Here is a 57,671-nt window from a genome sequence, read left to right on the forward strand (position 1 = left end):
TTTTGGATGGAAAAGCTGACTTCATCCACCGCTTTCACATGGCCGATCGTCCTGCCTAAAAGCCCTCCGGTAATCGGGTAATATTTTTTCAATTGGCGCACTTCCAGCAAATTACTGTCCACAGGTGATCTCCTCCTCATACAGCCAGCACGCGACCTTTCTGCCGTCTCCCCCATCACGCAAAGGCGGCTGCTTCACCCGGCAAATGTTCAAGCATTGATCGCATCGGTCAAGAAAATAGCACGATTCACCGAGCGTCGTCGGATTTGGTACTTGACCAGGGATGGAATACAGCTTGGCTCTGCGTTGATTCAGCACAGGCTTGGATCGAAGCAAGCCTTGTGTATACGGGTGCTTCGGCTCCTCGAACAGCTCGACGACAGGAGACACCTCTACCACTTTCCCTGCATACATCACGACCACATGATCGGCCATTTCCGCTACGACACCCAGATCGTGCGTGATAAAAAGAATCGCAGTTTGGGCTTCATCCTTGATCTTGCGCAGCAGATCGAGGATTTGCGCCTGAATGGTCACATCCAAAGCAGTCGTCGGCTCATCGGCGATCAGCAGGCGGGGATTGCAGGATATTGCAATGGCAATCATAATGCGCTGCAGCATGCCACCGCTCAATTCATGGGGGTACGATTTGGCGATTTCTTTTGCCCGGGGGATTCCGACCAGCTCGATCAGCTCGATGGCTCGCGCTTGAGCTGCTTTTTTGCTTAATCCCTGATGCTCCATGATCGGCTCCATGATCTGCTCGCCGATGGTCAGTACGGGATTGAGTGACGACATCGGCTCCTGAAAAATCATGGCCAGCTCATTGCCGCGGAGCTTGCGCATTTCTTCTTTGCTGACTTTTCGCAGGTCACGGCCTGCAAACCATATCTCACCCGAAACGATACTGCCTACCGCCTCTGGGATTAGTCCCATCAATGACATGGCTGCCGCGCTTTTGCCGCAGCCTGACTCGCCTACGATGCATACGGTCTCTCCTTCATAGATGCGCAGATCGAGGGCATCGACTGCTTTGACCACGCCTTGTTCGGACTTGAAGTTGGTGCTTAGATTTTGGATTTCGACTAGAGCATTCATGCTTGGCTCACCTGCCTTTTCGTGTATTTGAAGGAGCTGTAGTGGAGAGGGAGAAGTGATTTCCAGTCTACGCTTCGGCCTACGCCCTGCAATGGGGATTCACTGTCCGCTTCGGAACGCGCTTCAAACCTGAAAACGCGCAGGCGTTTTTGTATGTAATAAAAGCTGAAATTCCCCTCCATTTTTTCCGAAGCTAGGATGAGGGCTCCAGAGGCGCTTGGACTGGAAATCACTTCTCCCTACGCTGCTTCAGTTTTATCTTGAAAGTAGGCTCAAAAAGTTATAAATCTTACAAAAACACCCCTCAACGCTTCTGCTTCGGGTCCAAAGCATCCCGCAGTCCATCCCCTAGCAAATTAATCGAGATGACAGTAGCAAAAATAGCAATTCCAGGAGGAACCCACAGCCACGGTCTTTTCTGAAAATCGATCAAGGTATTTGCCGCATCCATCATGTTGCCCCATGTCGGCGTTGGCGGGACGACTCCGAGGCCGAAGTACGATAATACGGATTCGCTCAGGATCGCACCACCGACATTCAAAGTGGCAACGACAATCAAGAGCGGTGTGAGATTGGGCAGCAAATGGAAGAATAGCTTGCGTCTGTCGCGCAGACCGAGGACTTCTGCTGCTTGCATGAATTCACTTTCACGCAGGGTGAGCATCTGGCTGCGGACCATTCGCGCCAAGCCGGGCCAGCCGATCAGACTCAGCATGACCATGACGATGTAAATGCGGTAGTCGGTCGGGATTTTCCACTCGGAGAGGACTGCACCCATAATAAACAAGAGCGGCAGACCAGGAATGGTCATGAGCACGTCTGCTACACGCATGATTACTTGATCGACCCACCCGCGGTAAAAGCCAGCCAGCGCACCAAGAAGGGCGCCAATGGAAACCGAGAGCACCATAGAGGCGATGCCGACTGTCAATGAGATTCGGCCAGCCTGCATCAGCCGCGTCAAAATGTCTCTGCCCAAACTGTCCGTCCCAAGCCAATGGGCGAAGCTCGGCGGCTTGTTGATCATGGCCGTATTGATCTTGCCGGAGGCGTACGGAGAAAAAAACGGACCGATGAAACACACCACTGCCATGACGAGTAAAAACACAAGTCCAACCATGGCCAGACGCTTCTTTTTCAATCGCAAAAACGCCTCGTGCCACAAGGACGAACGCAACGCTACCTGCTCCGGTCTCGTCACCTCCGCTACTTCACTTACCGTTGATGCCATCGTTTTCCCTCCTATTTCAACCGAACCCGCGGGTCAGCCACTCTGTACAGCAAATCAGCAGATAAGTTTCCGATGACGGTGAGAATCGCCAGGAACATCGTAAAGCCCATCAAAAGCGGGTAGTCCCGTACAGAAAACGCCTGCATGTACAACTGTCCGACACCGGGCCAGTTAAATATTTTTTCCGTGATGATCGCCCCACCGAACAATGCTGGCAGCTCAAAGCCTAACAGTGTAATGGCGGGCAGCAGCGCATTGCGCAGCGCGTGCTTGTGCAGGACCACTTTTTCTTTCAGCCCTTTTGCCCGAGCCGTACGCACGAAGTCTTGTTGGATGACCTCCAGCATATTCGTGCGGAAATAGCGAGTCAGCGTCCCCACGCTCAGCAAAGTCAAAACAGCCACAGGCAAAAACATATGCTGAACCACGTCCCACGCATAGGCGAGCCCTGTTTCCTTGCTGCCGATCATCATCATGCCCCCTGCGGGAAACAGCTTGGCGTCGACGGCAAACAACTTGATAAACAGCAGTCCAACGAAAAAGACAGGCAGCGACATCGCAGCAAAAACACCGATCGTCACGAGCGCATCGAACCAGGAATGCTGCCTTGCAGCTGACAGAACTCCGATTGAGATCGCGATTACCCACGTAAAAAAAGTGGAGGTAATCGCCAGCAAAAACGAATTCCAGATGTAATCGTTCAACAGCGACATCACCGGCTGCTGGTATTGCAGAGAGTAACCAAAATCGCCTTGTAGGGCGTTTTTCATCCAAATGAAATACCGTTCGACGACAGGCTTATCCAGCCCGTACATCGCTTTCAGCTCCAGCTTTCGTTCGGCTGTCAGCTTGGGACTCGTATCGACGAAATCACCTGGCGTTAGGGCATACAGGAAAAAAATCAAAATGGATGCGCCGAAGAGAGTCAAAGCCATGTAAAAGACCCTTTTCAGGAAGTAGGACGTCATCGTTGGCCTCCTTTCATGCTTGGGGAAAAAAGAAAGCCCAGCCCCAGGGCCGGGCACAACATTCGTAAATCAGTTACTCGAACCTGTTACTCAATTCTGATACCAGGCAGGCTGGTCGAAATACCGGTGAACGGATTCGGTTCCAAGCCCTTGATCTTGCCGTTGTGCGCAGACAAAATTTTGCGGTAGCCGAGGAAGATGTATGGTGGGTCATCGCTCAACTCTTTGTACAGGTCTTTGTAGATTGCTTTGCGCTTCTCGATGTCCAGCGTAGATAGACCTGCTTCCAGCAATTCGTCTACTTTGGCATTGGAGTAGCCGTTCGTTCCGGTAAATCCGCTCTTGCCCTTTTTCGTGGAGAAGGCGTCTACACCGTCATCTGGATCGATCAGCATCGTGGTCGAGAACGAAGCGAGGTCGTGATCGCCTTTTTCCGTCCGTGCCAAAACGGCGTTGTAGTCCATCATTTCTGCTTCAAACTGGATGCCCAGCTCTTTGTAGTTTTCTTTGGCAATCGGGATCAGAACTTCTCCCAGCTTTCCTTTTGTCGTGTAGTAATGCACGATCAGCTTTTGTCCGTCTTTTTCGCGGATACCGTCCGCGCCCGGCTTCCAGCCCGCTTCATCCAGGAGCTGTTTCGCCTTTTCCGGATTGTAGGCGTACGGATTGACATCCTCCGTATAGGCCCACGAAACAGGGCTAATCGGTACGTTGGCGACTTGTGCGTAGCCTTGATAGGTCAGGTCCAGAATCTTTTGGCGATCCAGTCCGTAGATGAAGGCTTGGCGGACGCGCTTGTCTTTAAAAAATGGCTTGGAATGATTGAACTTGATGTACGAATAGGCACTGGAGGTGTACAGATTGATATTCACGTATCCCAGCTCTTGCAACTGCTCAATATTATCCGAGTTGACGGTAAAGGAGTTGTAATCCATTTCCCCTGTCTGGATAAACTGCAGAGCGTCGCCCTCTGTCGTCTTGTAGATAAAATGCTCGACTTGCGGCTTGCCCGCGTAATAGTGCTCGTTTGCGAGATAGCGGACTTCTTGACCAGGAATGTACGCCTCAAATTTGTAAGGTCCAGCTCCCAATGGCTTGCCGTGCAAGGTGCGGAGATACTCCAGATTGCCTGGTTTGTACTCCTTGCCGTAGTACGCCTTGGAGAGCACCTGCCCGCCTAACAGGACGAGAGACTTGGCGTTCACTTTCTCCGTCGTAATCTGGATCGTCTGGGGATCAATCACCTTGATTCCTGTGATCGTGTTCGCTTTGCCTTCCTTGTATTCACGTCCACCCTTGATACTTGCTACAAAAATGTCCGTTTCGCCGTCGTACGTTTTGTCGTGCAGAATCGTCAGTGTAAAGGCTACATCCTCTGCCGTCAGCGGTGAACCATCACTGAATTTCAGATTCGGTCTCAGGTGGAACGTATACGTCAGCTGGTCGGGGGATACGTCCCATTTTTCCGCGAGCTTGGGGATTGGCTTTCCGGTCGCATCGACATCCACCAGTGATTCGAAGATCGCTGAGGAGACGTTGCCATCGTAGCCGTTGTGGTAAAAAAACGGGTTAAACACGCCGCCTGGCTCCGTCAGGCCAGCAATGAAGGTATCGGTCCTTTTGGCGGCTGCTTCCGGCAGCTTGGATAAATCCGTAGCCAAATTGATGCCGTCTTTTATGTCTTGCACCTTGCTGGCAGCAGGTGCTGATGCTTCTGTCGACGGAGTCGCCGTTTGTGTCGAGGTAGCCGGCGCACTGCCCTCGGAACTGCAACCTGTGACCAGTAGCGTCCCTAGCAGCAAAGTTGAAATGATTTGCGAAAGCCTTTTTTTCATGGTGATCCTCCTTCATATCCACTCACTCAGTGAAACCAGCTCCTCCGGTGGTCCGGTCGGATACAAAAATGATACCTTATAATTCTTACCTGTTTACTATGAATTAGATTATAGGTATCTACACCTGATCAAGTCAACATTTTTTTCCAAACAAAAAAAGCCCCGATTATTCGAGGCTCAAGTTAGTTGCATGTCGGTTATACGGAATGCCTAGTTTTTCACACGCCTGCATCACGAATAGAGCATGTCGCTCACGCATGGTTTTCTCTATCCTTTTTTCCAATCCCCAATCAGATAGATTCGAAGCTGGCCGTAGTGCGGCACACAAATCCCAATACGGAAGCTGGGTGTAATCGAGTGTCTTGCTGGCAGATTGATAGTGAAGGGTAAAATCATTCATAGCCTCCACGCCAAATGCCCACAAAATCTCCAGTCTGGCATTGCCGAGATCAGACAAGGGGTCGCCGATCGCAGCGTCTTCCCAATCGATGACAGCAGCCAGCTTTTCTTCCTTCCACATCGTATTTCCCGGCCAGAAATCGCCATGCAAAAGCGATGCTGCATTCGCTTGGGGCAGCGGCCAAACGGACTCCAGCACTTCGCGAATGAGTCCCTCATCCAATGATTTGTCCAGAATCGCCGGTCTTTTTTGGAGCTTTTCTGTTAGCGCTTCTTCTTGTTTCGGCAAATAAGTGCCTGCCAGCCTAGAAGCTTCTATCGAATGGATGCGAGCCAGTACCTCAGCTACTTGCTGTAAATAGCTGAACAAGTCGGCTGGATTGGTGACTGTCTGGCCTTCTATGAATTCGATGACCAGGCACGGTGTGGGAAAAATCTCGCTAGATGCTTCGAGATGATAAGGCGTTGGAGTCGGCAAGCCAGCGGACTTTAGAATTTGCAAAAGTTTGAATTCATCCGATGCGATCTGCGGGTTGCGCTTGCGGTCAGCCTGACCGTGCTCGCGGACGACTACTTTTTTCTTTTTGCCGTCAGGGGTCTCCATTTCAAGCGCGGTGACCTGTGCAGAAATCCCCCCTTTTAGCTCCCATGCACGAAGGAGCTTGGCTGAAGGGTTCATGTTATGTACCAGGCGTGTCCATTTCTCATCCATTGCTTTACCCCCTTTATGCTCCACTGTCTGATTGTTTGTACAGCCCTACTTTCATCATTTCCATATACGATTCTAATTCCGCAAAAAAGGATTGGATATGTGCAAAGCCTTTGTCGCTGGCTTCGTAGTTTTCGCGGACATACTTTTGCGTCAATGCCTCTACAGCCGACAGCAAAAAATGTAGCGCCTTCTGTGGATCGAACTGCACTTTGATCATTGATGTATCGACTTGATCCAAAAACAAGGGAAGATATCGCGCATTGAACTGGGCCTCTCTGTCCTCGATCTCAGCCCGGCATTCCTCGGGATAATCGAAAAAGGCCGCAACTGCCATTTGATAAATAGCTGGTTCCTCGGCAAAGAGCGCCATTTTCGCTTGATGGACGTGAAGAAATCGCGCAAAAAAGTCCTGCGGCGCTGCTTCCATTCGTGCTTGTATAGAGGCAAAAAAACGTTCAATACAAGCATCGACACTCGCTAGGAACAGTCCCTTTTTACTCCCGAAAAAGTGGAACAGCATCCCCTTTGATACGCCTGCGTTCTGCACGATTTGATTGGTGGAGCCTCGTTCATAGCCTTTCACGGAAAATTCAACAAGGGCCGCATCCAACAGCTTTCGCTTGTTCGGCTCCAAATTTTCGTCCTGCCAAATTCCTTGTATGTCCGTCACCTTCTCTCCGTTCTTCTTTTTCCTATCATAACGCTTATTGACCAGGTGGTCAAAGCGGAGTTATACTTTCCTCGAAGACTTCATCATCCCTATTCCACCACAAGGAAGTGATGCCTGATGACACGGATTTTGCCCGTATTCTCCCGTATTATCCTTGGAGTGATTTTGCTTGGAGCAGGTGTGAATGGGTACATGGTCTTGTTTGGATACGAGCCTATCTTTCCAACCAGTCCTGCTGCCATGAAGCTTTTGCAAGGGTACCTGCTCGTTTTGGTCAAAACCGTCGAAATCATCTGTGGATTCCTGTTCCTGACCAACCGCTTCGTCCCACTGGCTCTAACCGCCACCGCTCCGCTTGCTGTCAACATCTTGACGTTTCACCTGTTTGTCGATCCCGACATGCTCGCAATGGGGCTGATTGTAGCGATTTTGGAAGGGTATTTGCTGTGGAGCTATCGTCATAGTTTTCGTCAGTTGATGACGATGTAGAAAAAAGATATATTCCATCAGTTGTGGTCGGGAGAAGCCCTGCCACATGTTTTCCAGTCGCCTGTATCCTCTCTTCGTTCGGGCTGTCTCCTTCCAAACATGTGACAGGACTTTCGTACAACTGTGGATTCATGCGTGTTTTTAAAACGTTTTGCAAGTTAACACCGGGAAGCTTCTGAAAGAAAATTCGGTTGAAAATAAAACATCTTCGAACCACTTTCAATGATTTAACGAATAGCTACGCCAGAAGAAGCGCATTTCCAGTCCAAGCGCCTCTGGAGCCCATCTTAGCTTCGGAAAAAATGGCGGGGGTTTTCAGCTTCACCTATGAACTACCTCCTCGAAACTTCTACGTTTGAAGCGCTCCCGCCATTTTTTCCGAAGCGGACAGTGTATACCCCTTGCTGGGCGTAGGCCGAAGCGTAGACTGGAAATTCGCTTCTTCCCCCACTACAGCAACGTTTATAAACATAAAAAGTGCCGGTACCAAGAGGTGTACCGGCTTTTCAATATCATCTTTTCGGCAAATGAATCTGCCATGATATTCCGTAACGATCTTGAACCCATCCGAACTTTTCACTGAACGGATATTGTCCAAGCGGCATGAGTACTTGTCCATCCGAGGAAAGCTGTCCAAAAACCCGGTCAATCTCTTCCTCCGAATCGCAGTCCACAAACAACGAAATCGCCGGAGTAAAGGCATGATAGTCACCGTTCGTATTGTCGATACACATGAAGGTTTGGTCTTTTAAGGTAAAGGTAGCTTGCAGAACTTGCCCATTCTCGTGATGCATGATCTGCTTGATTTCGGAGCGATCAAAAATAGAAGTGTAAAACTTCATCGCTTCTTCCGCCTGTCCGTGGAACATGAAAAACGTAGTGATGGCTTGCACTGATAATCACTCCTTTTCGTGATGATATACGTCTCCATTCTGCCCATTCCTCCCATATGCATAACTCTGCTTCACACTAGAAAGTCATTGCCGTTATAACATCCTTAACTGAATACTATCTCCCTTTCTCATTTATCGTGATTGATAACAATAGTATCACCAGGACTTATATCATAAACCGTTAAATCTTTAACATCAGAAAGCAAAGCAGAGAGTTCGCTTGGCCGACCGGTTAAAAAATCAAATACGCCAAAATGTGTCGGGATGACATTTTTTATATTTAGCAATCGGACTGCCTTAGCAGCCTCTCGGGGGGACATCGTATAAGCATCACCGATCGGCAATAGTACCAGGTCTGGAACGTATAATTCAGCAATTAGAGCCATGTCACCAAATACGTTTGTATCCCCAGCGTGATAGACAGTGTATCCATTTTCGAATTTGATCACGTACCCCATAGGCTCCCCACCATAGAGAATCTGATCACCATCAACGAAAGCCGAGGAATGGTCTGCATGTACAGCAGTAACCGCAATATCTTCAAATTGTCGAGTTCCACCTTTATTTATCGCAACAATATTTTGAACACCTTTTTTCTGGAGAATAAAAGCAAGTTCCCAACCTGCCAACACGCTGGCACCTGTTTTTTGCGCAAGCCAAACGGCATCTTCAGCATGATCTCGATGTGCATGTGTTAAAAAAATGTAATCTACTTTTTCTATGTTTTTAATCGTTTCGGGACAGGAGGGATTGTTTTTAATCCATGGATCAATAAGTATTTTTTTATTTCCTGATGTTTCTATATAAAATCCGCCAAAACCAATCCAAGTAAAAGAAATAACTCGGTTTAACATGTTTATACTCCCCCTTTTATAAATTTCTAGCTGTAAAAACTTCCTTTGCTGCATTCAGTCCATTTAAAGCGGCGGGGAAACCAGCATAAACGGCCATTTGCATCATTATTTCCATGATCTCTTCTTTTGTGCATCCAACATTTAAGGCACCGTTAATATGTACTTTCAGTTGAGGAATTGCGTACCCAAGAGCGGTTAAGGCTGCAACGGTAGCAATCTCACGAGATTTCAATTCCAATCCTGGTCGGCTATAGATGTCTCCAAATGGGAATTCAACTAAAAAACGTTCAAAATCAGGGGCGATTCCTTTCAAAAACTCGCGAGTACGAACACCAGATTCTCCGACAACCTGATTCATTACTTGTGAACCGACTTCATACCTTATTTCTGCCATCTTTAAAATCCTCCGCTTCTTTGTTATCTGTCCCCTCAATGTAACTCCCATAAAATGAAATTTTTTGAGTTACAGCATTTATAAATAATTCAATATTCCGTTGTTGCTCGAGCAACTTATTCCGATGATCCATAAGAATCGAAAGTCGATTCCTAACTGGTTCTTTGGGCATCTCCCCGGCTTCCAAACGTTCAAGTATGCAGCCATCTTTTGTGAACTCCGAAATATCTTCAAGTGACATCCCTGTTTTTTTGAGAGTTGCCATGAAAATAAGAAAGTTTACATCAGAATCACTGAATTCGCGTATTCCATTTTTGGATCTCTTTATTTTAGGAAATAATCCACTTCTTTCATAAAATCGAATGGTATGTGCAGAAAGTCCGGTTCTTTCCGCAACTTCTTTAATATTCATTTCGAGGAGCTCCTTCTGTTGTCGACTTGGTCCAATCTTACACCTTTGAGTTGACTCTAAGTCAAGTTGCCTGTTTGCTTAATCCATTCAGTCTAAAACGTTATTTTTGGAGTCTAATTAGTGCTTTGGAATTTTTGTAAGAGAATTAGAAAAAGACAGGCAAATGCCTGTCTTAGTTAATGTTTGGTTTCACACGCAGAGAAACGATGCCACGACTCGCTATTGAGGCTTAGACTCGGTTACCTCCCCTTTTTCGGATATACTCGCCCCATAGGAAATGCGGTTGAGCTTGTCGATGATCCGCTGTTTGTTTTTCTCGTCCATGGGAGCAGGCTGACCATTCGTGAGCTTCACCGGGATCACGCGGCTCTTGCTCCCGTCTTTTGTAAACGTCAGTTGGACCATCATGGCTTCGCGACCTTTCGGATTGCGCGAGGTGGTAAACACAAAATTCCCTACGCTGTAATAAATCGGCGCCTTTTTATAAAACTCAACGCCCATAATCGAATGGCTGTGCGACCCGACTATTGCATCCACACCGCTGTCGATCAGCTTTTTCGCCATCTCACGCGCATATGGTTCTGGGTAATCCTTATATTCCCGATTCCAGTGCATGACCGCAATCGTTATGTCTGACTCCGCCACTGCCTTTTTTACATGGGACAGCATCGGCTCATACGAGTAGGCATGTGCGAGACCTGGCTTGTTTTTTCGCGCATACCAACGCTCATTTGGAAGGACTCGGCTGATCCCGATGACTGCCACGCGTTTTCCCTTGATTGTTTGGATATAGGGAGCGTATGCTTCTTCCTCGTTCTTCCCTGCCCCTACGTAACCGATCTTTGCCTCTTTCAGATGCTCCATTGTGTCAGAGAGCGCGTCCATGCCATAATCCAGCGAATGATTATTTGCCAGGTTGACCACGTCGAAGCCCGCGTTCACGAGCCCCTTCAACGACTCTGGCTTCGCACGATAAGTATATTCCTTTTTCTCTGGACGTCCACGCGTACTGACTGGTGTCTCCAGATTGCCAATTGTCAGGTCTGCCTGCTTGAGAAAATCCGCTGTTTTTTGAAACGGATAATCTACGCCGTGACGACCGATCTGATTCCCCACGCTCTTATCCAAAATCACATCCCCGACAAACGCTACCTTAATGGAATCCTGGTCCTGCACATCCCCTGCGCCGTTCGCCAGGACGACGCCAGATTCTGTTCCCACCGCAACACAGAGCATCACTGCAGTTAGCACGATTACAGCGTGTTTCCATCGTCCAATCTTCATGCCTCTTTCGCCCACTTTTCTTTTTTGCTTCCATTCTAGTAGCCGCGGGATGTGAAGCCTGTTGAAGCATGTCTGGCTTCCGTGGAAAATTCTCGCCGAAAAGTGACGGGCACGCAAAAGATGACGGTTTGGGGCCTGCTCCTCGAGTCAACATATTCCTTCTTTTTCCAAATGTCGATTATTGCCGATAACAAGTATAATGGACACATAAGATTCTAATACATAGGACGGTACGAACATGCTCCATCATTCCATTATGCTGAAAACCAAAACAGCAATGCCCGCCGTTCGGTCGAATAGCGTTCATAGGAGCCGACTGCTGCAAAAAATGGACGCTGGTCTGCAATGCCGACTAACCACACTATACGCCCCAGCCGGTTACGGAAAAACGACCCTGCTCAGTCAATGGGCCCATCAGTACGGCGGTTCCACCGTATGGCTCTCACTCGATGAGATGGACAATGACCTGATTCGCTTTTGGAAATACCTCGTATTTACGCTAGCTGAATCTGACTTCGCTGAACTCTCCGAGCGAATGGAACCAGCCATGAAGGCAACCAGTCATACCTCGATCTTTACCTTCATCGATTCTCTGCTCAATGAACTCGCTGCTACGACACAGCCCCTTGCTATCATACTCGATGACTATCACGTGATCTCGGATGAGACGATTCACAACAGTCTTGCTTATTTTTTGGAATACGTCCCGATTCACGTCCATCTGTACATCGCCAGTCGCAACACGTTGCCTTTTCCTACAGCCAAATGGACCGTACGCCATGAAGTATGTCACATTGAGGCGGGACAATTCCTTTTCAGCCATCAAGAGACGGACAGCTTTTACCGGCAGGTTCACGATTTACCACTGACCGAAACACAAATAGAACAGCTGGTGAAAAGTACGGAGGGCTGGGTCGCCGGTTTGCAGCTCGCAGCCATTTCACTCGTGAATACGGAGAATCACGATCAATTTTTTGCCGGATTTACTGGGTCTCATCGGAATATTTCGGAGTATTTGTTTCATGAAGTGATCATGCGACTTCCAGAAGAGGAGCGCGGCTTCTTGCTCAAAACCTCTGTGCTGGCAAGAATGGACGCCCACATGTGCCACGCTCTGACCGGCCTGCCCCAATGCCAACAAATGCTGACCCGATTGCACCGCCAAAACATTTTTTTAATCCCGCTGGATGATTATGGCACGTGGTATCGGTACCATCACTTATTTGCCGATTTTTTGCGCAGTCAATTGGAGCAAACAGCTCCCGGAGAAGCACGTGAGTTGCACCGGCGAGCCAGTGAGAGCTACGCGGATCGTGGAATGCTGGACGAAGCAATCGATCATGCGATTGCCGCTGCCGATTACATGCTGGCTGTAAGCTACCTTGCCCAACATATTCCGGTATTGCTCCAACGAGGCGAATTTTCCAGCTTTCTTAGAACGCTGGACAGCATCCCTGATCACACGAACCATTTCTCACCACTTTTTCGCCTAATTTATGTGTTCCTCTTGGTTGCTTGCGGTTATACGGATCGGGCAGAGCTTGCCCTCACCCAATTGGAGAAAAGCGCTGCGAACCTGGAAGACTCGACGGAGCATCAACAGTTTTTGAGCGGGCTGTTTTTTGTGCGAGCGAATCTAGTGTTTGCAACCGGAGATTTTGAGAGCTGGATTGCCAGTTCATCGCAGTTAAGCATGCTGCCAGAGAGCCCGTTGTTTTACCATTTTAATTACAACACGACTGAGCCCTTTATTCGGCGTACGCGATTCGGCTTAAAAGGGATGCTGTCCGATCAGACAGAGGCTGTTGGCAAGCAGTTCTCCGACATACTCGAAGCACATGGCTGGAAGGATTCCTTGATCAATCTGTATGTCGTTCAAGCATTGGCGGAGGGGCTGTATGAGGAAAACAGGCTGGAAGAAAGCCTCGATCATCTTCAACGCGTTCGTTTGGTCGCACTGCAAAAGCAAATACCTGGCCTGCTCGTCCCCTATGCGCTGACATACTCCAAGCACAAGCTAGTGGAGGGGAATTTTGTTGCGGCTCGAAAAATCATTTCAGAGACACGGGAGACAGTTGCAAGCTGGGGTGCTTCGTATTGGATAAACCCATTACAAGCCTTTCTCGCACACATCGCGATTCAAGAAGGGGACATCGCTTTGGCGAAAATGGAATTGTCCAAGCTTCCCCCTTCCATTTTGAATCAGCCTAGCATTCAGAGAGAATTGGAGGTTTTGACCTATGTCCGTCTGCTGCTCGCCCAGCAGCAGGAACAGGAAGCCTTGCGTATTTTAGCGATCCTTAAGCCATCCAGTATTCGCGAGGAGCTATTGATCAGTCAGGTAGACATCGCCATTCTGCAAGCGCTCGCCCACCAGCAATGCGGCAACAAAAATGAAGCGCTGGCTTTCCTCCACGAGGCACTCTTGATTGGCGGAAACAACTGCTACGTCCGAAGCTTTCTGGACGAAGGTACCGCGATGTCTCACCTCCTGCACGATTACCAGCTTCGCTTGAAAAAACGATCCCAACAGCCAGGTCCGTCCGTATCGGCTGCGTATGTCAATCATCTGCTATCCCTTTTCCCTAAGAAAGTGGAGAAAAGAAAGGCTCCTTTGATCGAGCCGCTAACCGGAAAAGAAATCATCATCCTTTCCATGCTGGCCAAAGGAGCATCCAACAAGATGATTGCCGATGAGCTAGGGAATACGCTTGGGACGGTCAAGGTGTATTTGCATCGGATATATGGCAAGCTAGGTGTCACCAATCGCACGCAAGCTCTTCTGAAAGCCCAGGAAATTTCGCTGCTAGAAAATAACTCTGTTGATTAACGAAACTTTTCGATATGTTCTTGGAGAAAAGCGTCCAGCTTGCGAGGTTCTCTGCCGAGGACACGCCATACGTCATCTGTCGGCTTTTCCGGGATCGCTACTGACATAGCTTGAATTTCAACGACATGACTGGCGAGCCACTCCGGCATGTTTCCGTACTCCATCAGATCACGCCGGAGTGCTTCGCTATCCTTGTTGATGTACATAATCGGGCGGTCGAGCAGCTCGGACAGCTTGCTCGCCATTTGCGGGTAGCTAAAAACTTCAGAACCTGTCAGTGTGTAGACACGACCTGCCTTTTCGGGATGGGTCAATGCCTTTGCAGCAACATCGGCGATATCCCGGCAATCGATAAAATTGCAGGCAGTTTCGCCCAGCGTGCCGAAGAAAACATGTTGCGACTGGATCGTCGGTGCGAAACGGAGTAGATTCTGCATAAAGGCGTACGGTCGCAATACAGTACTTTTTATACCCGATTCTGATAAAACTCTCTCGATTTCCTGGTGCCATCCCGCTACGGCGACTGGCGCCTTTTCGTCGTAGGCTGGACTGGATATTTTCACAACGTGTTGGATTCCAGCCTCAGCTGCTATGCGAATGATCGCTGTTTCCAGCTCGACCTGATTGGGACTGTTCGAAAGGGAAAGGAAGAGCTGATTCGCACCTGCAAACGCCCGGCGCAACGATTCAGGATCAGAAGCTTCCGCTGCTGCGACTTCCACCGTATCTCCCATTCGCATCTGAAGTTTTTCTGGCGTTCTGCTCAATGCCCGAGTTGGGACACCGATCTCTATCAATCGTTTCAAAAGTGCACTCCCTATGGTTCCTGTCGCTCCCATGACTACGATCATATTCTATCTCCTCCGTCATTCATTCCATCTTATGATTGCTACTACGCCACCGCCATGTGATTAACGTACTTGCGATTATCGCTGATAGCGGGAAGTCGATCCAGACACGACCCAGCCAAGCCAACGCTTCACTGGGAGCAAAGATGACGAGTAACTCCGTTGTTAGCCATGCTGCCAGTAGACCGATCACTGCCATTGTCATCCCCATAACCGCTACCAGCGCGAAATGAGGCGTGCGGGTGACCCAGCTCTTATGTACACCACGGCTCTGTAACCATCGCCCAAGGAGCGCGGCAATGAATGCGGATGTTCCGCCAATCGTGGTCAATGCACCTATTTGCAACCTATTGTCAGCGGTAATCCATCCTCCAATACTCGCCATGATCGCAGGAGACAAATAAGCCATGATTACCTCTCTCCATAAAACAAACCCCGATTTTGCAGGATTACGCATGTTTTTCACCTCCTTTCCCCTGTTTCGAAAAATAATTAGGAACCTAACTATATAAGGATGAAAATGGGCTAGTTGCCTAGCCCGTTTTACTGCCTGCTGCTTGCTATTCTTCTGTCAGTGCCGAGATGCCTTGTGTCACGCGGCCAAGCAGGTCGAGAAACACACTGCGCTCCTCGGTATTGAGCAATTCGACCATCGCTTCCAACCTCGCAAAGTGCTCAGGCGCCATTTCACGCAGCTTGCTTGCACCGAGCTCCGTTAAAATGACTGATTTTTGCCTGCCATCTTTTGCGCTCGCTCGTCGTGAGACTAGGCCATCGCGCTCGAGGATGTCAATCAGACCGGTAACAGTAGCGCGTGTTACCCCCAAGTGCTCTGCCAATTGTGACGGCAGTACTTCCCCTCCGTTATCTTCAAGGTCTGCCAATAACCGATATCGTCCCGTTGATAAGCCGAATCTGGCAAAATGCATTTCGGCCGCATGCCCAAGCTTGGCTCCTGCCTCCATCAGCCTGGCGGCGACGAGTACAGCTTGTGCATCAACATCGAGACCATACCGATCAATCTGGCGCTGAGATTGAATTAGCGATGGGATCGCGTCTTCTTGTTTTCTTCCGTTTAAATGGTTTGTCATGGACATAGTATGGCACCTAACTATCTTCCTGTCAACACGTCTTCTCTATTTCGGTGCCATCCTGATTGCCCCATCCAGCCGGATCGTTTCTCCATTCAACATCGGATTGGTGACAATGCTGTTCACGAGCATCGCATATTCTTGCGGGTCACCCATGCGAGCGGGAAAAGGGACAGTTGCACCCAATGCAGCTTTTTCAGAGCGCGGGAGCTGATCGAACATTGGCGTGTCAAACAGACCCGGAGCAATCGCCATCACGCGTATGCCATACCAAGCCAGATCTCTTGCTAGCGGCAGGGTCATGCTTACAATTCCACCTTTGGAGGCGCTATAGGCAACCTGCCCCACCTGCCCTTCAAAAGCCGCCACCGATGCAGTATTGATGATGACACCCCGCTCCCCCTGTTGGTTCGGCTCGTTTCCTGCCATTTGTTCCACCGCCAACCGAATAACATTAAAAGTACCGATCAAATTGACTGAAATAACTTTGCTGAAAGATTCCAGTGGATGTGGCCCGCTTCGCGACAGCGTTTTTTGTGCCAAACTGATGCCCGCACAGTTGACCACAGTGTGAATCGTTCCGAATGTGCCAGCAGCCTGATCGATTGCCTCCCTAACACTCACTTCACTCATGACATCCGTATGCACGAACAAAGCATTTTCGCGCCCCAGCTCATTCACCAGTGCTTGCCCCTTCTCTACCGTCAAATCAAGAATGGCTACTTTTCCCCCGTGTTGAACTACATTCCTCACAGCGGCTTCTCCCAAACCGGAAGCACCACCCGTTACAATGGCAACCACTTCCCGCATATCCAAGCCATTCTCTCCCTTCCTCTGCACTTGCATCCGCATTCAGAAAAAAGCTCTGCAAGTTGGATACCAACCGAGTTCCCCCTTATCGTACGTGGTTTTTGCGAGTGACAATCAAGTCTGCACGTTCTCAAATCCAGACAGGTATGAGACATCTGTGTCCGGGGAAAGGACAGTTGGGCTTATCCATCTCCAACATTTTAGGGATTGCTATTTCCAATCCATCCCATTATATTTTACTTACCGGTAAGTAAATAAAAGTGGAGAGGAAAGAACCCGGATGAAAGTGTCTTCTACCAGAGTCATTGGTCTTGATTTTGCGAGGGCGTGGGCCATGCTGGGGATGATGATCGTCAACTACGTCGTCATCTTGAACGCAGAGCATAACGGACCCGACTGGCTTATCGCTTTATCCAGTTTGTTTCAAGGCAGAGCATCTACTGTATTCGTTGTTTTAGCGGGAATTGGCATTGCGTTTATGACAAAAAAAGCGAGGACCTCAGGAGACCCGGCCCTCTTGCAGGCTAACCGCCACGTCCTTTGGAAGCGCTCCTTGTTTTTATTTGTAACCGGGATGTTGCTTTATCTCGGTGGTTGGAGCGGCGACATCCTGCATTACTACGGTGTCTATATGCTTATCGCCTCCTTCCTCCTCGTCGTATCGGGGAAAACACTTCTTGTCGCCTGTAGCGGCATCCTGCTCACAGCTCAAACGCTACAATTGTCGCTTAACTATTTGCAAGGGTGGGACCCGCGGCAACCATTTATCCAGTACCTTGATTTTTGGACAGTCGAGGGATTCCTGCGCAACCTGCTGTACAATGGCTATCACCCGGTTTTTCCATGGATGTGCTTTTTCCTTCTCGGCCTGTGGCTTGGTCGACGAAACCTGCTTGATCGATCTGTACGCAAAAAAATGTTGGGCTGGGCAACTGCCCTGTTCGTCAGCTTGGAAGTTTTATCGTATGGGTTGATCAAGCTCTTTATTCCGGTTGTCGGAAGCGAGAGCGCCCTATTTTTATGGGGAACAAAACCAGTTCCACCAAACCTGTTTTATGTGCTGTCCAGCTCAAGCACCGCTGTTATCATCATCCTGTTGTGCGTCAGCTTTGCGGAAAAATTCGCAAACAGCTGGTTTACACAGACATGCGTAAAAACAGGTCAGCTAACACTGACACACTACGTCAGTCATATCATTGTCGGACTCAGTTTCCTTGCCTTGATTGGCAGACTCGAAAATCAATCGCTCGCTTTTGCGATGCTCTACGCCGTAGGATTCTTCCTCTTTTCCATTGTGCTCTCGCTTTTATGGAGACGTTGGTTCGAGCGGGGACCGTTGGAGTGCTTCATGAGAAAAATAAGTGGGTAACCATTCTGTGGGTTCATCCGTCTGCTATATAGGAGAATTTTTCTAATCATTCATACACCAAATTCGAAGTAGTCAGACGAACTGGAGATGATCTCATGAGTCCTATGGTTTTTTTCAAAAAGGCTGTCCCCGCGAACGCAGAGCAACTCACACAAATTGCTATTCGCTGCTTCGCAGATGACGTCCAAAAGTACGGAGAGGGCCCTGCCGGACATGACCAGCCTGACCAGCATATTTTGTTCATGCAAAAGGCCCATTACTATACGATCTTGCTGGATGACCAGATCGTCGGCGGTTTTTGCCTCATTCCAGTCGATCATGAGCATTTGGAGCTGGGGATCATCTATGTCGATCCTGATAAACAAAATTTGCGTATCGGCACCCAAACCATGCAGTTCATGGAGGCCGCATATCCACACATCAAGAAATGGACGCTCGATACTGGCTATGAAGCGGTACGCAACCAACACTTTTACGAGAAATGCGGTTACAAAAAAGTCGGCGAGACTGAGCCGAACGCAGCGAATGGGTTTTATAAATTCAAGTACGAAAAACGGATACCTAAATAGATAGATGGAAAAGGGAGAATAGCTACTGGCCATTCTCCCCTTTTTCTTTTGTCGCCCTTATTTTCGAATGCCCTTCTTGGTCGCCAATTCCAAGTAGTACGTCGTTTCTGCCTGTGTTTCCTTTGTAAATGCTTCACTTGCCGCATATGCCGGCTCCACTTGGATTTCACTCAGCTTTTGCAAAAAGGCCGGGTCCTTATCCATCTTGGCAATCGCTTCTTCCCATTTGCGGATAACCGACTCTGGCGTTCCTTTGGCAAAAGACACTCCGGTCCACCAGAAAACCGACAAGCCTTGTATGCCTTGCTCTTCCGCAGTCGGGACATCAGGAAGGAACGGACTTCGCGCATCACCGGATACGGCGAGGATTTTGACCTTGCCCGCTTGCAGCATCGGCATGATCTCTCCTACTGTATGTACCGCCAAAATCGCGTGCCCTCCAGCGACTTTCGGGACGGAATCAGAGGCTCCTTTCGTCACGATCATTCTCGTCTTGGCGAAGTCAGCCCCGATCACATCCAGCCATTCGGCTACCCCAAAAGCGGAAAAACCTGCTGGCCCTACAGAAGTCCATGTTAACTGCTCCGGATTCGCACGCACCCACGCGGAAAATTCAGCGAAATCTTTCCAAGGCGCGTCGGCTTTCACAGCAAAAGCAAGCGTCCCTTTGCCAATCCTGGCTGTATAGACTTGATCATCGTTTGTAATCGGCGGTGTTTTCATCCCGGCAGCGAGCATCGTCGTATTGGATACATTGACAGCAAGAGCTGTGTAGCCATCGTTTTTGGCTTGCTTTAAAGCATACTCCGCTCCTACCGCCCCACCACCTCCCGCCTTGTTGACGACGACGATGGGCTGCCCCCATTCCTTGCTCAAATAATCTGCTGCCGCTCTTGCCACGAGATCGACTCCGCCCCCGGCAGAATACGGCACGATATACTCCACCTGCTTCGATGGATAGGCCGACTCGGCTGTACCTTGATTTCCACATGCACTAACGGTTGCCGCCAAAAGCAACGACATCATGACAGCCGCCCATTGTTTATATCCTTTCAATGACTCTTCCTCCCTACGCGACATCTACTCCCCGGTCTCGCTCTTCTTTTAGCCGTTGCTGTGTCCGGCGGTTCAGCATCATGGAGATGATCAAGAGTGCTCCAGCTGCCAGCAAGATGGTCAACGATAGGGGCCGAAACAAAACAATGCTGAGATCACCCGCGCCCATCGCCATCGTTTGAATGAAGGATTCTTCCAGAAGAGGTCCCAGAATGAAGCATAAAACCAGCGGAACAACTGGCCATTTATACTTGGAAAAAACATACCCAAGTCCGCCAAACAGAAACGCTACCCACACATCAAACATGCTGTTCCGCACACTGTATGCCCCAATCGTGCAGAACATCAGGATGATTGGAGCCATGATGCCATATGGTACCCTCGTCAATTTGACCCACACCCATACCATCGGGAGGTTCAGCACGAGAAGCATCGCATTCCCCACGAACATCGAGGCGATGACCGTCCAGACAAAGCTCGCATTTTGTTCAAACAAAACAGGGCCTGGCGTCAATCCGTAGATCATCAAGCCTGCCAACAAAATCGCCAGTGGCGGTGAGGATGGAATTCCGAGCGAAAACAGAGGAATGAAGCCAGCACTGCTGGTCGCATTATTCGCTGCTTCTGGTGCCGCTACCCCTTCGATCGTTCCCTGACCGAACTTTTCGGGATGCTTCGATAGCTTTTTTTCCATATCGTACGCCAAAAACGACGTGATCGCAGCCGAACAGCCCGGCAGCAATCCAAGAAAAAAACCGACAATTCCGCCCCTCAGCATAGGCCCGGCACTTTCCCTCAGGTCTTCCTTTTTCGGGTAGACACTGCCTGGCTTGCCAATCAGAGTAGCTGCGCGTTTTTCATCAATTCCTTTGAGGACTTCTGTAATCGCAAACAACCCGATAATGATGCTAATCATGTCAAAACCGCCTACCAATGCGGGGACGCCGTAATCAAAGCGCGGCATTCCTGAGGATGGTCCCAGCCCAACTAAAGCGAGCGTATAGCCGAATGCCCCCATCAAAAACGATTTGACCAATGATCCTCCTGATAGACTGACCATCAGCGTGAGAGCCAAAATCATCAGCGCAAAATATTCAGGCGGTCCGAATTTTAATGCTTGATCTGCCAGAATCGGAGCGAAAAAGACGAGACCGATTACTCCCAGTACCCCTGCACCAAACGAAGCCAGTGCAGATATCCCCAATGCCGGTCCACCTCTCCCTTTTTTCGCGAGCGGATAGCCGTCCAGACACGTCGGGACTGACGATAGCTCCCCCGGGATATTGAGCAGAATCGCTGTCGTCGAGCCACCGTACATGGCACCGTAATAAATCCCTGCCAGCATGATCATCCCTTGTGTCGGCTCCAGTACGGCTGTCACCGGAAGCAGAATCGCGATGGCAGAGGTGGGACCGAGGCCGGGCAATACACCTACAAAGGTGCCAATAAGAGCGCCGAGTGCTGCCATGAGCAAATGCTCCGGCGTGAGGGCTGAAGCAAAACCAGCCAGTAGTAATTGGAACGTCTCGATGATCAGCACCTCCTTATCCTGCTTGCTCTAAAACCAATCGCCTCCAGGCAGTGTGATATGCAGCGAGTAGATGAACACTACATACAGTCCCCCTGTCAAAAGGACGGAGTACACGATGGACATACGCCACCGATAGCTGCCGATCAGTATAAAAAAGGCAAAAGAGACAAAGAGCGTCGCCATTGTGTAGCCGATCGCGCCGAGCAGCCAGACATACAGCAACAGGAATAAAAAGCAAAGCAACAGGCGCAGCCTTTTTCCAGGAAAAAACGGTCCGGGGTTTGGCGAAGAGGCTTCCTCCGTCACACGGAATGATTGGACCAACAACACACCTCCCAGCAAGAAAAACAATAGGCCGAGAATTGCAGGCAGCGTGTGATCGCCTACGTACAAAGACGTCGAAAATGCCTCCAGACGATAGGCCTCGAACGATATGACCACTCCAAGGAACATACTTAGAAGGGCACCGATAAAATCTGGCTGATTATCCGGGCGTCTCATGTGTATCACCTCAGCAAAAAGCTACCATCAGCCTATGGCACATGCGCCCATTGTGTGCGAAAGCATAAAAAAACTACCATAGCCAGTCCGCACGGGACACAGCATATGGTAGACGTTAGATTTCGATTTGGTTGCTCAGACGAATTATGGCATGGGCGACTTTCGCTTCATACGTCTCATTGCTTTCGAACTCGCTCCATAGCTCTTTGTTATCGTCGTTTGAAACATCCTGGATCATGAGCATTTTCAAAAGCTTCTCGATATTGGCTTGATTGCGGATCAAATGAGGCTCCATCCGCTTAACCACCATCCATAATTTTTGCGAATCGACCATCGTCGTCGTCACCATCTGCATCCGCTACCTCCATACCAATTATAACTATATATAATTAGTTATAATTAATTATAACGAATTACTCAAGTGAAAATGTTGTCTCCCAGCTTCTGTACAGCTTCGGATTTCTTCGTGCATGAAACATTTTGTATGTATAAGAAATGCCCTCCAATTGGAGGGCATTGATTGTATGGTTCAGTATGTTGCTTATGTTTCTACTATCAGAGAAAAAAGATAATTACCAAGGCTCCGGCCAGCCATATTGTATAATCTTGTTGGATTGCTTGGCTGGTTGTTCTACTAAAACTGGCATTGTAATGAAGGCGGTTAACATACACAAAGACAATATCCATTTCTTCATGACCTATACCTCCTGTTTGGATCTATGATTACTTCCATTATACACGTTTACCAATTTATGGAGTATACCAACAGGAAGATTTTTTTTCTGTGACACATAGAATTCAAAAAGAACACTCAGACTCTTATCCGCCTGTTTTATCTCATTGATTGCGCGATAGTAATTCACGCTCTCCACAAGACTATCGATTCCCAAGTCTACTTCGTTTTTTTGAATGTAAAAGATGCCCTTCGTTCGGAAATACTGTCCCATTTGATTGTATTGATTCGGAGTAGTTAAATTTTCTGGCAAGATCGATGCTTCTGCCAAAAATAGTTCACGGATTTTCTCTTCTTCTCCTACCTGGATATAAATCTCCAGCAAATCATTCGCGATCACAATTTTGTCATCCTGTGCTTGTTGCGCAAGACACTCTTGTAATACCGGAATGGCTTTATCAAATTTCCCCGTCTTTCCGTATAGTTTCCCCCGAATATGTCTGGCATGTTTATGTACCTCGGGATAATCGAACATTTCGTATCTCTCCAGATAAAAATGCCCCAATGTATAGTCTTCCAGCTCAAAATAGGAAATGATGATCGCAAGGATCGCTGCTGCTTTTTGCTCACTCTGACTGTGATCGATCTCAAGTCCTTGTTTACACAGATGAATACAATCTGAATAGAATCCAAGACGCAATGCATGGAAGGAAAATTTATAGTAGGTCAAAATTCGCTCATTGATATGCAGATAGGACGTGTAGTGTAATAGCTCCTTGCCTTCTACATAAGTCTGATCTAATTGGCTTAAATTTTCACGTCGAATCATGTAGCGTTGGAAAAGCGATCTTGCCAGATACAAAGGAATTCCATTCTCACGTGAGTAGTCACAGATCACGTCATAAAGAGCCAAGCGCAGCTCTTCATTCCCTTCCGTTCCTGCGGTTTGATACAGATAGTCTAAAGAAAGAAATGTATTGCTTTTGGGACAATTTAGCAGCTGCAAAGCGACTTTGTTGGTAAGAACCACATTCTTCTCTTGCATCACAGCCTCTAATAGAGTCCGAAGTGTCGCTTCGCGCTTAATTTTATGTAAATAGGGTACGATCGCTGTATACAGTGGAATATCTAATTCTTTTGCCAGTTTCATTACATGCTGCATGTTTGGTAAAGTAAAGGCATCGGATTCTATCTTACTAATGGTTCCAGAAGCTACACCTGTTCTTTCTGATAACTCAGTCAGTGTTAAGTTTGCTCTATTTCGATATACTCGTAATATGCCCCCAAAGGTCTTTCCCTCTGAAATCACAGCAAATACACCCTCCTGATGATTCCTTTTTATGGATATGATAGCACATTAAGCCACGAATGATATAATCGATTTGAATCATTTTTAAATAGATTACACTTTTTACTAGAGTGGGGAAGAGATGGAAAACAAACTCTTTAGAGTGGGCAATACTATTATTAGGAATCCATAAGGCAATGATCACTTATTTATTTCCAATTGAGTGGAAAAGATTTGAACCATGAAGTGATCCAGAAAGTTCCATAGCTTCATCAAAATGGAGTTGATAAAGCTTTTATGCAAGCCGAGCAATTGGTTTATTAATGTGACTAAATTATTTTAGGTTGTGCTATAGAGTTGATCATGTCAAACATAATTTTGTTAAAAATGACTGAAACTACACTCATCAATAATTCACCGTCATAACACCCAGTATTCGTATGTGTATAGATCAACAATTAATCATATTATCCGTACATGAAGGTATTTACGAAAAAGCCGCTTAACTAAACAAGCGGCTTTTTGTAGCTATCTACTTCTGTCTTCTTTAATACTATCCGTTCTTTCAATCATTTCATAGAATCACGTTGTTGTTGTCGATGCTCATTTAGAGCATCCATCCAAATCGTAACGAGCTCTGCAAAATGCTTTGTTTCAATGATCGACTCCAATTCTTCGCCAGTGTCTATACCCTTTTCTAGCTGATCCTCAACGTATGAGTTATAAATTCGAGTATAATCCCTCCGTATTTCGGAACTGTATAAATTTCCAGTACCATCTGATACTTCTTCTTCACCAGATACCACTCTTTGTATCCTGTCTAAAATTAAGTTCTTCGAGAGTTCTGATCGAACCTCGACTTCTAAAAATTCTTCTACAATCGATAAATGTTCTGGTAAGCAGATACGTAGTTTATCTGCCTTATCATCGAAAACAATTTCGTAAGGTATCATAGGGCTCCTCCTAGATTACAGTTCATAAATTGGGTAAGCTGTAGTAATCCTTCCATCCTTGTCTAGCCAAAGTTCAATTTTAATGCCAGAGGAATGCCTACCTACCCATTTGTGTATCATTTCCGTTCCATTAGACTTTAAGGCGGGGATTGCGTCAACATACACTTCATAAATAGCGGTCATTACATCATCAGCAGACCAATGTTTTGGAAAGAAGGACGATGTTTGCTCTTTCCTGACATAAGATGTGCCATTAAAAATATCTACTACTGCCTGATAAACACCGTGTGAATCAGGATTAGTTGGGCTTCCGACAATTCTGTTGCTTGCTGAACTTAGCTCATGATGCCACCCTACAGCTTTTCCTTTTTCATTAATTTCTCCTTCAAGGATATGTCTTCTAGCATTTGGGGCAAAGTACTTTTCAATATCATCCCATTCGCAATTACCGATATTATGAACCCAAATTCCTAAGTCAGTCACAAAGTACGTGTTGAAATCCTCAACTGTAAAATTGTATACCTTGACTTTTTCATCATGCTTGACTACATTGATTTTTTCTATTTTTAAGGTATTCCCGTTACTTTGTTTTAACAGATCACCAACCTGTAGATCTACAGCAAGAACCCATTGCCTTCCTTCGACCCAGAACGGATGATTAGCGGTTGTTTCAATGATCTGGTTTCCAACACTCAATTCGTAGATGTATTCTTTTTTGTTTCGATGTAGATGTGTAACTTTCTTGTAAGCAATCTCACCTGTCTTCTCATCTTTTGAAAGAACTTTATCTCCGACTACAATGTCTTCAATATTCTTCTCTCCGTCTTCCGTCAAAACCTTTGTTCCTGCTGTAAAGCAATTGCATTCGAATAGTTCATCCATAGTCTTAGCTGCTTTTTTGACTAGCTTTCCGCCAATCTTTGTTAAACGGAACGCTGGAACGAGTGCGGCACCGGTTTCATATATGACAATATCTCCAGAAAATAGGAACTGGGCATAGAGTCCGTACTTATCTTTTCCGGTTGCTCTTCCGCTGTTAATGTAATGAACTAACTGGTTCGTTAATTCCCCTTGCTCTTTAAGTATCTCTCCTCCTCCAACGTTAACATTGAGTGAAACGTGCGTACTTCTGTTGAGAACTGCTTCAAAGGCAATTACAGACATCAAGAATTCTTCATCATACCTACCCGTAATAGGACCATCGTAGAACATCATAGCCTTTAATTTCTCTTGCGATTTACGGATGGTTTCACTAGATATGCTGCTGTTGTAGTGAGAAATTAGGTACTGAACATCATATTCTTCAGTTGGGATTGTATTGACTACACTTATCGGTAAAGTAATTGGATACTTTGGTGCATCAGAAGCTACGATCTTGATAAAGTAAACGTCGGTGGGAGCCCATTGGCCGGGGTTCACTTTTGTATAGCGGCCATTCCAAGTAAACGTTTGATACGTAGCATCTAGGTTAGTTCTAGTCTCTTCATAAACGACTGTATTCTGCTTTAGAACTTGAATTCTGACACTTGGATGAGGATCAGAAAATCTCCATTGTACTGTTATCGATTTTTCAAAGCCTGGCGTCGTATCTAGGGCGAAATTACTAGAAATTCGTTTTGGATCATGAAAGCCTGCCTGATAGCTGCCACCTATCGGCGTTGATAATGTGGATATGCCCGATTTAGTAAGTAATTTTGGGTCTTTATTCCAAACAACTTTTGCATAGTAGGTACCAGATGTCTCAGTCACAAATAACGTATTTTGCTCATCTGCATGGAATGTTTGGAGCTTATTACCGTGGGAATCTTCCAGGATTAACATGTTATTTGTGACATAAAGGTTCATGTAAGCCATTTCTTCTGCTGTGAGAACGAAGTAATCAACATCATAGCGGGATGATAATTGATCAGTGTATATTTCGTCCCACTCAGCAGGAATGGCTCCTTCTCTTGTGCTATCGGCATCCACAGCTTCAACTGTAATACGAGTATTCAGACTGCCATTGGGTGAGCTTAATTTCAAATAATAAGTCGTACCTGCGCTCACATTATATTCGAGCTTTGAGAAGAGTTCTCCATATGGACCCTCCGGAACGTTATCGTTTTCTGCCAATAATGTTGTGAACGAATCATCAGAATATAATTGAAGGTACGTATCGTTTTCGGGTCCTTCGTTCTTATATGGGCTGGTAAAAAATCGATAGTTCCCAGAAACTGAAGGAGTAAACTTGTAGTACAAGCTCTTACCAGAGTTTGCTGTTACATCTATAGACTCATTTTCTTTCAAAATTTCAATACTTTCAGGGTCTGGGTTAGTAGATGGCGATGTAGAGGGGGGCTGCCATGGTTCTACCCCTTCTATATTGATCGTAACCACATCACCAGGAGCTTTATTCTGATCCGTTATCCGAATAAAATATATCCCCGAAGTCAAAGCAGTATAAGTAAGAGTATCACCCGAAGAAGATACAATTTTTGAACCATTTGGGTCATCTAAAAGAGTTATTGATCCTGTCCAACTGAGTCCTTTTTGCACGATTTTGATAGTTTGATTTGCTTGTGCCTTTACAATGTACCAAATGTCTTTAGATGAGCCAAAAGTATCTGTCTGAGGCGCTGGGAACGATACTGGTGTGGATACGAGCCATTCATACTTATTTTCTCCACCACTTCCGCCAGTTAGCATCTTGATATAGTACGTTCCACTTGTCTCGATCTTTATATCCATACGTGAAGTAGTATCAGATAGGATTTCTTTTTTTGTACTATCATACAAGACCCAGCCTTCAAGCGGTGAAGAGCCTTTTCCCCAAAGATGATAATTGAATCCTTTTTTTAATTCCGTCCGAAAGAAGATACTATCATTACTCGGAGTGGAAAAAGTAGCAATCGTTCCCTTTATCCCATCCAAAGAAACCGAATATGCTTGATTAAGATCAGACCCATCACCAGCTGTGATAGAAAATGTCTTTCCGCTACTTCCTGAAACTACTATAAAATAGGTACTTGTTTCCGTAGGGGTAAAAGTAAGAGTGTCTGAAGAAACCGTTTTTATAGCAGGTTTGTTCGGATCATCGTATAAATACGTACCGCTACCAAAACCACTCAAACCTGGTGTATAAACTCTTAAGGTATGATCCGCTTTTGCTTTCACTTGATACCATATTTTCTTTTCTGGCCCAATCGTATAGCTTTGAGGCGTAGATACCGATAGAGGGATAGATTTGAGAATATAGTATTCGTGCTCCCCAGCATTCTCACCGGTTAACAATTTAATGTAGTATGTTCCACTTGTATCAACCTTGATATCAGTACGTGAAGTAGTACCAGATAAAACCTCTCTTTGTTCGCTATCGTACAAAACCCAGCCTTTAACTAATGGGTCTCCCCAAATGTGATAGTTATATCCCTTTGTCAACTCCGCAGTAAAGTAGATACTATCGTTACCAGGACTTGAGAATTTTCCTATACTCTTTCTATCGTCTTTATCAAAAACGATTGCATATGCTTGCTCAATGCTAGATCCATCACCAGCAGAGATAGTAATTTTTTGTCCACTGTTTCCCTTTATTTTAATATAGTAAGTGCCGGTGGTTTTGGGTGTATACGTTAAGGTATTCTTTGTTGTGTAAGCTAATGATGGTTGATTTGGATCACTGTAAATGTCTTTAGAGGTCCCTCTCCCCTGAAGATCAGGTGTAAATACGCTTAACGTATGATTCTCTTGTAATGTAATAGAATACCAGTTATACCCTGAAGCTCCGATTGTATCTTCGACAGGACCAGGTGTTATTAATGGTTTGATCTCCTCTGGAAGAACGGAATTCAATGCATTCTTTTGTGAGGTAATTTCTACCTCATTCGAGATAAGCATTTCACCAGTTTCAGTCATACCCGTTACTACATAGTATCTAGATTCATCAGAATTTCGATCAATGGAATGATCTACATAGAAGGTTTCCGTTAGTTTTGAAATTAACTCTTCATAACTTTGAGAATTACTGCTGCGCATTTTTACGCTATAACTCGTAATTTTGTCTTCCGTATTCCAACGAAGAACATTCCCGTTCATTGTTGGAGTAACATCAAGATCAATACGTTCTTGAGGATCAGTTACATCAATTTCAATATCTACCGTCTTATCTTCATAATAAACACTGATCAGTGTTGTTCCTTCAGCATGTGCAGTTATCTTGCCATTACTAACACTAATTATCGCTTCATCTTTTACCTTCCAAAGAGCCTCGTTTGTGACGTCTTTCATTGTGCCATCTGGATTTTGAAGCTCAGCGGTTACTTGTTTTTCACCACCTACATCTAAAGCTACGTTATGAAGAGAAGGAATTAATGTAGGTTCATCCTGGTGTATCTGTACAGCAGTTACATTTGATAAAGTTGGTGATCCGTCGGTGCCAACCCCAATAATTCTATACTCATAAGTGGTTCCCTTTTGTAATGAGGTATCCTTATACTTTGTTGCCCATAATTCATCCGTTATTTGTTCAAAGTCTTCATTACCAACTCGACGCTGTACGATATACTTTGAGTTTTCTGACCATTCACTCCAAGTCAACTGGATTTCTTCGTCTTCTTGTTGCGCACTAAGGTGAATAGATTCATCGGTACCAACCGATACTTCCAGTTGGATTTCTTTTTGATTGTAAAAGCCGCTGATCCTCGTTTTCCCTGCATTCATTGCTTCTATCTTTTCGTTGGTTATCGAAACAATACCCTCATCTTCGACTTTCCATTTTAACTTGGTGCTTACATCTCTAGTCGTACCATCTGTAAACCTTGCAATTATTTCTACTGATTTGGATTCACCGACTTGAAGGTCAAGGCTAGAAGAATCAGTTTCTAATGTAAAGTCATTCTGTCCTTTTTTCATTTTGATTTTTACTGGCTTTGAAACAACGGTATTTCCATTAGATAAGTGGGCTTCAACCATATAGTAATAGGTTGTACCAGATTTGACTGTATCATCAGAAAAAGTGTTCTTCTTCAAATCAGCCGCAAGAACTTCGTACTTTCTCTTATTTTCTCCTCGCTTCACTGTATAACTAGAAGCATCCATATCTCCCCAACTTAAAATGGCGCTTCCTTCATTTTCACTTGCCTTAATCTCTAGATTCTCTAGGTTAGGTGATACTTGAACTGGAATTTTTAATTCTTGTTCTCCATACTGAACAGTTACCAAAGTTGAACCAATAGCTGTTGCAGTAAACTTTCCATTTTTAATAGATACAATATCTTTCTTTTTGGGGTTCCAAGAGACCTCTTGAGTAACATCACCACTGTTGCCATAGGAGTCACTAAATATACGAACGTTTATCGATTCCCCGACTCGTAATTCCACTTTTTCATGAGATGCGAATAATGATTTTACTTTTTGATCAACCTTCTCTTCTTCAGAACTTGGGATATTCACATCTTGTAAACTGGACGCAGACACTTTTTGCACCGCATTTGGAAGATAGCTTGTTGGGACTGAAACTGTTAATAATAGAACGAAAGCTAAAAATATTCTTAGGTACTTCTTCAAAAAAACGCCTCCATTATCCCTGTTTTTGACATAACACATAAATTTTAGGTTATGTATCCATGTTTTTACATGGGTCTTTTTTCTGGTTTTTTACAGATTGATTGCATGGTACTAAGAAAAAATGAAAGGCTATCCCTTGGTCATAATAAAGCCACTTTCATTCATACAAATAAAAAGCTGTTGCCCAGCCCATGCTTACGAAAAGCATAGCCCAACAACAGCTTCACCTATCCTCCGACTACTCCATCGTCAAAACAACCCGACCATTGATTTGACCTTTTTCCAAACGCTCCAACACTTCGTTAATCTGATCAAGCGGCTGGGTCTCGATGATCGCGCGAACCTTGCCGCGTGCCGCAAAATCAAGTGCTTCTTGCATATCCTTGCGCGTCCCCACGATGGAGCCTTTTACCGTCACACCATTCAACACCGTATCAAAAATCGGGATGGGCAGCTCTGCATTCGGCAAGCCAACAACGACGAGAGAGCCGCCGCGTCGAACGGATTTGTAGGCTTGTTCAAACGCCTTCTTGGTAACTGCCACGCTGATCGCACCGTGGACACCGCCCACCTGCTCTTGAATGGCTTGTACCGGATCAACCTCACTGCCGTTTACTGTCACATCTGCCCCTAGTTCTTTGGCCAAGTCCAGTTTTTCCTTGTGAATATCGACCGCTACGACGTTGTAGCCCATCGCCTTGGCATATTGGAGGGCCACATGACCCAAGCCGCCGATGCCGTAGATCGCCACCCATTCACCTGGCTTCACGTTTGCTACCTTCAATGCTTTGTACGTGGTTACCCCAGCGCACAGGATTGGCGCTGCTTCCACATCGCCCAGCTCGTCAGGAATGCGTGCCACGTAAGCAGCAGGCGCTACGCAATATTCGGCATAAGCACCGTCGGCGGAATAGCCCCCGTTTAACTGCTGCAAGCACAGTGTCTCCCACCCTGTCAGGCAGTAGTCGCATTCGCCGCAAGCGGAGAAGAGCCACGGAATGCCTACCCGATCACCAATTTTTAGCGAGGTAACGCCTTCCCCGAGCTTTTCGACAACACCTACGCCCTCATGTCCTGGAATCAAAGGCAGCTTTGGCTTCACAGGCCAATCCCCATGTGCCGCATGCAGGTCTGTATGGCAGACACCACACGTCTTGATTTTTACCAGAACCTCACCATGTCCGACCTCTGGAATGGCGACTTCCTTTACTTCCAGCTGTTGATGGAACTCGTTGACTACTGCTGCTTTCATCTTGACCTTCCTCCTCTTTTTTCCCCTTCAGGCATGTGCGCAAAGGGCAGGTGTTCTTCCTGCTTCCTACTACTAGCAAGCAGTATGCCAAAATGAAAGCGCTTCAAAAATGAGTCATTACACGGATTCTTTTCTTTCAAGCAGCCGATATTGCGGCACATGAGCCGAAAAAACGGCCCACCTGCCAACCTTTTGGCCGAAAAAGGGTATTCCTCCCTGCCTGCTGTATTACTACGTAGTGGAAAAAGGAGGCGAACGCATGCAAATATCCAAGTTCATGACACCGGAAATTATTTTTGGGAATCACTCTCTCGGACAGGTAGGGGAAAGCTTGCGCCGATTAGGAGCTTCTCGGGTCTTTCTTGTCAGTGATCCTGGTGTCGCAAACGCAGGCTGGGTCGAGCGGATCATCTCTTACTTGCAGCAACAAAAGCTCGATTACCATCTATGGACAAATGTGACAGCCAATCCGAAAGATTACGAGATTCATGCCGGGATTGCTGAATATCGCGCCAAGGAGTGCAATGCCATTCTCGGTGTTGGCGGAGGCAGTGCCATCGATGCAGCCAAGGCAATTGCACTGTTGGCTACCAACGAGGGCAGCATCGTCCAATATGAAGGCGTCGATAATATCCAGCATCCTCTTCCTCCCATGGTAATGGTACCGACGACAGCCGGCTCCGGTTCTGAGGTTTCGCAATTTTCCATTATTGTGGATAGTGCACGCAAGGTGAAAATGACGATTATCTCCAAATCGCTCATACCCGATATCGCTATCATCGACCCGCAAACCTTGATGACCAAGGACAAGCTGCTCACTGCCAATACAGGCATAGATGTGCTGACACATGCTATTGAATCGTATATTTCGCTTGCCGCAACGCCGCTGACCGAGGTGCATTCGCTGCAAGCCATTCGTCTCATCGCCCAGCATTTGCGCCCATCTGTCGCCAGTCAATACAATACAGAGGCCAAGCAAGCCATGGCTATGGCGAGTCTTCAAGCCGGAATCGCTTTTTCCAACGCCATACTCGGTGCTGTGCATGCCATGTCCCATCAGCTCGGGGGATTCCTCGACGCTCCGCATGGCGAGGTGAATGCCATTCTGCTCCCCCACGTACTTGAGTACAACTACATCGCGGCCCCGGAAAAATACAGACAAATCGCAGAATGTCTCGGTGAAAACACGGCGGGCTTGAGCACACATGCCGCCTCTCGACTCACATTAAAAGCGGTCAAGGAGCTGGTAAGCGATCTGGAGGTGCCCCAATCCTTGTCGGCCATTGGACTACATCCAGAGCAAATCGACCTGCTCAGTTCTCTCGCTGTACTGGACGTGTGCATGACGACCAATCCCCGCGATATGACCGTCCACGATGTCGCGACGCTGTTTCGCCAAGCCTTGTAGGAGGTCCGTCATGCATACCAAACAAGAGATTTTAGAAAAATTGACCGGGATTCAATCCTCGCGAAAAAGCTACTACAGCGAGCTCGTCTATCTGATCGAGGAGATGAAAAAGAAAAACAAGCAGCTCGCCGTCATTAACCAGCTGACACAAATCCAGATCAGCGCCACCTGGCAACAAACGACGAGTTATATTGCTGCACAGCTCTCGCAAATTCTCATATTCGAGCACTTTGCCCTGACCATCGTGAAGGGAGGCATGCTTTCCTCCTATCTCGCCACGTGGAATGACGGGGATTGGCAATGCCATACGCTGACACAGACCGTTGCAGTGGAAGCCCCTGTGCTCACCGGGCAGGTTCATCTTACCCTTGCCGAAGTGCTGCCGGAGCATCATGCCACCTCTGTTCCACTGCGCAGCCAGTTGAATCAGACCTTTGGTTTTCTGACACTCTTACGCCAAACAAAGCAGCCAGTCGATCGGGACGAACCCGAATTAATCCAGCTCGTCGCCAGCCATGTCGGTGTCGTCGTAGAAAACAGCCTGCTTTTTCAAGACGTGAATGAAAAGATCAAAATCGAAGCCCAACTGATTCAATCCGCAAAAATGGCGGCGATTGGCGAGATGGCTGCTGGCATTGCCCATGAGCTGAACAGTCCGCTCACAGCCATCCTCGGAAACTCTCAATTACTCATGCGCGAGATGACAGATGCAGATGCACCAGAGGCTCCTTTGATGAAAGACATCTATCAATGCGGAGTGCGCTGCAAAAAGATCATTCAAAACCTGCTCACCTTCTCGCGGCAGGAAGAGTACTTGTTTTCCACTACCTCTATTGACGAGGTCGTAGAGGATGTACTGGGGCTGATTGGCTATCAGCTGTCTGTTTCCGGATTGACCATAACCCGGGAAATGTCTGTGCCACCCCTGCTGTTTCATGGAAGCCGTCATCAGATCGAACAAATTGTGATCAATCTCCTGTTAAATGCACGGGACGCTGTGGCAGACAGGGAATCTCCACACATCGCCATCCGTTCCTTCCTCAGACAAGAGAACAACATCTCTTACGTTGGCTTATCCGTTTACGATAACGGCACAGGGATTTGTGCAGAACAGCTTTCGCAGATTTTTCAGCCCTTCTTCTCGACGAAGGAACGGACAAAAGGGACTGGTCTCGGGCTTTCCGTCAGTCTTGGAATTGCAGAAGCACACGGCGGGAAGCTGTTTGCCGAAAGCGTAGAGGGAGAGTACAGCAAGTTTACGATGCTTTTGCCACTGTTAGCTGACGAGGAGGACAACGATGGAGAAAAAACGGATTTTGATCGTCGATGATGAAACAGAAGTGACTACCTTTTTCACCTATTTTCTCAAGAAAAAAGACTGCGATATCGTCGTCGCCAATTCTGGCAAGGACGTGGAACGGCTGCTTCATTCGGATTCTACCGGCTTTCACGCTGCACTCGTGGATCTGAAGCTGCCAGATGCCGACGGCTTGACGCTACTCAAACAGATCAAGGCCGTATTTCCCGCCTGCGAAGTCTTGATTATGACGGGCTTCAGTACGATTAAATCGGCTGTGACAGCGATGCAATGGGGCGCGCGCGATTACTTGGAGAAGCCGTTCGACGATCTGAACAGTCTGGAGCAGGTCATCGAGGCGGTGCTCTCCTCTTCCAGCAAACACAGCGATCACCTATCCCAAGAAGCCGCCCAATATGGTATCGTGTATTCATCTGACAGTCCGATGGCCAATGTGACCGCAATTGCCAAAAAATTAGCAAAAAAGGCGATCCACGTGCTTATAGAGGGCGAAACGGGTACAGGCAAGGAGCTAATGGCCCGTTTTCTCCACGGAGCAAGCAATCGCGCCCAACAGCCTTTTGTCGCTTTTAACTGCGGGGCCGTGCCAGAATCCTTGCTGGAAAGTGAGCTGTTCGGCTATGAAAAGGGCGCTTTTACCGGAGCGCTCAAATCTCGCAAAGGCTTGTTCGAGCAGGCTCATAACGGAACACTGTTTCTTGACGAGATCGGGGAGGCTCCCCCTTCCATCCAAGTGAAGCTCTTGCGGACATTAGAGACGGGAGAGTTCATGCGCGTCGGTGGCGAGCAGATCGGTCAGAGCAATATTCGCTTTATTTCTGCTACGAACCGTGATTTGGAGCATGAAGTCGAAATGAATCGTTTCCGAAGTGACCTGTTGTATCGTCTGGAAGGGATCAAGCTGTCGATTCCACCTCTTCGCGAACGGATTCAGGATATCCCGACAATCGCGCACTACTACTTGCAAAAGCGCAGTGGAGGCCCATGTGAAATCGACCAGGATGCCATTGAGCTCTTGCAGCGCTACGATTGGCCCGGCAATGTCCGCCAACTGATCAACGTACTGAATCAAACCATCGCGTTGCACGAATGCGAACGACTGCGTGCCGAGCATTTGCCAGCGAATTTGCGGAGCCGCACGGTACAAGCGCATCCACCCATTGTCCCCAAACGGATCGAGCAGGTCATCGATCATGAATGCGAGCGCTTTGTCGATACGATCAGTCGCCTTGTCACCTCTGTAGACGGGTTCGACTTCGACTATTTGATCAAGCGGGTTAAACAGCTCGAAGGCGAGATCGGGCGAACGATTATCGAAAAGGGCTTAACCGAAACGAATGGAAACAGGCAGCTTTTGAGCAAAAAATTAAACATCACCAAACGGACGATTCGCTACATTTTGAACGAAAAAGCATAACGTCTGCATTGGCGCATCTAGGAGGCATTCACGTCGTGGTTCCCGAAAAACCTTTCTCGACCCTGAAAAAAATCCCTGCTGACTTCTCTCTATCTGCCGTTATTGTTGGACTCATCGCCACGATGGTTTCCTATGCGGGACCATTGCTAATCGTCTTTCAAGCAGCCAAGGGTGCAGGACTCAGTGATGCTGTCCTCGCTTCTTGGATTTGGGCCATCTCGATTGGGAGCGGCTTGACGTGCATTGTGCTCAGTATCTGGTTTCGCACTCCGGTCATCACGGCTTGGTCCACGCCGGGGGCAGTCCTTTTGGTCACCAGTTTGACCGTATACTCCTTCCCCGACGCGATTGGCGCGTATATTTTTTCAGCCGTAGTCATTACGCTTGTCGGCGTTTCCGGTTTGTTTTCCGTCTTGATGAAATACGTCCCGCAGTCGATTACGACCGCCATGCTCGCGGGGATTCTCCTGTCTTTTGGCGTAGAAGTCTTTGTTTCCATGCAGCACCTGCCTGCCTTGGCTCTGCCGATGATCTTTTGCTATTTATTCGCAAAACGCTGGTCTCCGCGGTATGCTGTCGTGCTTACGCTTTTGGTCGGCTTGGGTGTCGCCTTTCTTTTGGGGCGTTTGCAAATGGACAATGTTCAGATGTCCCTTGTCCAGCCTGTCTTTACGATGCCGACGTTTTCTCTCGATGCGATCATCGGCTTGGGAATTCCATTGTGCATCGTTGCGCTCGCCTCTCAGAACGCCCCAGGAATTAGCGTTTTAAAAGCAGACGGGTACGATACACCTGCTGGACCGCTCGTAACGACTACTGGCATCGCGTCGCTGTTGCTCGCTCCTTTTGGTTCACCGGGAATCAATCTGGCGGCGATTACGGCGGCCATTTGCACAGGAAAAGAAGCTCATCCGGATCATACCAAGCGCTACATTGCCGGGATTGCCTGCGGAGGTTTTTACTTAATCTTCGGGATGTTTGGGGCTACGATGGCTTCCGTATTCGCTGCCTTGCCCAAAGAATTGATCGCCGTCATTGCGGGCTTGGCGCTATTTGCCTCACTCAGTTCCAGCCTCGCACAGGCGATGGCAGAAGCGAAGGAACGGGAATGCGCCTTGGTTACGTTTCTCGTCACGATTTCCGGCATCTCCATTGGCGGAATCGGCGCTGCTTTCTGGGGCTTGATTGCAGGGGTGATCACCCATCTGATTTTGAATGGGAATGTGAAGAGTTTGTTTGTGAAAAAGAAGAATACTCAGCCGTTGGCGTAGCTGCCTAAAAGTGAGGAGAGTGTCCCATGAAAAAATGGTTTGGTGTCATCACTCTTTCAGCTTTCCTTTTAGTGGTCGGCTCTGCTTGCACAACGAAGTAGCCGTGGACGGACAACGTGTTTCAAAACCTCACCGATCACCAGATTGAGGCGGGAGATACGATCAAGCTGTACCGCATCGTAGGTTATCAACCTGATAAAGATAAAGAGATCGCTCTGATTGCGGACCATAAGCAGACTGAAATCCCAGAAGGCGAGTATCTTCTGTTTCTCAACGGTGGTTATGATGAAGAAGTTGGTCACGTGAGATGGTTTCCAAATACCCCCAACCAGTTATTTAAGGCGACAGGTGGGGACAGCGACACCGCGTATAAGAACGTGTTTGTGTCAGACAAGATTCCCTCTATTACGGAAGAGGATGTACTGGATGCAATTTAAGAAACGGCTCCTCGAATGAATCTGAGGAGCCGTTTGGTATGTTCCCTGAAACTAGCGGTAAAACCCTTGTTCCTCGGCGTAATTTCCCCAATGCGGGCGACTGCCGTCTCGATCCGTGAAGGGGTACTCGTCCGACAAGCCCCATGTACTGAGCGTTTTCCCTGTTTTTTCTGCGACAGCCGGGTCCGATGCTAGCGCAACCACCGCTCGACCGATATACGCAGGTGTTTCCGACATGAGGAAGTGCTTATCTTGCTTCGTTGCCTCTCTCCACGTCTCTTCTGTCACGCCAAAATGATCGAGCATCGCTTCTGAGCGCAGGAAGCCCGGTGTTAAAGCCAACGCGGTAACCCCGTGTGGGCGCAGTTCCTCTGCCATCGACACCGCTAAATGAATTGTCGAGATTTTTGCCAAGCTGTAGTACAGATTGCCGCGGTACCGATAGTCGATTCCGTCCGTTATCTCGACGATCAATCCTTTTTTCTGCGCCACCATGAGTGGAACCGCATAGTGACTGGTGATCATATGCGTACGAATGGCGCGCTCTTGCATCAATAGGCCGTCTGCCAATGGCTGCTCCCAAAACGGCGTCCCCCAGTGAGTCAACGGATCTCCACCCCAGATGTCATTGACCAAAAGATCGAGTTGACCATTTTGCTCCGCTTTTACACGCTCAAAGAACGTTTTTACCTCATCTTCCTGCGTATGGTCGACTCGAACAGCGATCCCGTTTCCGCCGCTTGCCGTCACGAGTTCTGCTGTCTCTTCAATCGTCTCCTGTCGTGCCATATCAGAGTGCTGACCACGCACCGTGCGTCCCGTCACATATACCGTCGCCCCTGCTTCTCCCAGACTAACCGCAATCCCCCGTCCTGCTCCTCTTGTGCCGCCTGCTACCACCGCAACTTTGCCTTGTAATGGTTTCATTCGTCATGCCTCCTCATCGATTCATGCATCAAGAATAACGAAGTAAATATGACAACTGCTGTCATATTCGTTACGATACAATCAAAGTAATGTTGTTCTTACTCTAGGAGGGCTTTTTATGCGGGCAGATCGACTCCTTACGATCCTGTTACTCTTGCAAAACCACGGTCGCATGACATCCAAGCAATTAGCAGAAAGGCTGGAGGTGTCCGAGCGAACTGTTCACCGTGATATGGAAGCTTTGAGTGCGTCAGGTGTTCCCGTCTATGCGCTTCGCGGTGCAGATGGGGGCTGGGCTTTGGCAGAAGGCTATCGCAGTAATTTGACCGGAATGAAAATAGATGAGCTGCAATCACTGCTCGTAGCGTCCCCCGCTGCCTTGTTGAATGATCTCGGGCTGCATGAAAACTATGAAGCTGCATTTCTCAAGCTGCTGTCCGCACTGCCAAAACCTGTTCAGCAGGATGCCATCCACGTGCGCCAGCTCCTGCATATCGATGGGGCTGGCTGGCACGAATCGACGGAGACGTTTCCTTTCTTGTCAGTGGTTCAAGATGCCGTATGGCTTTCCCGCAAGCTGTTCATTCGTTACATGCGCGAGGATGTGGCCGTAGAGCGAATTGTCTGCCCGCTCGGACTCGTCGCCAAGCGCAGCATTTGGTATTTGGTCGCACAAGTGGACGAGGACATGCGGACGTACCGGATTTCACGACTGTTGGATGCACATCTGCTAGACGATGGCTTCATCCGCCCAAGTGAGTTCGACCTCGCTTCCTATTGGGAACAATCCACCTTGGACTTCAAATCCAGCCTCCCACGTTATCCTGCGCGGTTACTCGTCAAAAAAGGGACGCTGCCTGCCGTAAAACAGGAGCGTTATATAAAAATAGCTTCCACCCAAGCCGCAACAGACGACTGGATGGAAGCAGAGGTTGAATTTCACACACTTGCGTCGGCATGCTCGCTAGTGCTCAGCTTCGGCCCGCACATTCAAGTGCTGGAGCCACAAGAGCTGAAACATGAGGTCATAGCGCAGGCGCATGCTATACTTGGCCTGTACGAGGACCAGAATTAGCAAGGACTTTTGTTTCTCGTCCGTACATGAGCAGTACGATTGCTCCCACGATCAGCACCGCGGTAAATACACTAAAAATGAACGTGTAGCTGTAATGATGTGACGAGTAGTAACCGACGAGATACGGCGCGATAATACTGCCGATTCTTCCGACACCGGATGCCATACCAGAACCCGTAGCGCGCAGCGGTGTCGGATAATTTTCCGGCGTGTATGCGTACAAAGCACCCCAAGCCCCCAGATTAAAGAAGGACAAGAAGGCTCCTGTCACCAAGAGCTCCATGGTGCCACTGCTTTGTCCAAAAGCGAAGGCCATCACTCCGGTCATGAACAAGAAGGTCGCCAGCGTCCATTTCCGTCCCCATTTTTCCACGAGATAGGCTGCCGCGAAATAGCCTGGCAGTTGGGCCAACGTCATGATCAGTACGTACTGGAAGCTTTTGATCATCGTAAAGCCTTTGTCGACCAAAACAGATGGCATCCATAAAAACATGCCGTAGTACGAGAAAGCAATCGCAAACCAGACGACCCACAGCGTAATCGTCTCTGTGCGATGGGACGTTAACAGCTTCCCAACCGGAATCTTTTCCTCCTGCTTTTGAAACTGCGGAGATTCAGGAATGCTCCTCCGCGCGAACCAGGCGTACACGACGGGCAACGCCCCGATCATGACAGCCACGCGCCAGCCGTAGTCCGGAATGATGAAATACGATATGACGGCTGCCGCGATCCAACCGACCGCCCAAAAGCTCTCCAGCAGCACAACCGTACTTCCTCGCTTCTCCGGTGGCGCAAATTCGTTTACCAGCGTCGAGGCTACCGGCAGCTCGGCACCCAAACCGAGTCCCATCAGGAAGCGGAACAGCAGCATGGTCGCAAAACCAGTTGCGAAAGCGCTCGCAAAGCTCGCCAAGCCAAACAAGATCAAAGTCAGCAAAAACACTGGTTTGCGGCCAATCCGGTCAGCCAAATAACCACCTGCAATCGCCCCAATCGCCATGCCGACGAGATTGCCCGTCCCGAGCAACCCGGCCTCTTCCCCCGTCAAACCCCATTCTTGTCGTAATGCCACCATAATAAAAGATAAAAGTGCAACATCCATGGCATCGAACATCCAGCCAAAACCGGCTGCCCAAAAAACTTTTTTGTAAGGCTTTGACATTCTCGTTCCCTGCTTTCCTTTCTTTTGCGCATGGTATTCACGCCTAGTTATCATTTCGCTTTTCCGTCCAATATCCTGCTCGCGGAAAAAAGTTCGACTATTGTGATAGTAGGCTTTCCCAAGAAGCTCTATTCTAACCAAACCACGCTGAAAAGGCAGTCCAAGGGATTCTTGTTCTTATTGAGGAAGCCGCTGAATGAATCTGTTCATGAGCAAAGAAAGAGAGATCAAGATGGGAGGGTCGTCCGGATGAGGCACATGAAGAGTAACTTGCTGATGAGGGACGATCGTAGTTGGTGTGACAATGATCGGTTTCTTGGAACGTGTGCGCAAGGTCTCGTAAGGCAAGAGAAAATCCATCGCCTGCATGCCCCAGGCAACAGACGTCGCCATCAAGTAATATGTGCCTGGCCTGACATTGGTAAAACAAAAATTGCCTAGCGAGGGCAGCAATGTTCCGTATAAAGGAAGACCTTCCGGAATCGGCTTGGCAAACAATCCAATCAAAATGACGCCTTGAAAAGGCTCTGTGGACTCGATTGTCCCTGCAATGGTCATCGGTCGCTCGGGGGCCGGATGTAACCGAGTCCACTCTGTCAACTGCTGCAAGGAACGGAGGCGGTCTTCCGCTAACTGGGCCGTTTCCCGAAATTCGCTAGGCGAAACTCCGACACGCTCCGTAAAACGGGTAGAGAACGTACCTAGACTCTGCTGGCCAATTTCCAGACCAATGTCGCGGACACTCATGTTCGTGCGCAGCAGTAAATCTTTTGCCCGTTGGAGTCGCATGGTCGATACGTAATAAAGAGGTGGGAGACCGATTCTTTCTTTAAAAATCCGCGCAAAATGATACTGACTATACGCAACATGATTCGCCAACCGGGAAAGTGGCAACGGCTCGTCTAAATGCCGATGTATATAAGCGATCACTTCGTCAATTTCAGTATACCTGTCCATCAATCGAACTGCTCCCTCCCTCTTCTGCACAGCAAAATACAGAACATCTGTTCTGAAATAAAATTTACCATATTTTTCTGAACGATGGAAGAAGTAAATTGCAGGAGTTACGCTTTCGTTTTCTGCAAACGGATTTCGTTTAGAAACGCTTGCATCGTGTTCGTTACAAAGGAATCTTTTCGACGAATAAAAACGGTTGTCACCTCATGATAAGGCTCCGGGATGCGATGAATATGAACCGTTCCGCTCTCGACCAAGTGATGTACGGCCGACTTCGGCAAAATGGTAATGCCGATCCCCGCTGCTACGCCCCCGATAATGGTCTCAAACGTACCGAACTCCATCACTTTTTTGGGAATCAAGCCCTCAACCTTCATCCAGGTCTCTAACCGTTCTCGATACCCGCACCCCTTTTTGTAGAGCAAAAGAGCTTTTCCTGTGATATCACTGGCAGTGAAGGAACCGTTTTTCGTTACTAACACCAGCTCCTCTTGAAACACTTGCTCCTGCTCGATCAAAGGATGGTTGATCGGCCCACTCACGAACGCTCCATCCAGCGCGAGATCCAATACCTTCTGCAGCAATTGCTCTGTCACGCCTGCCTTCAGGGAAATATCCACATGCGGATACTGGCTGCAATACGAGGATAGCAACCTCGGAAGGGCATTGATCGTCTCGACCATCCCGACCTCCAGCACTCCAGACGGCTCGGAAGCTCGATGGAAGTACTTTTGCATTTCTTCGAATTTGGCAATGATCTCCCGCGAATATTCGAGCAGGCGCTTCCCTTCTGTATTTAAGGTCATGCCTCGCTTGTTGCGATAAAACAAAGGTGTCCCCAGCTCTTTTTCGAGCAGCTTGATCCGTGCTGTCACATTCGACTGAACGTAGCTCAGCTCGGCTGCGGTCTTGCTCACGCTGCCCAATGTGGCGACCATCTGGAATATTTTCAAATCATTGATCTCCACGTTTCTCTCCCTCTTTTCATCTATCACTGAAAATGATACATAAAGTTATTATCAATCATTATACTAACATATTTCCATCCAGTATGATGTGGTAAGTCAACATCTAAGAGGAAGTTCAAAAAAAGGGAGAAATCGCATAATGAACAAGCAACTACTTTTGGGGTCTATTTTCTGCATGGTCGCCAGTATGTCATGGGGGGCGATGTTTCCGGTTGCGCACATCGCACTGCAAGAGATCGATCCATTTTACTTCTCATTTCTTCGCTATTTTTTCGTAACAGTCATTTTGTGCGGTTTGCTCTGGGCAAAAGAAGGCTTGTCTGCTTTTCGTTTTGAGGGGCGCGGGAAGTCTCTGCTGTTTTTTGGAACAATGGCGTTTACCGTCTACAATATGGGAGTATTTCTCGGGCAGGATTTGATGGGAGAGCCGGGCACGATTGCCGCATCCATTATGGAAGTGCTCATGCCGATGATCTCGATTGTACTTTTGTCCATTACCACTAGAAAGCTGCCGCCGTACTATACATTGGCGACGATTCTGGTTGCTTTGGTCGGCGCTGTTCTTGTAATTACCAATGGCAATCTTACCTTCTTTACTACAGCAAGTGAGCATTTGATCCCGTTGTTCTTCATTTTCATCGGCGTTGTGGGTTGGGTTGTCTACTCGATCGGCGGCGGGCGTTTTAACACGTGGTCTACACTTCGCTACTCCACGTTGACGTGTCTCTTGGGAACAGGAGTGAATTTCGTGATTGTCACGACTTCCTCACTCTTTCAATGGCTTCCGGTTCCTAGCGTCGAAACGGTGATGTCTATCAAATACGAAATGGCATTCATGGTTCTTTTACCCGGCTTTGTAGCTCTTTTGAGCTGGAATGCAGGCATCAAGCTGCTCACTCCGCTCAACGGCATTTTGTTTATCAACCTGGTTCCGATCACGACCTTTGCCATGATGGCGTTTCAAGGTTATGAAATCAGCCGTTACGAATTGTGCGGCACCTTGCTCGTGATCCTGGCCCTGATCGGGAACAACCACTTCCAAAGAAAGCAACTGCCATACCGTTCAATCGCCAAGCAACAACCAAGTGGAAGAAAAGTTCCGTCCATGTAGTCTAAAAAAGTAAGGATAGAAATTCAGGAAGCCCTGAATCTCTATCCTTTTTTATATCGATAGTCGCCGCTCCCCTTGCGTGACAAGCATACAATTTTAACAGAAGTGATCCGAATATTGTCCGACTAGTACCTTCGTCGTTTCAATCCAGAGCTTCCGTTGCAAAATCGTCGGACCCAGCCTTCTTTCCATAAACCGCAGCATAGGCTCGTTGTCATGCTCGACAAAACACATGCCAAAGGGAAACGTCGGCTGCGCGTGTTCAATGGTTTTCATCAAAAGCGTAATTCCTCTTGCCTGCTTCTGATACTTCTTCTGGACAAACATCGTTTTGTACAAAAGCAGATTACCGGCCATTCGCTGTACGATCACCCAGCCAATGACTTTCCCTTGATAGCGCAAGCCTGTACTGTATTCGGGATCGAATTTTCCTTCTTCAAAAAACGGAGACAACAGTGACGGGTACCATTGGCCTTCCCCTTGCTCAATTTCCAGTCGCTCTGCTGGCGTCAGGTCTTTCCAGGGAAAAAGGGTAAAACCTTCGGGGAGAGCCAGCCTCTGCACCCACTGGCATTCACCCAACCGCATCGAGCCGAGTGTGTACAAATAGGTTTTCACCTTCGGCAACTGCCAGTCTTCCCTGATCGCAATTTTGGAGAGCCATGGAAAATCTTGCGCTTTGATGAAGCCTGCAAACTGTCCATCGCTGATGCCTTGTTCTCTCATTTTTTGCTCAGCGTGCCACAGCAACTTCATGCCTATTCCCCGCCGTTGATGCCCCTCTGCTACCACAAGCTCGATGATCTTGGCCTGTCCTTCGTTTACAGCGGATCGCCCCAACACGATGCCCGCAGGCTGATTGTTGTTAGAAGCCCCAAATCCCCAAACAGATGAGCCGTTGATCTGGTCCAGCCACTCCATGTGCTTGGGGTGCACCAACGATTTATACGCCCGTGCAGTGCTAGCAGTCAGTTCCTCTAGTTGCAATGTTCGTACCTCCTCGATGGACTTTGGCTTACTCATTGCTTGGGTTTTACAGGTGCTGTTGCTGTACCTTGTATAAGGTTCCCGGCCTTATCCCTTATAAAGCCTGGTTCAAAGGAAACCTTGCTCTGTTCCGTGATGAGGGGCCCGAACGTGTTGTAGAACGTATCATTGAACGTTACGCGAATGGTGTTTCCTGACACCTGGAATTTGGCATACCCCGTCACTTCTCTCTTGTCGTCAAAATTCCCTGAAGGTGAGAATAACAACCGCAAATTGGGATTTGGGTCATTGCGAAGTGGCTCTGACGCCGACAATGTATAGGTTGCTCCCTCTTCAGTAACGTCTGGGGACAATTGTGGGTTTGTAGCATCAAATCCGACACCGATCTCTTCTGTATCCAGCAAATCTTGGCCGCGATACAGCTTGAACACTGCATAAGAGTTGTCATCTTCTGTAACCGCTGGTTTGGCCTTAAACGTCACTCCATAATCTCCATGGGTCATTTCCAGTAAAGACTCGTCGACTTCGACGGTGATGTACTCCTTTTCGTTGATTACAAAACGATCCAACTGCTTGTCATAGTTGTACGAGAGAGGCTGGTTTTTTACAGATACCTCCAGATATTCGCTCAATGCCCTTTTGTCCATTGCCGGCTCCCATTTGTCGCCAATCGTAACTTGACGGTTCTGGGTCGGAGCAATTGGCAGCTCGATCTTTGCATCTGGCAAACGATCTACGCGTGGATTGTTGAACAACATTTGTGCTTTTTCTACATACGACATCCAGTGTGTTTTTTCTGGACCTTCACGCAGAAGCTCGACCTTGGAATAGGCTGCATCAATCATTTCCTGCGTGACCTTGGGCCTTAGTTCGATCATATCATTCGTTGTAAAAAGTCCCTCAACTGCTCGCTTCACTTCCTCCGGGAGATTATTCCCTAGATCAAATAGCTCCTGTGCTTTTTGGATGTCTGCCAACAGCAATACCTTTGCCTCCGAACCATCCTTTAGCTTATCAACTTTTGCCTTCGCTGCATCGATTGTGCTTTGTGTCACTTCCGGTTTTAGCGCAGTATGGTTTTCATCGGTGAACAGGTCGCGAACGGCTTTTTTGGCTTCAACTAGCAGCAAGTCGTCATATTGGTCCTGTGCCTTCTCGATATCGGCAAGCAGACCAGGCTTTTCCTGCACGCTATTATCCAGATCTTCGACCAGCTTCTTGGCATCATCGATCTGTTTCTGGGTCGTTCCTTCCCGCAGCTCCTCTTTCTTCCCATCCGTAAACAGCTCTTCGACAGCTCTCTTCGCTTTTAGCAGAGCCGGGATCGGTGGAGGATCGCTTGGGGATGGAATCACAATGACGGGGTCTCTGAAACGGATGGAAAAACTGTCACTTGTGACATCTTTCTGTGCGCGCTTAATGTTTCGCTTGTCGATCGTGAAGCTGACCTCTTTCACAGTGTCCGCGACTGTATGCTTTCTGGCTTGTCCCGTAAACCAAATCGTGAGCTCGTCGTCGCTCTCTTGTTTGACCTCAATATCCAGTCCGTCAGGCAGATTATGTATTTCGATATCATCGGCAGAAAGTTCACCAAGGAACTTGCCATTAGACAGCTTGAGCGTTTGTTTTGCCGTGATGCTGCCATCATTTGCTCCTGCCTCTTCTATCACCGTCTCGCTGACGGAAAGCGCGGGCAAATCAGGCAACTCGGCTCCATCTACGGCGATCTCAAAGACGGCTTCTGCATCGTCCATTTTTGCCGTAATTTCTACCAATCCTTCGTTTTTGGCTGTTACCTTGCCCTCGATGTTGACGAAGGCAATTCGTCTATTGCTAGAGCTCCACAGCAGCTCCCGTCCAGTAACGATGCGATCATTTTCATCGAATGCAACGGCGATTAGCATCAACGATTTATCTGTATGATCTTTGGTAGATAGCTGGGCATCCTCTGCGACCGTTACCAGCTCGATCCGCTCTGCTTTTGTCCCTCTTTCGGCAATGACGAATGGTTCAAATTCCTCTTCTTCACCGTCATACTGCAAGCGCAGGGAAACCGTCTGTTCTTTTTTCGCGGCACGAATCGGTGAAAAACTGAGCAATACAAGCTGCTCTTTCTCTAGCCAAATAAAGTTTTTGATTTTGATCCGTGTAGGATTTCGATCATCTATGGCGGCCGTCAAACGGAAATTCTTTGCAGCAGGTGCCTTGTCTGGAGCATTCTCCAATCGATAGGCAATAAATCCATTCGTCGCTGTGTGCCCCTCTGACTCTAGCAAGGACTCCTTTGACTGGTTATCTTCTTCTACTGCTTCCTCTGAAGCCTCTCGGACTTCCTCATCCATTTGCTCTTCTGTTACTGATGCGCTGGCTGTCCCAATTGTCTGGATTTCTTTAATCGGATAGGAAACCGCTGCATAGGCATTGCCGACAAAAGAAAGCAAAAAACCCGTGGATACAACCGCTGTTAGGATTGTTTTGGCTTTTGGCTGCTGTTTGCCCATATGTAAATACCCCCTCTTTTTCTTTTGTATGACAAAATCATGCAAACTAATGCTATCAGAGGAGGAAATGAAAAAAACCTAACAAAAGTTAGGTTTTTTGACGTTCTTTTTTAGACGAGTAACAGATCGACAAAAGATGCTTGATCCAGCTTTCCGAAAAACTCCTGAAGATTGATGTCGGCGAGTCGCTCACTGATGGACGAGCGATCGTACGGCGTATCTCGCAACACCGCTTCAAGCTCCGCTACATCACGTACACCGAAGAAATCTCCGTATATCTTTACTTCTTTCATTTTGCCTTTTTCAATATCAAGCTGGATCTCCACGGTGCCGATATCGAAACGTTTCGATTGACGGTAATTGCTTTTCGGTGACTTGCCGTAGTTCCACTCCCAAGTCTGGTAACGGGAACGGGAAAGCTCGTGAATGTTCTCCCAATCCTCTTCACTCAGCTTGTATTCTTCGATCTCCCCTTCTCCAAAAATCGAACGGAGAATCGCCAGACGGAACTCTTCAATAGTCATCTTCGTCTCCAAAAACTCCGAGATGTTGGCGACACGGCTGCGAATCGATTTGATCCCTTTGGACTGGATCTTCTCTGCGTTTACCTTCAGCGCAGATACGACATTTTCCATCTCCGAATCAAAAAGGAGCGTGCCGTGGCTGAACATGCGTCCTTTGGTCGAATACTGCGCGTTGCCAGAAATTTTCCGTTCCCCGACCTGTATGTCATTTCGTCCTGTCAGCTCTGCTTCTACCCCTAATGTTTTCAAGGCTTGTACCACAGGCGCCGTGAATTTGCGGAAATTGTGGAAGGACTCACCGTCATCATTCGTAATAAAGCTGAAGTTGAGATTGCCCAGATCGTGATAAACAGCGCCGCCTCCAGACAGTCTCCGAACGACATGAATATGATTTTCCTCTACATAAGTTGCATTAATCTCCTCAATAGTGTTTTGGTTTTTTCCGATAATAATAGAAGGTTCATTGATATAAAACAGCAAGTAGTCGTCACTATTGGGCAAATGCTTCAGGGCGTACTCCTCAATCGCCAAATTGATGCGGGGATCTGTAATCCCTTGATTATCGATGAATTTCATGAGATAGCCTCCATCCGTAAACGTTCTATCTTCCTAATCATACCATTTCCTGCTGGTCTGTACTGTTTTCGAATCTGCTCATGTAAGAAGCATTGTTTCCTAATCTAATATTTTTTGTTGATTTACTGAAAATCCTCTATAAATACGTTTCCATATTGTCGATAATTGACGTAATCTAGGGGCAATCATCTTGGTGTTTTCTTTTTTAGATAAAATACTATGGATCAACGAGGTGTTCTTTATGAAAACAGCCAAGTTCTCCCGTTCAAGATCTCTTCGAACCAAGCTCGTCCTGCTATGTCTCCTGCTATTGGCGCTTCCTTGCCTTAACATCGGAATTCAGGGCTATTATTCTGCGAGCTACAGCTTGGACGACTTGGGCAGCCGCATCTTAAAAAACAACGTGAACTTGACGATTGAAATGATTGATGTTCTCCAGAAACAGGTCGAAGCTGGAAAAATCAGCAAAGAAGATGCACAAGAGCAAGTAAAACTTCACATCCTCGGCCCCAAGCAGTCGGATGGAACCCGCTCGATTAACAAAAATGTCGATTCCGGTGCCAGTGGATACATGTTCGTTCTGGATGAGAAAGGTGTCATGCTCGCCTCTCCTACCATTGAGGGGAAGAATCAGTGGGATGCAAAAGATCCTGACGGTATCTTTTTTACCCAAGAAATGATTAAGCGCGGTCAGGAAGGTGGCGGCTTTACATACTATCAGTGGTCGAAGCCAGCGGAGCCAGATGTTCTCTATCCGAAAATCGCCTATTCCAAGCTAGACCCTCACTGGGGATGGATCGTTAGCGCAAGCAGCTACATGGAAGACTTCAATGCCGCTGCTGAAAGTGTACTGTCTGATTTAATGATCGTGCTGGGAATCTCCTTGATCGTCGGATTCGTCGTCTCGTGGTATGCCTCCGGGTTCATTTCCAGACCTATTGCCCTGGTTGCCGAGCGCGTGAAAGAAATTGCCGGTGGTGATCTGTCCGGGAAAGACATCGTCGTAAAAAACCGTGATGAAATCGGACAATTGGTCCATGACGTGACCCATATGACAGAGAATTTGCGCGAGCTCATCTCTCGTGTCCGCACCAGCTCTCTGCATGTCGCTTCTACCTCTGAGGAGTTGACGGCGAGTGCAGAACAGACGAGTAAGGCAACCGAGCAAATTGCCGTCACGATGCAAGAGATCGCCGTTGGAGCAGAAGATCAGTCCAAAACGATCGATGGAACGGTCAAGACGATCAACGACATGTCCTCGAGTCTGCAACAAATTGCGTCCAGTTCCGAACAAGTCTCTTTGACAGTCGATACAACGAACATGCTGGTCTCAAACGGCAATGAAGCAATTGTCGGTGCCATCGCTCAAATGAATTCCATCAACACAACTGTCCAAGAGCTGGCAGAATCAATCAAAATGCTTGGTCACCGCTCTTCGGAGATCAGCAATATTGTCGAGGTCATCACCTCGATTGCCGAACAAACGAACCTGTTGGCGCTAAATGCTGCAATCGAAGCGGCCCGTGCTGGAGAGCATGGACGTGGATTTGCTGTCGTCGCCAATGAAGTACGTATCTTGGCAGAGCAATCAGCAAAATCTACCCAGCAGATTAAAGACCTCATTAGCGCGATTCAGGTCGATACAAACAAAGCCGTATACGTAATGCAGACGACGACTTCTGAGGTTTCGGCTGGAATCGAAGTCGTACATGAAGCCAGCAAGGCCTTCCAGGAAATTTTGTCTGGAACGACAGAAGTAGCACGTCAGATTCAGCAAGTTACCACTGCCACCCATCACATGACAACCGGAGCAGAGCAAGCCGTCCATTCCATTGAAGCGATTGCCACGACTGCGGAGACAACGGCTTTCGGAACACAGAACATTTCCGCTGCCGCTGAACAGCAATTAGCCTCTATGGAGGAAATTTCGTCCTCTGCTGCTTCCTTGTCAAAAATGGCGGACGAGCTGCATGAATCGATTCAACAGTTTAAGGTGTAACTATAAACACTCAAACGAAAAAAGGCTGCGTTTGCTAGTCACCTCTGACCTCGCAAACGCAGCCTTTTCCTCTCCTTATCAGCCTATTTAAATTCGAGGCGGGGTTGCTCTGCTTCCCACGTAATCGAAATCGTCGTCCCCTGCCCGACAGCTGTTTTCACTTCGATTGAACCACCAAACGCTTCCACCAATGCTTTTGTAATGACCATCCCAAGTCCAGAGCCTTCCGTCCGAGACTCGGTGTCTGTGCCACGATAATACCTCTCAAAAAGCCGATCTGCTGTTTCTTCATCCATCCCGCTACCATTGTCGCTAAAAATGAGCAAAGCTGTAGCTGGCTCGAGTGCTTGTACGCTGATGGACACAATCGTACCGCTCTCGTTGTGAATCAAGGCATTGGCAACCAGATTATCCACGATACGCTGAAACCAAGGCTTGTAGACGAGCATGTAAACAGGTTCGACAGAGGGGGTAAACCGGATGCAGCCTTCCGGGTACAATGGATGTTTTGCTGCTTCCGTAATGGCATTAGCTGTGCAAACATTCAAGTCAACGAGCTCGACTGTAGGGGCACCTTGTCCGTTCCGCAATCGATACGTCAGCGCCAAATCGTTAATCAAGTCTTCCATATACGCTGACTTGTCCAAAATAATGTTGGCGAAAGCATGTACTTCTTCTGTCGTCCACGTATACTCGGCATTTCCTAACAGATGCGCGTACCCTTTGACAGAGGAGAGCGGCGTTTTCAGATCATGGGAAACGCCTGCGATCCACTCATTTCTCAATTGCTCCGTTTCTTGGCGAAGCTTTTCGTTGCGGTAAAGCGTTTGCGACAAGGAGTCCATCGAATCGATTACATCTTGGTAGATACGGTATTTTCGCTTTCTCTTCCCTCGCTTGTCTTGGCTGAGCGGAACACCTTCCGCATTGGCAGGCTCCTCGTACTTTCCTCCACGCAAAAAGGTCAGCCAACGTAATACGTGAACAATCGGTGCACCAAATCGCTGTCCGAACAAGTAGGACACAATCCCGAAGACGAGCATCGCCGACAGTAGTAACATGCCCATCCCGATAAAAAGGGCCTTACTTTCCGGTGTCAAAAGCGGCTCTTCCCCAGGAGTCGTTCCTGGCAACGGATAACTGAGTACCCATGTTTGGCCGCTTGTTTGATCATAATGCGATACGATTGTTGCTCCGTAGCGATCCGGGTATACCGAGCGCAGCGCTAGTTCTTCCACGGTGAAATCCTTGATCGCTTTTGCAGGCTTATTAAAGGAAGCCAGCTCTGCTCCTTTCGGGTCCAGGAGCTGCACCCAACCCGCTTTACTCTTCAATTGATTTTGGATACTTGGCGGAAGCATGATCTCGCTATTTTTATGATCAGCCTCCTTAATCACCTGTTGCAAGAAATCGTGATCGCGGTTCGTCATGCCATACAACAAGGTGTGTACCACGCCATCTTTTTCCTGTATCCATAACGATAGCTGATAGGGAAACGGGCTTTTACGGAGCCAATAAGCCGTTAATTGGCCAGGACCGTAGTAGCTGGGTACGTCAGGCGGGGTAAAGAAAGAGTCGGTGACATAGCCCTTTTCATCAATCCGCTGAAGCCACCCACCGCTATCTCGCACCTCCTCCAGCAGCTCCGGGTCAAAGCGGACATCCTCTCCCTCTATTTCTATGGTCTGGATCAGCCGCTGCAAGCCGACACTCTCAAATTGACGTGAGGACTGCACTTTTGACATTTCTTCAAGTGTCCAATATAACGTAAACCCGGCTAGCACAAAGAGAATGAGGCCAACCAGCACCAACCACATGACCAGATGGAGGGCGATTCTGCTCTTAATATTCATAAGGAAGGCCCTTTTTCACCAATTTGTACCCGAGTCCCCTGACGTTCACCAAGAACTCTGGCTGCGCTGGATCAGGCTCGATGCGCTCCCGAATCCGGTGGATATGTACCATGATGGTGTTGTCGTCACGTAAGCTATTCACACCCCATACTCGTTCGTACAGCTCACTTTTCGAAAATATTCGATTCGGATTTTTGCACAAAAATAGCAAGAGTTGAAAAACAAGGGACGGACAAGGAACGGCTTTTCCCTCCACATAGAGCTCCCCTGCAGCTTCATAGACTTGAAAACGGCCAAAATCATAGACCCCCTGAACGGGTGCAATCGGGACAACCGAGTCCGGTTTGCGCGTACGACGGAGCAACGCCTTGATGCGCGCGACGATTTCCATCGGGTTAAACGGCTTCGTCACGTAATCATCCCCGCCAACGGCAAATCCGGTTAGCTTGTCAAAATCGGTATCTCTCGCACTCAAGAATAAAATCGGCGCATCCGTCAGACGGCGGATGAATGGACAAGCTTCTGTGCCGCTCATGTTCGGAAGCGTTACGTCCAGGACGATCAGGTCATAGCTTTTGCGTTCGCATGCACAGAGCGCCTCCTCCGATGTTTTCACCTTGTCGATCGAGTGGAATCCTTCTTTGTGCAGTACGGTCTCAAGCAATTGGAGAATAGCTTGCTCATCGTCCACGAGAAGGATAGCTGCATCTTTCACGATCACTTCGCTCCTTTTGCGCTTTTGCGTTATCCTCCATTTTATCATGCGTAGTGTCGACACGTGTCCGCAACAACCTTAACGGAATCATAATTTTGCCGCGACAGATTTAAGTATCCTGTAAGCCAGCGTTTCATATCTGATAAGAGTGACTTTCTATAATGAAACTAGCGCGAAGAACAGGATAGGAGTGGCGACATGAAAAAAGTTTGGATTTCACTCGGTGTAGGAGCAATTCTTTTGACAGGATGTGCTGCGCAATCAGAAGCAACCGCAATCTCCTCTACTACTGAATCCCCTACAAAGAAAGAAAAAGGTGGAAAGACGATGACGATTCAAGCGGAATCTATTGTGCAAGCTCTCCTTCACGGAAAAATAGAGGAGGTCTATGAGCAAACAAGCCCGTCATTCAAACAGCAGGTTTCAAAAGCGCAGTTTGTAGAAGGGTATACTGCTTTTAGCTCGGGGTTGAAGTCGTGGACTCACCATTCCCACACGTCCGTAAACGGCAGCTATTATGGCACCTGGGTGGATCAGGACGCCAAACGGGGCCTTGTCCTTTCGATGGATGAAAAAGGGATCATCACGGGCGTTTTATTAAAGCCGCTGCAAAGCTACCCTGACACCGACAATGCTTTGACAAAGCTGGCGTACAGCGCACCGTTTACAGGTGAGTGGTATGTGTTCTGGGGAGGTCAGAATGTCCTTTCGAATTATCACTACGAGGTAGAGAGCCAACGCTATGCATACGATCTGATTCAGGTCAAAGACGGACTATCCTACAAGGGCGATCCTGCGAAAAACGAAAGCTACTTCGCATTCGGGCAAGAAATACACGCCCCCCAGGCTGGAACCGTCGTGCATGTCGTCCATGATATCAAGGATAATGTCCCTGTCGGAGCAATGAACGCACAGCAGCCCGCTGGCAACGTCGTCATTCTCGATCATGGTAACGGAGAATACAGCTACTTCGCCCATCTGAAGGAAGGCTCCGCCGAGGTAAAGGTTGGCGATCGTGTGGAGAAAGGGGATTTGCTTGGGCTATGCGGCAACTCTGGCAATTCCAGCGAGCCTCATCTGCATTATCAGGTCTCTGACGGCAAGGATTTGTTCCATAGCAAATCCATTCGCGTGCAGTGGGAGAACGGATTAAATCCGCGTCAAGGTGACAGCATTCCTGCGAAATAAATAGTGTAGCTGTTAAACAGCGGTAGTCCATCCTTTTGTCTTGTATCCAAAGAGATGGACTGCCGCTTCCTTTTAGAGGACAATATCATACTCCATTATCTTGGCAGTTTGTTCTGCTACTTCCGCACCTACTAATCGTTTGATGATGTGAAAGGACATATTGATACCCGCTGAGATTCCAGCAGATGTCACGATATTTCCTTCATCCACGAATTTTACTCCTTTTTGCACAACGACTTCTGGAAAATCCTTTTCCATTCGCTCGAGACTGGCCCAATGAGTCGTTGCCCTTTTGCCTGTTAATAAGCCTGCTTTTGCAAGTAAAAAGGCTCCTGTGCAGACAGAGGCCATCAGCTCCACCTGCTGCATTTGCTCACGAATCCATTGGATCACCTGCTCATTATGGACTTCTCGTTCCCTCGCACCTATCCCACCTGGAATGATGAGAATATCAAAAGCAGGCATATTGGTCATTTTCCATAGATGTTACCGAGAATACTTCAAACGGACCTGCAAAATCCAACACCTCCACATCGTCAAACAAAAAAATTCCTACTCGCCATTGCTTGGTTTCCATATGGATCTCCCCCATTTCATGTTTGGATATATTTTACAAAGCGTTATTGGGAACATCTTTAGTTTTTTTAGCTGTAAGATTCTGCTAGAGTCATTAATAGAAGGTACAAAATGCTGGAGGAGGTCCGCTATCTGATGAGTACCAGCCCGAATATTATAGAGGTCGCGTCCCTCATAGGAGAGCCATCCCGCGTCTCCATCCTGATCAGCCTGATGAACGGCAAGGCACTCCCCGCCAGTGAACTCGCCCGAAACGCAAAAGTCACCCCCCAAACGGCAAGCACGCATTTGGCAAAGCTGGTGGAAGGCGGCCTTTTGATCAGCGAGTCACACGGCCGACATCGTTACTATCGCCTAGCCAGCCCTGATGTCGCCCATGCCCTTGAATCGTTAATGACGATCGCAGCACCTAAGCCGGTTCGTTCCTTGCGCGAGTCTGACCAATTGCGAGCCATACGCTATGCTCGTACCTGCTACGACCATCTCGCAGGAGAAGTGGGCGTTGCCCTGACGCAGAAAATGCTGGAAATGCAGTTGATCGAAGCATCCGATCAAGACTACGTGCTCAGTGAAGCTGGGAAAACCAAGCTGCAATCACTCGGCGTAGACCTTGTGGCCAAACCAAAGAGCAGACGTCGCTTTGCCCGTCCCTGTTTGGACTGGAGCGAGCGTCGCCATCACTTGGCAGGTAGCCTAGGAGCCTCACTCACCAACCGATTTTTTGAGCTTGGCTGGATCGAGCGAGTGCCAGGAGGGAGGGCAGTCCGTGTAACGCCGTTAGGCAGCTCTGGTTTTATGACCGAGTTCGGACTGCATGTAGATGAATGCAAAAAGCACAGCTAGCTACTCTGCCAGCTGTGCTTTTTCACTGACTTGCCTGCGTGGGGCAAACGTCCAGTTCACCAGGAAAATCCCTGCGAAAATCAACAATCCTCCCACATACACATGCCATTGCACTACCTCCCCCAGCAACACCCAACCCGACAAAACACCGAAGAACGGAGCGAGGAACAAAAAAGCACTCGTCCTGCCCGGATCGCCGTGATTCAGCAAGTAAAACCACGTCGCAAACTGCACAATGGAAGCCATGATCGCGAGCCAGAGGACGACGAACACAGCGGTCGGAGTCACAATGAGCTTCGGCGTTTCCAACGTGAACCCCATCACGAGGAGAAGAATTCCTCCGAACAGCATCTGATAGGCTGTCATCACCCACACATTGAAGCGGACTCCCCACTTTTTAACGAGAATCGTAGCCATTGACCACGCAAATGCGGACCCGATACCAAACAGCGTTCCCGTCTCCCATTGCAGATGGAAGCCAAGCGTGATGAACACCCCAGCCAGTCCAATCAGAGCCCCCATCCATTGCGTCAGCCGATAGGATATTCCTAGAAACACCGTTCCCCATATGACCACGAGCAGTGGGTTCATAAACGTCAGGATCGAGGATTCACCCGCTGTGATCGTACGCAGACTCAAAAAAATACACCCCATGACAGCAGCCGTCTGCAAAAATCCGATCAAACACAGCTTCCCCCAGTCACCCGCCGACTTCGGGAGCGGCTTTTTCCATACCCACGCTCCCATGATCAGTCCTGCCAGCGTAAAACGCAGTCCTACCAGCAGCAATGGTGAAAAATAGGCCAATCCAATCTTTCCTACCGCAAAAGACGAGCCCATCAATGATGTCGTCAAGACGACAAGTATCCCGAACAAAATTCGATTCATCGCATTGTTCCCCCCGTTTCAGGCAAGCTACTTGTTTCTTCTTACATGTAGTGTACCTGACGGTTAGTTCGATAAGGGTCGAAGTGTGCATATGGTTTACAGCCGGTACTTTTCCACCATCTTAGTCCCGATTTGATTCAGCAAGGCGGCGAGTACCTTCCAGACCGCCTGACGATAAAACGGCAAATGTTTGACATACACCGCTGTAAATTCTGGTTCTCCCTCCGCTCCCCTGTCCGCTTTGAATGCCCCTACGCCCGCACTTTGATGGAGCAGGATGCCTTTGCTCTGTGCTTCTAGCACCAAGAGACACGACAGCATCCGATACAGCCCGGTCTCTTTGGGGAGCGTCGTATCATACCCGAATAGCGGTGTCGTCATCACACCATTTCGTTCAAAATAGCCAAGAATGCCGTCCAGCCGTCCGTCTTTTTCCAAGCCGATGAGGGTCAATGTCCTCTTTTGCATCGCCAGTCGGACGAACTCCATCGAAAACTGCGGATTATGCTGGGAGTATTTATCCAGATACAGCGCGTTATATAAAGCAACGATTCTCTCGACATGCTGTTCTCCCAGCTCCTCATGACGCAGGATGCGATAGCCGGATTTGGCAAGCATTTTTCGATCGCGATTGAGTGTATTGCGGACCCGCCACTTTCCCTGCGCTGGCCAATCGGGGTGAAAAAGGTAGACGTAACGACTGGGAACCATGAGATAGCCCTTCTCGATGAGCCCCTTGTGAAAATCCGGATACAGCCTGCGACAAACAGATCGAAACGCGATGATATGACCAGGGAACTTTTGAATGCAGCTTTCCGTGATGTCCTTTACTTCATCTGCACGCAAATCATGGTACAGATTCGTTGATAGCAGCCAGTTGTTGACGATGACCATTTGGTTGCATTGGCTTTTTTTCATCCAGCGTCCAAGGCCTGTGAGTACGGTCGACAATGCCCGCCTCAACACCGCTGAATCGAGCATGCCTAGCTCTTCCTTCGCATATGTCACGTAATGGGTAAACACCGAACTGACATACGAATTGTCGTACTCGGTATCGTTCACCGATACAGGCATGATCCGATCGCCTACACGGAGTGCATGCATCTGTGTCTGGACATTTTGCACATAGCGGGATGGCTGTTCCGTTATCATGGGCAGCAAGTAGCTTTTGACGTAGTCTGCATCCTGCGCCTGTTCCCAAGGGATTTGCCCCGCTGAGGTCCCTTCATACCATTCAATCAATGGCCTGCTCACCTGGAACAAACATCCTCTCTACCCGCCGCAATTTTTTCGTACCCAGATTCAACCCGTACGGCACAAACACAATCGCAGGCACTTTTCCTTGTTGATCGGCAATGGCTCGCTCAAGACTTTGGCGTACTCGTTCCTGCTCTTGCGTCGACGGTCCTTCCCCATCCT

At 48.0% G+C, this 57,671-nt stretch carries 51 protein-coding genes and 1 pseudogene (2 of these 52 cut by a window edge); 14 read left to right on the plus strand and 38 right to left on the minus strand.

Features of this window, described 5'->3' with window-relative positions:
- From M3630_RS21785 to M3630_RS21815, 7 genes are all read right to left on the minus strand, one after another.
- Window positions 1-122, minus strand: the beginning of a protein-coding gene (locus M3630_RS21785) for an ABC transporter ATP-binding protein (protein ID WP_353057255.1). 844 nt of this gene lie to the left of the window's left edge; only the first 122 of its 966 coding nucleotides appear in the window; the start codon lies at window positions 120-122; its stop codon lies beyond the left edge, outside the window.
- Window positions 112-1,098, minus strand: a complete 987-nt coding sequence (locus M3630_RS21790; protein WP_221867972.1) for an ABC transporter ATP-binding protein — start codon at window positions 1,096-1,098, stop codon at window positions 112-114. Before M3630_RS21790 ends, M3630_RS21785 begins: the two co-directional genes overlap by 11 nt.
- Before the next feature lie 304 nt (window positions 1,099-1,402).
- A complete protein-coding gene (gene opp4C / locus M3630_RS21795; protein ID WP_232774617.1) occupies window positions 1,403-2,329 on the minus strand; it encodes an oligopeptide ABC transporter permease in 927 nt (308 codons plus the stop codon).
- Between the two features lie 11 nt (window positions 2,330-2,340).
- Window positions 2,341-3,297 carry an ABC transporter permease gene (locus M3630_RS21800; protein ID WP_251253490.1) on the minus strand — a complete coding sequence of 319 codons (957 nt, stop codon included), beginning with the start codon at window positions 3,295-3,297 and terminating at the stop codon, window positions 2,341-2,343.
- Window positions 3,298-3,383: 86 nt separating this feature from the next.
- Entirely contained in the window at window positions 3,384-5,132 is a 1,749-nt protein-coding gene (locus M3630_RS21805) for an ABC transporter substrate-binding protein (protein WP_251253491.1), read from the minus strand.
- 166 nt (window positions 5,133-5,298) lie between these two features.
- Window positions 5,299-6,243 carry a phosphotransferase family protein gene (locus M3630_RS21810; protein WP_251253492.1) on the minus strand — a complete coding sequence of 315 codons (945 nt, stop codon included), beginning with the start codon at window positions 6,241-6,243 and terminating at the stop codon, window positions 5,299-5,301.
- 13 nt (window positions 6,244-6,256) lie between these two features.
- Entirely contained in the window at window positions 6,257-6,913 is a 657-nt protein-coding gene (locus M3630_RS21815; protein ID WP_251253493.1) for a TetR/AcrR family transcriptional regulator, read from the minus strand.
- A gap of 117 nt (window positions 6,914-7,030) precedes the next feature.
- Here M3630_RS21815 and M3630_RS21820 point away from each other — a divergent pair, with 117 nt between their 5' ends.
- Complete coding sequence (locus M3630_RS21820; RefSeq protein ID WP_251253494.1) at window positions 7,031-7,402, plus strand: hypothetical protein; 372 nt, start codon at window positions 7,031-7,033, stop codon at window positions 7,400-7,402.
- A gap of 512 nt (window positions 7,403-7,914) precedes the next feature.
- Here M3630_RS21820 and M3630_RS21825 read toward each other — a convergent pair.
- The 5 genes from M3630_RS21825 to M3630_RS21845 all read right to left on the minus strand — a co-directional run bounded on the left by M3630_RS21825 (window position 7,915) and on the right by M3630_RS21845 (window position 11,239).
- Window positions 7,915-8,295, minus strand: coding sequence for a VOC family protein (locus tag M3630_RS21825; RefSeq protein ID WP_353057256.1), 381 nt, complete (start codon window positions 8,293-8,295; stop codon window positions 7,915-7,917).
- 128 nt (window positions 8,296-8,423) lie between these two features.
- Entirely contained in the window at window positions 8,424-9,149 is a 726-nt protein-coding gene (locus M3630_RS21830) for a metal-dependent hydrolase (RefSeq protein ID WP_251253495.1), read from the minus strand.
- Window positions 9,150-9,165: 16 nt separating this feature from the next.
- On the minus strand, window positions 9,166-9,543 hold the full coding sequence (locus M3630_RS21835; protein ID WP_251253496.1) for a carboxymuconolactone decarboxylase family protein: 378 nt from the start codon (window positions 9,541-9,543) through the stop codon (window positions 9,166-9,168).
- Window positions 9,524-9,955, minus strand: coding sequence for a MerR family transcriptional regulator (locus M3630_RS21840; RefSeq protein ID WP_251253497.1), 432 nt, complete (start codon window positions 9,953-9,955; stop codon window positions 9,524-9,526). The genes M3630_RS21835 and M3630_RS21840 overlap by 20 nt, the downstream gene beginning before the upstream one ends.
- A gap of 219 nt (window positions 9,956-10,174) precedes the next feature.
- Window positions 10,175-11,239: a CapA family protein gene (locus M3630_RS21845; RefSeq protein ID WP_251253498.1), complete on the minus strand. Its 1,065-nt coding sequence runs from the start codon at window positions 11,237-11,239 to the stop codon at window positions 10,175-10,177.
- A gap of 238 nt (window positions 11,240-11,477) precedes the next feature.
- Between M3630_RS21845 and M3630_RS21850 the strand changes: the two genes are divergently transcribed.
- Window positions 11,478-14,069: a winged helix-turn-helix domain-containing protein gene (locus M3630_RS21850; protein WP_251253499.1), complete on the plus strand. Its 2,592-nt coding sequence runs from the start codon at window positions 11,478-11,480 to the stop codon at window positions 14,067-14,069.
- On the opposite strand, the gene M3630_RS21855 is transcribed toward M3630_RS21850, so the two are convergent.
- From M3630_RS21855 to M3630_RS21870, 4 genes are all read right to left on the minus strand, one after another.
- Window positions 14,066-14,920 (minus strand): SDR family oxidoreductase, encoded by an 855-nt coding sequence (locus M3630_RS21855; protein ID WP_251253500.1) that lies wholly within the window; start codon window positions 14,918-14,920, stop codon window positions 14,066-14,068. The two genes, M3630_RS21850 and M3630_RS21855, sit on opposite strands and share 4 nt — an antisense overlap.
- 19 nt (window positions 14,921-14,939) lie before the next feature.
- A complete protein-coding gene (locus tag M3630_RS21860; protein ID WP_251253501.1) occupies window positions 14,940-15,374 on the minus strand; it encodes a hypothetical protein in 435 nt (144 codons plus the stop codon).
- Between the two features lie 103 nt (window positions 15,375-15,477).
- The gene (locus M3630_RS21865; protein ID WP_251253502.1) at window positions 15,478-16,008 is read right to left on the minus strand and encodes a MarR family winged helix-turn-helix transcriptional regulator; all 531 of its coding nucleotides are present in this window, start codon (window positions 16,006-16,008) and stop codon (window positions 15,478-15,480) included.
- 45 nt (window positions 16,009-16,053) lie between these two features.
- Entirely contained in the window at window positions 16,054-16,824 is a 771-nt protein-coding gene (locus M3630_RS21870) for a 3-hydroxyacyl-CoA dehydrogenase (RefSeq protein ID WP_251253503.1), read from the minus strand.
- A 274-nt stretch (window positions 16,825-17,098) separates the two neighbouring features.
- Between M3630_RS21870 and M3630_RS21875 the strand changes: the two genes are divergently transcribed.
- Together M3630_RS21875 and M3630_RS21880 are read left to right on the plus strand one after the other, a co-directional pair.
- The gene (locus M3630_RS21875) at window positions 17,099-18,187 is read left to right on the plus strand and encodes a DUF418 domain-containing protein (RefSeq protein ID WP_251253504.1); all 1,089 of its coding nucleotides are present in this window, start codon (window positions 17,099-17,101) and stop codon (window positions 18,185-18,187) included.
- A gap of 95 nt (window positions 18,188-18,282) precedes the next feature.
- A complete protein-coding gene (locus M3630_RS21880) occupies window positions 18,283-18,756 on the plus strand; it encodes a GNAT family N-acetyltransferase (RefSeq protein WP_221867964.1) in 474 nt (157 codons plus the stop codon).
- A gap of 57 nt (window positions 18,757-18,813) precedes the next feature.
- Here the strand turns inward: M3630_RS21880 and M3630_RS21885 are convergent, their stop codons facing one another.
- From M3630_RS21885 to adhP, 9 genes are all read right to left on the minus strand, one after another.
- Complete coding sequence (locus M3630_RS21885; protein ID WP_251253505.1) at window positions 18,814-19,836, minus strand: tripartite tricarboxylate transporter substrate binding protein; 1,023 nt, start codon at window positions 19,834-19,836, stop codon at window positions 18,814-18,816.
- Window positions 19,826-21,352: a tripartite tricarboxylate transporter permease gene (locus M3630_RS21890; protein WP_251253506.1), complete on the minus strand. Its 1,527-nt coding sequence runs from the start codon at window positions 21,350-21,352 to the stop codon at window positions 19,826-19,828. Before M3630_RS21890 ends, M3630_RS21885 begins: the two co-directional genes overlap by 11 nt.
- A gap of 18 nt (window positions 21,353-21,370) precedes the next feature.
- Window positions 21,371-21,844 carry a tripartite tricarboxylate transporter TctB family protein gene (locus M3630_RS21895; RefSeq protein WP_251253507.1) on the minus strand — a complete coding sequence of 158 codons (474 nt, stop codon included), beginning with the start codon at window positions 21,842-21,844 and terminating at the stop codon, window positions 21,371-21,373.
- A gap of 115 nt (window positions 21,845-21,959) precedes the next feature.
- Window positions 21,960-22,199 (minus strand): HD domain-containing protein, encoded by a 240-nt coding sequence (locus M3630_RS21900; protein ID WP_251253508.1) that lies wholly within the window; start codon window positions 22,197-22,199, stop codon window positions 21,960-21,962.
- Window positions 22,200-22,416: 217 nt separating this feature from the next.
- Window positions 22,417-22,539 (minus strand): hypothetical protein, encoded by a 123-nt coding sequence (locus tag M3630_RS30995; RefSeq protein WP_285861753.1) that lies wholly within the window; start codon window positions 22,537-22,539, stop codon window positions 22,417-22,419.
- 3 nt (window positions 22,540-22,542) lie between these two features.
- Window positions 22,543-23,826, minus strand: a complete 1,284-nt coding sequence (locus M3630_RS21905) for a helix-turn-helix domain-containing protein (RefSeq protein ID WP_251253509.1) — start codon at window positions 23,824-23,826, stop codon at window positions 22,543-22,545.
- A 548-nt stretch (window positions 23,827-24,374) separates the two neighbouring features.
- The gene (locus M3630_RS21910; protein ID WP_251253510.1) at window positions 24,375-24,758 is read right to left on the minus strand and encodes a hypothetical protein; all 384 of its coding nucleotides are present in this window, start codon (window positions 24,756-24,758) and stop codon (window positions 24,375-24,377) included.
- A gap of 15 nt (window positions 24,759-24,773) precedes the next feature.
- Window positions 24,774-30,299 (minus strand): polymorphic toxin-type HINT domain-containing protein, encoded by a 5,526-nt coding sequence (locus M3630_RS21915; protein WP_251253511.1) that lies wholly within the window; start codon window positions 30,297-30,299, stop codon window positions 24,774-24,776.
- Between the two features lie 238 nt (window positions 30,300-30,537).
- A complete protein-coding gene (adhP, locus tag M3630_RS21920; RefSeq protein WP_251253512.1) occupies window positions 30,538-31,551 on the minus strand; it encodes an alcohol dehydrogenase AdhP in 1,014 nt (337 codons plus the stop codon).
- 259 nt (window positions 31,552-31,810) lie between these two features.
- On the opposite strand from adhP, the gene M3630_RS21925 reads away from it, so the two are divergent.
- The 5 genes from M3630_RS21925 to M3630_RS21945 all read left to right on the plus strand — a co-directional run bounded on the left by M3630_RS21925 (window position 31,811) and on the right by M3630_RS21945 (window position 37,402).
- Window positions 31,811-32,959 carry an iron-containing alcohol dehydrogenase gene (locus tag M3630_RS21925; RefSeq protein WP_251253513.1) on the plus strand — a complete coding sequence of 383 codons (1,149 nt, stop codon included), beginning with the start codon at window positions 31,811-31,813 and terminating at the stop codon, window positions 32,957-32,959.
- Between the two features lie 10 nt (window positions 32,960-32,969).
- The gene (locus tag M3630_RS21930; protein WP_251253514.1) at window positions 32,970-34,289 is read left to right on the plus strand and encodes a sensor histidine kinase; all 1,320 of its coding nucleotides are present in this window, start codon (window positions 32,970-32,972) and stop codon (window positions 34,287-34,289) included.
- A complete protein-coding gene (locus tag M3630_RS21935; RefSeq protein ID WP_251253515.1) occupies window positions 34,258-35,694 on the plus strand; it encodes a sigma-54-dependent transcriptional regulator in 1,437 nt (478 codons plus the stop codon). The genes M3630_RS21930 and M3630_RS21935 overlap by 32 nt, the downstream gene beginning before the upstream one ends.
- Window positions 35,695-35,729: 35 nt before the next feature.
- A complete protein-coding gene (locus tag M3630_RS21940) occupies window positions 35,730-36,965 on the plus strand; it encodes a benzoate/H(+) symporter BenE family transporter (RefSeq protein WP_251253516.1) in 1,236 nt (411 codons plus the stop codon).
- 116 nt (window positions 36,966-37,081) lie between these two features.
- The gene (locus M3630_RS21945) at window positions 37,082-37,402 is read left to right on the plus strand and encodes a hypothetical protein (RefSeq protein ID WP_251253517.1); all 321 of its coding nucleotides are present in this window, start codon (window positions 37,082-37,084) and stop codon (window positions 37,400-37,402) included.
- Window positions 37,403-37,453: 51 nt separating this feature from the next.
- Here M3630_RS21945 and M3630_RS21950 read toward each other — a convergent pair whose 3' ends face one another.
- Window positions 37,454-38,329: an SDR family oxidoreductase gene (locus tag M3630_RS21950; RefSeq protein ID WP_251253518.1), complete on the minus strand. Its 876-nt coding sequence runs from the start codon at window positions 38,327-38,329 to the stop codon at window positions 37,454-37,456.
- A 118-nt stretch (window positions 38,330-38,447) separates the two neighbouring features.
- Here M3630_RS21950 and M3630_RS21955 point away from each other — a divergent pair, with 118 nt between their 5' ends.
- Complete coding sequence (locus tag M3630_RS21955) at window positions 38,448-39,404, plus strand: helix-turn-helix transcriptional regulator (RefSeq protein WP_251253519.1); 957 nt, start codon at window positions 38,448-38,450, stop codon at window positions 39,402-39,404.
- On the opposite strand, the gene M3630_RS21960 is transcribed toward M3630_RS21955, so the two are convergent.
- From M3630_RS21960 to M3630_RS21970, 3 genes are all read right to left on the minus strand, one after another.
- The gene (locus M3630_RS21960; RefSeq protein ID WP_232773556.1) at window positions 39,373-40,566 is read right to left on the minus strand and encodes an MFS transporter; all 1,194 of its coding nucleotides are present in this window, start codon (window positions 40,564-40,566) and stop codon (window positions 39,373-39,375) included. The two genes, M3630_RS21955 and M3630_RS21960, sit on opposite strands and share 32 nt — an antisense overlap.
- A gap of 177 nt (window positions 40,567-40,743) precedes the next feature.
- On the minus strand, window positions 40,744-41,523 hold the full coding sequence (locus tag M3630_RS21965; protein WP_173610155.1) for a helix-turn-helix domain-containing protein: 780 nt from the start codon (window positions 41,521-41,523) through the stop codon (window positions 40,744-40,746).
- A gap of 107 nt (window positions 41,524-41,630) precedes the next feature.
- Window positions 41,631-42,491, minus strand: coding sequence for a LysR family transcriptional regulator (locus tag M3630_RS21970; RefSeq protein ID WP_251253520.1), 861 nt, complete (start codon window positions 42,489-42,491; stop codon window positions 41,631-41,633).
- A gap of 139 nt (window positions 42,492-42,630) precedes the next feature.
- Here M3630_RS21970 and M3630_RS21975 point away from each other — a divergent pair, with 139 nt between their 5' ends.
- Window positions 42,631-43,602, plus strand: coding sequence for a DMT family transporter (locus M3630_RS21975; protein ID WP_251253521.1), 972 nt, complete (start codon window positions 42,631-42,633; stop codon window positions 43,600-43,602).
- A gap of 96 nt (window positions 43,603-43,698) precedes the next feature.
- Here the strand turns inward: M3630_RS21975 and M3630_RS21980 are convergent, their stop codons facing one another.
- The 3 genes from M3630_RS21980 to lplA form a co-directional block, all read right to left on the minus strand.
- Complete coding sequence (locus M3630_RS21980) at window positions 43,699-44,589, minus strand: GNAT family N-acetyltransferase (protein WP_251253522.1); 891 nt, start codon at window positions 44,587-44,589, stop codon at window positions 43,699-43,701.
- A 32-nt stretch (window positions 44,590-44,621) separates the two neighbouring features.
- Entirely contained in the window at window positions 44,622-47,090 is a 2,469-nt protein-coding gene (locus M3630_RS21985) for a toxin Cry1Ac domain D-VI-related protein (RefSeq protein WP_251253523.1), read from the minus strand.
- 110 nt (window positions 47,091-47,200) lie between these two features.
- A complete protein-coding gene (gene lplA, locus M3630_RS21990) occupies window positions 47,201-48,190 on the minus strand; it encodes a lipoate--protein ligase (RefSeq protein WP_251253524.1) in 990 nt (329 codons plus the stop codon).
- A 241-nt stretch (window positions 48,191-48,431) separates the two neighbouring features.
- Between lplA and M3630_RS21995 the strand changes: the two genes are divergently transcribed.
- The gene (locus M3630_RS21995) at window positions 48,432-50,189 is read left to right on the plus strand and encodes a methyl-accepting chemotaxis protein (protein WP_173610149.1); all 1,758 of its coding nucleotides are present in this window, start codon (window positions 48,432-48,434) and stop codon (window positions 50,187-50,189) included.
- Window positions 50,190-50,272: 83 nt separating this feature from the next.
- Here M3630_RS21995 and M3630_RS22000 read toward each other — a convergent pair whose 3' ends face one another.
- Both M3630_RS22000 and M3630_RS22005 read right to left on the minus strand, forming a co-directional pair.
- Entirely contained in the window at window positions 50,273-52,042 is a 1,770-nt protein-coding gene (locus M3630_RS22000) for a sensor histidine kinase (protein WP_251253525.1), read from the minus strand.
- Window positions 52,032-52,757 (minus strand): response regulator transcription factor, encoded by a 726-nt coding sequence (locus tag M3630_RS22005; RefSeq protein WP_173610147.1) that lies wholly within the window; start codon window positions 52,755-52,757, stop codon window positions 52,032-52,034. The genes M3630_RS22000 and M3630_RS22005 overlap by 11 nt, the downstream gene beginning before the upstream one ends.
- A 198-nt stretch (window positions 52,758-52,955) precedes the next feature.
- Between M3630_RS22005 and M3630_RS22010 the strand changes: the two genes are divergently transcribed.
- Window positions 52,956-53,945 carry a M23 family metallopeptidase gene (locus M3630_RS22010; RefSeq protein ID WP_251253526.1) on the plus strand — a complete coding sequence of 330 codons (990 nt, stop codon included), beginning with the start codon at window positions 52,956-52,958 and terminating at the stop codon, window positions 53,943-53,945.
- A 72-nt stretch (window positions 53,946-54,017) separates the two neighbouring features.
- Here M3630_RS22010 and M3630_RS22015 read toward each other — a convergent pair.
- Window positions 54,018-54,522, minus strand: a pseudogene (locus M3630_RS22015) (DJ-1/PfpI family protein).
- A 134-nt stretch (window positions 54,523-54,656) separates the two neighbouring features.
- On the opposite strand from M3630_RS22015, the gene M3630_RS22020 reads away from it, so the two are divergent.
- Entirely contained in the window at window positions 54,657-55,364 is a 708-nt protein-coding gene (locus M3630_RS22020) for an ArsR/SmtB family transcription factor (protein WP_221867947.1), read from the plus strand.
- Here the strand turns inward: M3630_RS22020 and M3630_RS22025 are convergent, their stop codons facing one another.
- From M3630_RS22025 to M3630_RS22035, 3 genes are all read right to left on the minus strand, one after another.
- On the minus strand, window positions 55,365-56,252 hold the full coding sequence (locus M3630_RS22025; protein WP_251253527.1) for a DMT family transporter: 888 nt from the start codon (window positions 56,250-56,252) through the stop codon (window positions 55,365-55,367).
- 96 nt (window positions 56,253-56,348) lie between these two features.
- Complete coding sequence (locus M3630_RS22030; protein ID WP_285861835.1) at window positions 56,349-57,494, minus strand: GNAT family N-acetyltransferase; 1,146 nt, start codon at window positions 57,492-57,494, stop codon at window positions 56,349-56,351.
- A protein-coding gene (locus M3630_RS22035) for a F390 synthetase-related protein (RefSeq protein ID WP_251253529.1) crosses the window boundary here: on the minus strand, window positions 57,487-57,671 show its 3' portion. The gene runs 1,150 nt beyond the window's last position; 185 of the gene's 1,335 nt are visible here — the last part of the coding sequence; its start codon lies beyond the right edge, outside the window; its stop codon occupies window positions 57,487-57,489. Before M3630_RS22035 ends, M3630_RS22030 begins: the two co-directional genes overlap by 8 nt.

The organism is Brevibacillus sp. MER 51 (assembly GCF_023714195.1).
In the GTDB taxonomy this organism is placed as follows: Bacteria; Bacillota; Bacilli; order Brevibacillales; family Brevibacillaceae; genus Brevibacillus.

Coding starts and splice junctions, on each gene's coding strand:
- M3630_RS21790 (WP_221867972.1), bottom strand. CDS start 1,098: ATGAATGCTCTAGTCGAAATCCAAAATCTAAGCACCAACTTCAAGTCC.
- opp4C (WP_232774617.1), bottom strand. CDS start 2,329: ATGGCATCAACGGTAAGTGAAGTAGCGGAGGTGACGAGACCGGAGCAG.
- M3630_RS21800 (WP_251253490.1), bottom strand. CDS start 3,297: ATGACGTCCTACTTCCTGAAAAGGGTCTTTTACATGGCTTTGACTCTC.
- M3630_RS21805 (WP_251253491.1), bottom strand. CDS start 5,132: ATGAAAAAAAGGCTTTCGCAAATCATTTCAACTTTGCTGCTAGGGACG.
- M3630_RS21810 (WP_251253492.1), bottom strand. CDS start 6,243: ATGGATGAGAAATGGACACGCCTGGTACATAACATGAACCCTTCAGCC.
- M3630_RS21820 (WP_251253494.1), top strand. CDS start 7,031: ATGACACGGATTTTGCCCGTATTCTCCCGTATTATCCTTGGAGTGATT.
- M3630_RS21830 (WP_251253495.1), bottom strand. CDS start 9,149: ATGTTAAACCGAGTTATTTCTTTTACTTGGATTGGTTTTGGCGGATTT.
- M3630_RS21835 (WP_251253496.1), bottom strand. CDS start 9,543: ATGGCAGAAATAAGGTATGAAGTCGGTTCACAAGTAATGAATCAGGTT.
- M3630_RS21840 (WP_251253497.1), bottom strand. CDS start 9,955: ATGAATATTAAAGAAGTTGCGGAAAGAACCGGACTTTCTGCACATACC.
- M3630_RS21845 (WP_251253498.1), bottom strand. CDS start 11,239: ATGAAGATTGGACGATGGAAACACGCTGTAATCGTGCTAACTGCAGTG.
- M3630_RS21850 (WP_251253499.1), top strand. CDS start 11,478: ATGCTCCATCATTCCATTATGCTGAAAACCAAAACAGCAATGCCCGCC.
- M3630_RS21855 (WP_251253500.1), bottom strand. CDS start 14,920: ATGATCGTAGTCATGGGAGCGACAGGAACCATAGGGAGTGCACTTTTG.
- M3630_RS21860 (WP_251253501.1), bottom strand. CDS start 15,374: ATGCGTAATCCTGCAAAATCGGGGTTTGTTTTATGGAGAGAGGTAATC.
- M3630_RS21865 (WP_251253502.1), bottom strand. CDS start 16,008: ATGACAAACCATTTAAACGGAAGAAAACAAGAAGACGCGATCCCATCG.
- M3630_RS21875 (WP_251253504.1), top strand. CDS start 17,099: ATGAAAGTGTCTTCTACCAGAGTCATTGGTCTTGATTTTGCGAGGGCG.
- M3630_RS21880 (WP_221867964.1), top strand. CDS start 18,283: ATGAGTCCTATGGTTTTTTTCAAAAAGGCTGTCCCCGCGAACGCAGAG.
- M3630_RS21885 (WP_251253505.1), bottom strand. CDS start 19,836: ATGTCGCGTAGGGAGGAAGAGTCATTGAAAGGATATAAACAATGGGCG.
- M3630_RS21895 (WP_251253507.1), bottom strand. CDS start 21,844: ATGAGACGCCCGGATAATCAGCCAGATTTTATCGGTGCCCTTCTAAGT.
- M3630_RS21900 (WP_251253508.1), bottom strand. CDS start 22,199: ATGCAGATGGTGACGACGACGATGGTCGATTCGCAAAAATTATGGATG.
- M3630_RS30995 (WP_285861753.1), bottom strand. CDS start 22,539: ATGAAGAAATGGATATTGTCTTTGTGTATGTTAACCGCCTTCATTACA.
- M3630_RS21910 (WP_251253510.1), bottom strand. CDS start 24,758: ATGATACCTTACGAAATTGTTTTCGATGATAAGGCAGATAAACTACGT.
- adhP (WP_251253512.1), bottom strand. CDS start 31,551: ATGAAAGCAGCAGTAGTCAACGAGTTCCATCAACAGCTGGAAGTAAAG.
- M3630_RS21925 (WP_251253513.1), top strand. CDS start 31,811: ATGCAAATATCCAAGTTCATGACACCGGAAATTATTTTTGGGAATCAC.
- M3630_RS21930 (WP_251253514.1), top strand. CDS start 32,970: ATGCATACCAAACAAGAGATTTTAGAAAAATTGACCGGGATTCAATCC.
- M3630_RS21935 (WP_251253515.1), top strand. CDS start 34,258: ATGGAGAAAAAACGGATTTTGATCGTCGATGATGAAACAGAAGTGACT.
- M3630_RS21950 (WP_251253518.1), bottom strand. CDS start 38,329: ATGAAACCATTACAAGGCAAAGTTGCGGTGGTAGCAGGCGGCACAAGA.
- M3630_RS21955 (WP_251253519.1), top strand. CDS start 38,448: ATGCGGGCAGATCGACTCCTTACGATCCTGTTACTCTTGCAAAACCAC.
- M3630_RS21960 (WP_232773556.1), bottom strand. CDS start 40,566: ATGTCAAAGCCTTACAAAAAAGTTTTTTGGGCAGCCGGTTTTGGCTGG.
- M3630_RS21965 (WP_173610155.1), bottom strand. CDS start 41,523: ATGGACAGGTATACTGAAATTGACGAAGTGATCGCTTATATACATCGG.
- M3630_RS21975 (WP_251253521.1), top strand. CDS start 42,631: ATGAACAAGCAACTACTTTTGGGGTCTATTTTCTGCATGGTCGCCAGT.
- M3630_RS21985 (WP_251253523.1), bottom strand. CDS start 47,090: ATGGGCAAACAGCAGCCAAAAGCCAAAACAATCCTAACAGCGGTTGTA.
- lplA (WP_251253524.1), bottom strand. CDS start 48,190: ATGAAATTCATCGATAATCAAGGGATTACAGATCCCCGCATCAATTTG.
- M3630_RS21995 (WP_173610149.1), top strand. CDS start 48,432: ATGAAAACAGCCAAGTTCTCCCGTTCAAGATCTCTTCGAACCAAGCTC.
- M3630_RS22000 (WP_251253525.1), bottom strand. CDS start 52,042: ATGAATATTAAGAGCAGAATCGCCCTCCATCTGGTCATGTGGTTGGTG.
- M3630_RS22010 (WP_251253526.1), top strand. CDS start 52,956: ATGAAAAAAGTTTGGATTTCACTCGGTGTAGGAGCAATTCTTTTGACA.
- M3630_RS22020 (WP_221867947.1), top strand. CDS start 54,657: ATGAGTACCAGCCCGAATATTATAGAGGTCGCGTCCCTCATAGGAGAG.
- M3630_RS22025 (WP_251253527.1), bottom strand. CDS start 56,252: ATGAATCGAATTTTGTTCGGGATACTTGTCGTCTTGACGACATCATTG.